The 57334-nt window shown below is 37.8% G+C and carries 64 protein-coding genes, 1 other RNA gene and 1 other annotated feature (2 of these 66 only partly in view); of the genes, 61 read left to right on the top strand and 4 right to left on the bottom strand.

All coding sequences use genetic code 11. The features are described 5' to 3' along the window. From DKL56_RS05770 to galT, 6 genes are all read left to right on the top strand, one after another. Positions 1 to 797, top strand: the 3' portion of a protein-coding gene (locus DKL56_RS05770) for a cation diffusion facilitator family transporter (protein ID WP_109715727.1). It extends 100 nt beyond the left edge of the window; 797 of the gene's 897 nt are visible here — the last part of the coding sequence; its start codon lies off the left edge, out of view; it ends in the stop codon at positions 795 to 797. Position 798: 1 nt separating this feature from the next. Then, the gene (locus DKL56_RS05765) at positions 799 to 981 is read left to right on the top strand and encodes a DUF308 domain-containing protein (protein ID WP_074426305.1); all 183 of its coding nucleotides are present in this window, start codon (positions 799 to 801) and stop codon (positions 979 to 981) included. A gap of 2 nt (positions 982 to 983) precedes the next feature. Further along, on the top strand, positions 984 to 1658 hold the full coding sequence (locus DKL56_RS05760) for a 2,3-bisphosphoglycerate-dependent phosphoglycerate mutase (RefSeq protein ID WP_109715726.1): 675 nt from the start codon (positions 984 to 986) through the stop codon (positions 1656 to 1658). A 105-nt stretch (positions 1659 to 1763) separates the two neighbouring features. Beyond that, a complete protein-coding gene (locus tag DKL56_RS05755; protein ID WP_109715725.1) occupies positions 1764 to 2699 on the top strand; it encodes an AAA family ATPase in 936 nt (311 codons plus the stop codon). A gap of 146 nt (positions 2700 to 2845) precedes the next feature. After that, positions 2846 to 4012, top strand: a complete 1167-nt coding sequence (locus tag DKL56_RS05750; RefSeq protein ID WP_109715724.1) for a galactokinase — start codon at positions 2846 to 2848, stop codon at positions 4010 to 4012. A gap of 13 nt (positions 4013 to 4025) precedes the next feature. Next, positions 4026 to 5504 carry a UDP-glucose--hexose-1-phosphate uridylyltransferase gene (gene galT, locus DKL56_RS05745; RefSeq protein ID WP_109715723.1) on the top strand — a complete coding sequence of 493 codons (1479 nt, stop codon included), beginning with the start codon at positions 4026 to 4028 and terminating at the stop codon, positions 5502 to 5504. Between the two features lie 87 nt (positions 5505 to 5591). Here the strand turns inward: galT and pepC are convergent, their stop codons facing one another. Both pepC and DKL56_RS05735 read right to left on the bottom strand, forming a co-directional pair. Beyond that, positions 5592 to 6938, bottom strand: a complete 1347-nt coding sequence (gene pepC / locus DKL56_RS05740; RefSeq protein WP_046307458.1) for an aminopeptidase C — start codon at positions 6936 to 6938, stop codon at positions 5592 to 5594. Positions 6939 to 7083: 145 nt separating this feature from the next. Further along, positions 7084 to 7392 (bottom strand): hypothetical protein, encoded by a 309-nt coding sequence (locus tag DKL56_RS05735; RefSeq protein ID WP_109715722.1) that lies wholly within the window; start codon positions 7390 to 7392, stop codon positions 7084 to 7086. 199 nt (positions 7393 to 7591) lie between these two features. Here DKL56_RS05735 and DKL56_RS05730 point away from each other — a divergent pair, with 199 nt between their 5' ends. The 39 genes from DKL56_RS05730 to tsaD all read left to right on the top strand — a co-directional run bounded on the left by DKL56_RS05730 (position 7592) and on the right by tsaD (position 36678). Continuing rightward, positions 7592 to 8140 carry a dCTP deaminase/dUTPase family protein gene (locus tag DKL56_RS05730; RefSeq protein ID WP_046307454.1) on the top strand — a complete coding sequence of 183 codons (549 nt, stop codon included), beginning with the start codon at positions 7592 to 7594 and terminating at the stop codon, positions 8138 to 8140. Next, on the top strand, positions 8141 to 9517 hold the full coding sequence (gene radA, locus DKL56_RS05725) for a DNA repair protein RadA (RefSeq protein WP_046307452.1): 1377 nt from the start codon (positions 8141 to 8143) through the stop codon (positions 9515 to 9517). A 75-nt stretch (positions 9518 to 9592) separates the two neighbouring features. Continuing rightward, positions 9593 to 11098, top strand: a complete 1506-nt coding sequence (gltX, locus tag DKL56_RS05720; protein ID WP_074426298.1) for a glutamate--tRNA ligase — start codon at positions 9593 to 9595, stop codon at positions 11096 to 11098. A 147-nt stretch (positions 11099 to 11245) separates the two neighbouring features. Next, a complete protein-coding gene (gene cysS, locus DKL56_RS05715; RefSeq protein WP_109715721.1) occupies positions 11246 to 12670 on the top strand; it encodes a cysteine--tRNA ligase in 1425 nt (474 codons plus the stop codon). Continuing rightward, positions 12663 to 13106: a Mini-ribonuclease 3 gene (locus tag DKL56_RS05710; protein ID WP_109715720.1), complete on the top strand. Its 444-nt coding sequence runs from the start codon at positions 12663 to 12665 to the stop codon at positions 13104 to 13106. Before cysS ends, DKL56_RS05710 begins: the two co-directional genes overlap by 8 nt. Next, positions 13093 to 13848, top strand: a complete 756-nt coding sequence (gene rlmB, locus DKL56_RS05705; RefSeq protein ID WP_109716047.1) for a 23S rRNA (guanosine(2251)-2'-O)-methyltransferase RlmB — start codon at positions 13093 to 13095, stop codon at positions 13846 to 13848. Before DKL56_RS05710 ends, rlmB begins: the two co-directional genes overlap by 14 nt. 198 nt (positions 13849 to 14046) lie before the next feature. Then, positions 14047 to 14625, top strand: a complete 579-nt coding sequence (locus tag DKL56_RS05700) for a sigma factor (protein WP_109715719.1) — start codon at positions 14047 to 14049, stop codon at positions 14623 to 14625. Between the two features lie 67 nt (positions 14626 to 14692). Beyond that, entirely contained in the window at positions 14693 to 14911 is a 219-nt protein-coding gene (locus tag DKL56_RS05695; protein ID WP_046307443.1) for a P8 family protein, read from the top strand. Between the two features lie 184 nt (positions 14912 to 15095). After that, a complete protein-coding gene (gene rpmG, locus DKL56_RS05690) occupies positions 15096 to 15245 on the top strand; it encodes a 50S ribosomal protein L33 (RefSeq protein ID WP_074426294.1) in 150 nt (49 codons plus the stop codon). A gap of 5 nt (positions 15246 to 15250) precedes the next feature. Continuing rightward, positions 15251 to 15421 (top strand): preprotein translocase subunit SecE, encoded by a 171-nt coding sequence (secE, locus tag DKL56_RS05685; protein ID WP_046307442.1) that lies wholly within the window; start codon positions 15251 to 15253, stop codon positions 15419 to 15421. Positions 15422 to 15521: 100 nt separating this feature from the next. Then, a complete protein-coding gene (nusG, locus tag DKL56_RS05680) occupies positions 15522 to 16070 on the top strand; it encodes a transcription termination/antitermination protein NusG (protein WP_109715718.1) in 549 nt (182 codons plus the stop codon). A 126-nt stretch (positions 16071 to 16196) separates the two neighbouring features. Then, complete coding sequence (rplK, locus tag DKL56_RS05675; RefSeq protein WP_046307440.1) at positions 16197 to 16622, top strand: 50S ribosomal protein L11; 426 nt, start codon at positions 16197 to 16199, stop codon at positions 16620 to 16622. A gap of 71 nt (positions 16623 to 16693) precedes the next feature. Next, on the top strand, positions 16694 to 17386 hold the full coding sequence (rplA, locus tag DKL56_RS05670) for a 50S ribosomal protein L1 (protein ID WP_046307439.1): 693 nt from the start codon (positions 16694 to 16696) through the stop codon (positions 17384 to 17386). A gap of 144 nt (positions 17387 to 17530) precedes the next feature. Further along, positions 17531 to 18397: a phosphate ABC transporter substrate-binding protein gene (locus tag DKL56_RS05665; protein ID WP_046307438.1), complete on the top strand. Its 867-nt coding sequence runs from the start codon at positions 17531 to 17533 to the stop codon at positions 18395 to 18397. A 1-nt stretch (position 18398) separates the two neighbouring features. Next, positions 18399 to 19391 (top strand): phosphate ABC transporter permease subunit PstC, encoded by a 993-nt coding sequence (gene pstC / locus DKL56_RS05660; protein WP_046307437.1) that lies wholly within the window; start codon positions 18399 to 18401, stop codon positions 19389 to 19391. A 7-nt stretch (positions 19392 to 19398) separates the two neighbouring features. Next, positions 19399 to 20292: a phosphate ABC transporter permease PstA gene (pstA, locus tag DKL56_RS05655; protein WP_046307436.1), complete on the top strand. Its 894-nt coding sequence runs from the start codon at positions 19399 to 19401 to the stop codon at positions 20290 to 20292. A gap of 10 nt (positions 20293 to 20302) precedes the next feature. Further along, entirely contained in the window at positions 20303 to 21103 is an 801-nt protein-coding gene (gene pstB / locus DKL56_RS05650) for a phosphate ABC transporter ATP-binding protein PstB (protein WP_046307435.1), read from the top strand. Between the two features lie 12 nt (positions 21104 to 21115). Continuing rightward, positions 21116 to 21871 carry a phosphate ABC transporter ATP-binding protein PstB gene (gene pstB / locus DKL56_RS05645; RefSeq protein WP_046307434.1) on the top strand — a complete coding sequence of 252 codons (756 nt, stop codon included), beginning with the start codon at positions 21116 to 21118 and terminating at the stop codon, positions 21869 to 21871. A gap of 15 nt (positions 21872 to 21886) precedes the next feature. Beyond that, positions 21887 to 22618, top strand: coding sequence for a phosphate signaling complex protein PhoU (phoU, locus tag DKL56_RS05640; protein WP_046307432.1), 732 nt, complete (start codon positions 21887 to 21889; stop codon positions 22616 to 22618). 79 nt (positions 22619 to 22697) lie between these two features. Beyond that, positions 22698 to 22822 (top strand) — a sequence feature (ribosomal protein L10 leader region). A 36-nt stretch (positions 22823 to 22858) separates the two neighbouring features. Continuing rightward, entirely contained in the window at positions 22859 to 23368 is a 510-nt protein-coding gene (gene rplJ / locus DKL56_RS05635; protein ID WP_046307429.1) for a 50S ribosomal protein L10, read from the top strand. A gap of 49 nt (positions 23369 to 23417) precedes the next feature. Next, complete coding sequence (gene rplL, locus DKL56_RS05630) at positions 23418 to 23783, top strand: 50S ribosomal protein L7/L12 (protein ID WP_046307428.1); 366 nt, start codon at positions 23418 to 23420, stop codon at positions 23781 to 23783. A 236-nt stretch (positions 23784 to 24019) separates the two neighbouring features. Then, positions 24020 to 24949, top strand: coding sequence for an SLAP domain-containing protein (locus DKL56_RS05625; RefSeq protein WP_046307425.1), 930 nt, complete (start codon positions 24020 to 24022; stop codon positions 24947 to 24949). A 570-nt stretch (positions 24950 to 25519) separates the two neighbouring features. Further along, positions 25520 to 26140, top strand: coding sequence for a class I SAM-dependent methyltransferase (locus tag DKL56_RS05620; RefSeq protein WP_046307421.1), 621 nt, complete (start codon positions 25520 to 25522; stop codon positions 26138 to 26140). Next, a complete protein-coding gene (tadA, locus tag DKL56_RS05615) occupies positions 26140 to 26658 on the top strand; it encodes a tRNA adenosine(34) deaminase TadA (protein ID WP_109715717.1) in 519 nt (172 codons plus the stop codon). Before DKL56_RS05620 ends, tadA begins: the two co-directional genes overlap by 1 nt. A 28-nt stretch (positions 26659 to 26686) precedes the next feature. Continuing rightward, positions 26687 to 26780, top strand: an RNA gene (gene ffs / locus DKL56_RS05610) — signal recognition particle sRNA small type. A gap of 57 nt (positions 26781 to 26837) precedes the next feature. Further along, on the top strand, positions 26838 to 28661 hold the full coding sequence (gene dnaX, locus DKL56_RS05605; RefSeq protein WP_046307417.1) for a DNA polymerase III subunit gamma/tau: 1824 nt from the start codon (positions 26838 to 26840) through the stop codon (positions 28659 to 28661). A gap of 19 nt (positions 28662 to 28680) precedes the next feature. Continuing rightward, positions 28681 to 29010: a YbaB/EbfC family nucleoid-associated protein gene (locus DKL56_RS05600; protein ID WP_046307416.1), complete on the top strand. Its 330-nt coding sequence runs from the start codon at positions 28681 to 28683 to the stop codon at positions 29008 to 29010. After that, a complete protein-coding gene (gene recR, locus DKL56_RS05595; protein ID WP_046307414.1) occupies positions 29011 to 29610 on the top strand; it encodes a recombination mediator RecR in 600 nt (199 codons plus the stop codon). Beyond that, the gene (locus DKL56_RS05590) at positions 29610 to 29840 is read left to right on the top strand and encodes a YaaL family protein (RefSeq protein ID WP_109715716.1); all 231 of its coding nucleotides are present in this window, start codon (positions 29610 to 29612) and stop codon (positions 29838 to 29840) included. Before recR ends, DKL56_RS05590 begins: the two co-directional genes overlap by 1 nt. A gap of 102 nt (positions 29841 to 29942) precedes the next feature. Continuing rightward, positions 29943 to 30590 (top strand): dTMP kinase, encoded by a 648-nt coding sequence (gene tmk, locus DKL56_RS05585; RefSeq protein ID WP_109715715.1) that lies wholly within the window; start codon positions 29943 to 29945, stop codon positions 30588 to 30590. 5 nt (positions 30591 to 30595) lie between these two features. Continuing rightward, positions 30596 to 30919 (top strand): cyclic-di-AMP receptor, encoded by a 324-nt coding sequence (locus DKL56_RS05580; RefSeq protein ID WP_046307408.1) that lies wholly within the window; start codon positions 30596 to 30598, stop codon positions 30917 to 30919. Further along, positions 30919 to 31779, top strand: a complete 861-nt coding sequence (locus tag DKL56_RS05575; RefSeq protein ID WP_109715714.1) for a DNA polymerase III subunit delta' — start codon at positions 30919 to 30921, stop codon at positions 31777 to 31779. Before DKL56_RS05580 ends, DKL56_RS05575 begins: the two co-directional genes overlap by 1 nt. A gap of 8 nt (positions 31780 to 31787) precedes the next feature. Then, positions 31788 to 32126, top strand: coding sequence for a DNA replication initiation control protein YabA (gene yabA / locus DKL56_RS05570; protein ID WP_046307404.1), 339 nt, complete (start codon positions 31788 to 31790; stop codon positions 32124 to 32126). A 13-nt stretch (positions 32127 to 32139) separates the two neighbouring features. Continuing rightward, complete coding sequence (gene rsmI, locus DKL56_RS05565) at positions 32140 to 32994, top strand: 16S rRNA (cytidine(1402)-2'-O)-methyltransferase (RefSeq protein WP_109715713.1); 855 nt, start codon at positions 32140 to 32142, stop codon at positions 32992 to 32994. A gap of 9 nt (positions 32995 to 33003) precedes the next feature. Then, entirely contained in the window at positions 33004 to 33741 is a 738-nt protein-coding gene (locus DKL56_RS05560; RefSeq protein ID WP_046307402.1) for an acyl-[acyl-carrier-protein] thioesterase, read from the top strand. 53 nt (positions 33742 to 33794) lie between these two features. After that, positions 33795 to 34313, top strand: coding sequence for a folate family ECF transporter S component (locus DKL56_RS05555; RefSeq protein WP_109715712.1), 519 nt, complete (start codon positions 33795 to 33797; stop codon positions 34311 to 34313). Between the two features lie 26 nt (positions 34314 to 34339). Beyond that, positions 34340 to 35080 carry a tRNA (adenosine(37)-N6)-threonylcarbamoyltransferase complex dimerization subunit type 1 TsaB gene (gene tsaB, locus DKL56_RS05550; protein ID WP_109715711.1) on the top strand — a complete coding sequence of 247 codons (741 nt, stop codon included), beginning with the start codon at positions 34340 to 34342 and terminating at the stop codon, positions 35078 to 35080. Next, a complete protein-coding gene (gene rimI / locus DKL56_RS05545; RefSeq protein ID WP_239440574.1) occupies positions 35064 to 35636 on the top strand; it encodes a ribosomal protein S18-alanine N-acetyltransferase in 573 nt (190 codons plus the stop codon). Before tsaB ends, rimI begins: the two co-directional genes overlap by 17 nt. Continuing rightward, entirely contained in the window at positions 35629 to 36678 is a 1050-nt protein-coding gene (tsaD, locus tag DKL56_RS05540; RefSeq protein WP_109715709.1) for a tRNA (adenosine(37)-N6)-threonylcarbamoyltransferase complex transferase subunit TsaD, read from the top strand. Before rimI ends, tsaD begins: the two co-directional genes overlap by 8 nt. 44 nt (positions 36679 to 36722) lie before the next feature. Here the strand turns inward: tsaD and DKL56_RS05535 are convergent, their stop codons facing one another. Continuing rightward, positions 36723 to 37127, bottom strand: coding sequence for a GNAT family N-acetyltransferase (locus tag DKL56_RS05535; protein WP_109715708.1), 405 nt, complete (start codon positions 37125 to 37127; stop codon positions 36723 to 36725). Between the two features lie 213 nt (positions 37128 to 37340). Between DKL56_RS05535 and DKL56_RS05530 the strand changes: the two genes are divergently transcribed. Next, a complete protein-coding gene (locus DKL56_RS05530; protein ID WP_109715707.1) occupies positions 37341 to 38210 on the top strand; it encodes a PhzF family phenazine biosynthesis protein in 870 nt (289 codons plus the stop codon). A gap of 36 nt (positions 38211 to 38246) precedes the next feature. Here DKL56_RS05530 and DKL56_RS05525 read toward each other — a convergent pair whose 3' ends face one another. Next, positions 38247 to 40178, bottom strand: a complete 1932-nt coding sequence (locus DKL56_RS05525; protein ID WP_109715706.1) for an ABC-F family ATP-binding cassette domain-containing protein — start codon at positions 40176 to 40178, stop codon at positions 38247 to 38249. A gap of 299 nt (positions 40179 to 40477) precedes the next feature. On the opposite strand from DKL56_RS05525, the gene DKL56_RS05520 reads away from it, so the two are divergent. The 15 genes from DKL56_RS05520 to DKL56_RS05450 form a co-directional block, all read left to right on the top strand. Continuing rightward, positions 40478 to 41119, top strand: coding sequence for a redox-sensing transcriptional repressor Rex (locus tag DKL56_RS05520; RefSeq protein ID WP_109715705.1), 642 nt, complete (start codon positions 40478 to 40480; stop codon positions 41117 to 41119). 180 nt (positions 41120 to 41299) lie between these two features. Next, positions 41300 to 41584, top strand: a complete 285-nt coding sequence (gene groES / locus DKL56_RS05515; protein ID WP_046307385.1) for a co-chaperone GroES — start codon at positions 41300 to 41302, stop codon at positions 41582 to 41584. 17 nt (positions 41585 to 41601) lie between these two features. After that, positions 41602 to 43230: a chaperonin GroEL gene (gene groL / locus DKL56_RS05510; protein ID WP_109715704.1), complete on the top strand. Its 1629-nt coding sequence runs from the start codon at positions 41602 to 41604 to the stop codon at positions 43228 to 43230. A 174-nt stretch (positions 43231 to 43404) separates the two neighbouring features. Continuing rightward, positions 43405 to 44073 carry a DUF969 domain-containing protein gene (locus tag DKL56_RS05505; protein WP_074426265.1) on the top strand — a complete coding sequence of 223 codons (669 nt, stop codon included), beginning with the start codon at positions 43405 to 43407 and terminating at the stop codon, positions 44071 to 44073. After that, positions 44074 to 44997 carry a DUF979 domain-containing protein gene (locus DKL56_RS05500; RefSeq protein ID WP_109715703.1) on the top strand — a complete coding sequence of 308 codons (924 nt, stop codon included), beginning with the start codon at positions 44074 to 44076 and terminating at the stop codon, positions 44995 to 44997. Between the two features lie 21 nt (positions 44998 to 45018). Then, the gene (gene pcp / locus DKL56_RS05495) at positions 45019 to 45666 is read left to right on the top strand and encodes a pyroglutamyl-peptidase I (RefSeq protein ID WP_109715702.1); all 648 of its coding nucleotides are present in this window, start codon (positions 45019 to 45021) and stop codon (positions 45664 to 45666) included. A gap of 164 nt (positions 45667 to 45830) precedes the next feature. Next, a complete protein-coding gene (gene mutS / locus DKL56_RS05490) occupies positions 45831 to 48410 on the top strand; it encodes a DNA mismatch repair protein MutS (protein ID WP_109716046.1) in 2580 nt (859 codons plus the stop codon). Between the two features lie 2 nt (positions 48411 to 48412). Then, positions 48413 to 50296, top strand: a complete 1884-nt coding sequence (gene mutL, locus DKL56_RS05485) for a DNA mismatch repair endonuclease MutL (protein WP_109715701.1) — start codon at positions 48413 to 48415, stop codon at positions 50294 to 50296. 3 nt (positions 50297 to 50299) lie between these two features. Next, the gene (gene ruvA, locus DKL56_RS05480) at positions 50300 to 50884 is read left to right on the top strand and encodes a Holliday junction branch migration protein RuvA (RefSeq protein ID WP_109715700.1); all 585 of its coding nucleotides are present in this window, start codon (positions 50300 to 50302) and stop codon (positions 50882 to 50884) included. Positions 50885 to 50918: 34 nt separating this feature from the next. Continuing rightward, positions 50919 to 51935 carry a Holliday junction branch migration DNA helicase RuvB gene (ruvB, locus tag DKL56_RS05475; protein WP_109715699.1) on the top strand — a complete coding sequence of 339 codons (1017 nt, stop codon included), beginning with the start codon at positions 50919 to 50921 and terminating at the stop codon, positions 51933 to 51935. A gap of 71 nt (positions 51936 to 52006) precedes the next feature. After that, on the top strand, positions 52007 to 52444 hold the full coding sequence (gene yajC / locus DKL56_RS05470) for a preprotein translocase subunit YajC (protein WP_109715698.1): 438 nt from the start codon (positions 52007 to 52009) through the stop codon (positions 52442 to 52444). A 120-nt stretch (positions 52445 to 52564) separates the two neighbouring features. Beyond that, complete coding sequence (zwf, locus tag DKL56_RS05465) at positions 52565 to 54013, top strand: glucose-6-phosphate dehydrogenase (protein WP_109715697.1); 1449 nt, start codon at positions 52565 to 52567, stop codon at positions 54011 to 54013. After that, a complete protein-coding gene (dinB, locus tag DKL56_RS05460) occupies positions 54006 to 55142 on the top strand; it encodes a DNA polymerase IV (RefSeq protein WP_109715696.1) in 1137 nt (378 codons plus the stop codon). Before zwf ends, dinB begins: the two co-directional genes overlap by 8 nt. 55 nt (positions 55143 to 55197) lie before the next feature. Continuing rightward, complete coding sequence (locus DKL56_RS05455) at positions 55198 to 56154, top strand: DHH family phosphoesterase (RefSeq protein ID WP_109715695.1); 957 nt, start codon at positions 55198 to 55200, stop codon at positions 56152 to 56154. Further along, positions 56147 to 57334 carry the 5' portion of a DEAD/DEAH box helicase gene (locus tag DKL56_RS05450; RefSeq protein WP_109715694.1) on the top strand. The gene runs 171 nt beyond the window's last position, so only the first 1188 of its 1359 coding nucleotides appear in the window; it begins with the start codon at positions 56147 to 56149; its stop codon lies beyond the right edge, outside the window. Before DKL56_RS05455 ends, DKL56_RS05450 begins: the two co-directional genes overlap by 8 nt.

Raw genomic sequence — 57334 nt, 5'->3', positions numbered from 1 at the left:
CACTGCTTTCAGACGCTGTGCATAATTTGAGCGATGTTGGCGCAATAGTTATTTCTTTTGTCGCCCATCTAATCAGTAATCGACGTAGTAATAAGCAAAAGACTTTTGGCTATGAGCGCGCTGAGACCTTAGCAGCTTTTACAAATGGCGTGGTATTAATTTTAATTAGTATTGTTCTATTCGTGGAAGCAATCGAACGCTTCTGGCAGCCAACGCAGATTAGCGGTGGCGTTATGTTAATTGTCTCAATCATTGGGTTAGTTGCTAATATTATTTCAATGCTTGCAATGCACGAGGATGGCGAAAAGAACCTTAATGTCCGTTCAACCTTTATCCATATGATGAGTGATGCACTTTCGAGTGTAGCTGTCGTTATTGGGGCAATTTTTATTTACTTTTGGAAGATTACCTGGCTTGATCCTTTGATGACACTTCTTGTTTCCGTGTTTGTATTTCATGAAGCATGTAGTTTAACGAAAAAGGCAGCTAACGTTTTGATGGAATCTAATCCAGATATCGATCTTGACGAAGTTAATCGCATCGTTTTATCATTTCCAGAAATAAAAAATATTCATCATGTGCATGTTTGGCGTTACAGTGATCGTTACATTATGCTCGACGCACATGTTAACGTAGATCGAGATCTAACAGCGGGACGGTTTGAAGAATTGACAGATGAAATAAGTCAAAAACTAGCTGTGTTGGGCATCAATCATACCAATTTTCAGGTTGAGTGCGAACGTGGTAAAAATGATCAGATGATTGCATCAGATCAGGACAAGAGAGGGGCTGAATAATATGTCATTAGAAGTTAATCTGTTTACAGCGGTTATTGTTTTAATTGTTGGCTTATATGACATGGCTTATGCCTTTAACAGAAGATATAAATCGAAAAAGGGTGGTTTTGGTCCCTTTATGGTTTTGGGCATCATATTCACTATTTTTGGAATTTATTTACTAATTAGACACTGGATGGGATAAAAATGGTCAAATTAGTGTTGTTGAGGCATGGGGAAAGCACAGCCAACTATGCTAATGTTTATACCGGTTGGAATGATGTTGAACTAACTGAAAAAGGCCGCAAACAGGCTGAAAATGCTGGTCAATTAATTAAGCAAATTCCTAATTTTAATCCAACCCACTTGCATACGTCAGTTTTATTGCGGGCAATTGTTACTGCTAATATCATCGCAGAAGTTTGCGATTGGCTCTACTTACCAATTACCAAGACTTGGCGGTTGAATGAACGGCACTACGGGAAATTACGTGGCATAAATAAGGATCAATCACGCGAGATTTTTGGGGATGAACAAATCACTGAATGGCGGCGTGGTTTTTATGCAGTTCCACCAGAAGGTGATGAAGTCACTGCCGCTTGTTACGCATCGTGTGATCGGCAACGCTTACCGAGGGCTGAAAGTCTTTATCAGACTCAAAAACGTTTAATGCCTTATTATTATGATCAAATTGCGAGTAGACTGCAGCTAGGGGAGGACCAATTGGTTGTAGCCCATGGCTCAAGTTTGCGTGCTTTAATAAAAAAACTTGAAGAAATTGACGATTATGACATTGTTAAGCTTGAAGTTCCCAATGCGGAGCCAATTATTTATACTTTGGATGATCAATTAAATATCATTAAGAAAGAAATATTACATTAAATTTTCAGCGCTTTTCAGTTAAGTGTAAGTATTCTCCTTGATATATGTTAAAATCTAATACGATACTAAATAGATTTTTTTACATTCTTAGTTTGGAGAATTGGTATGCGTAAAATATTTTTATTACGAGGCGCACCCGGCTCCGGTAAATCTTCATTTATTGCTCGTCATCACTTACAGCCTTATGCGATTAGCCGTGATCAAATAAGGTTATTATTGGCGAATTTGACTTACTATTATGAAGAAGATTCCGATTGCTTACATCAAGTAATTCCGCGATATGCAAATGAGCAAACGGAAAAAATGGTGGATTACCTCGTAGAAGAGAAGATGAAGCGTGGCGAAACCGTAATTGTCGATAGTACCCACATTGTTCAAGAAAGCATCGAGCACTATAAAAAGTGGGTTGAGTGCTATCGCTATGAGTTGTTTGTCGTTGACTTAATGCATCATAAGAACTTGCGGGGGTTGCTTAATCGCAACGAGGTTCGCAGGCAATATGATTGGGTTAAGCCAGAAGTAGTTAAAGAGATGTATTTGACCTATCAGGATAATTTACATGTCCCTGAGTGGGCACACGTTATTAGTCCGACGCAGATGCCTAAGGCCTTATCACAAAAAGAGAGTAATTTAGATCACTTCTCTCATGTGGTTGCAGTTCCTGATCAGGTCGCTGAGGAAGACTTTCCTCATGTTCACATCTCTAATTTTTATTTTTCATTTAATGATCAATTTACAAAGAAATATGGCACATATCGAAATGTGATTACCATTGGTAAAACAAGAGATGAAATTATTAATGATTTCCGCTTGCCATATTTTGTGTTTAAGTTTCATCACAAGCACTTTTTAATTTCTGCTGTTCCCATTAGAAATGAAATGCTTGATCCGATTAAAAAGAATAAGGGAACCTGGACTTATTCAACTGGCCTCGTTAACTTGGCTGATTTTGTTGAAGAATATCCGGAAAGTGAATCTGAGCATGTGCACCAATTTAATTTGAGTAAATTGCGTCATGATAAGTTATTACATATTTGGTAAATGAATTAAAAATACGATTTTGCGTTATAGCAGAATCGTATTTTTTTGCTATTAAAGAACCCTGATGGAAAGATTGCCGTCCAACTTAAAAGCAGTATAATTAACTTGTTAGAATTATTGATAGCGCTTTATTAAAAGGAAGAAAAATGAAAGTTGAAGCATTAAAACAAGCATTTTCAAAAGTTTATCATGAGAAGCCAACTGGATGTTATTTTTCACCTGGTCGGATTAATTTAATTGGCGAGCACACTGATTATAATGGTGGTCACGTTTTTCCTTGTGCCATTTCTTTGGGCATCTATGGTGCTGCAAGTCCACGTACGGATCAAAAATTCTGCTTTTATTCGGCTAATTTTGAAAAACAAGGCATAATTGAAGCAGATTTAAAGGAGCTTAGTTTTGTTGCGGAAGATTCCTGGGCAAATTACGCTAAGGGAATGCCCCTCTTTTTACTAAAAAGTGGGGCAAAAATCACGCATGGCTTAAATATCTATATAAATGGCAATATTCCTGATGGAGCAGGATTATCTTCTTCGGCGGCTTTGGAAATGCTGATTGGAGTGATTGTGCAAGATCAATTTAAGTTAACTATAGATCAACTCGAATTAGTAAAAATGGGCGTAAAAACGGAAAATGATTTTATTGGCGTAAATTCAGGAATAATGGATCAGTTTGCGGTTGCAATGAGCAAGCAAAACTATGCGATTTTACTGGATACGGAAAAGATAAAATATGAATATGTGCCGCTTGATTTAAAAGACAATGTAATCGTAATTATGAATACGAATAAGAAGCGCACCTTGGCTGATTCCAAATATAATGAGCGTAGGAGTGAATGCGAGAAGGGTCTAAAAATATTACAAGAAAAACTTGCAATTAACTCGCTAGGTGAATTAAATAGTTTAACTTTTGATGAATATAGTTATCTTTTTACTGATGAAAAATTGCTGAAGCGTTGCCGACACGCTGTTTGGGAAAATGAACGTACCTTGAATGCAAAAACAGCTCTTGGAAAAGGCGATTTGAATGAATTTGGTCGTTTAATGAATGCTTCTCATGTTTCGCTTGAAAATGATTATGAAGTTACTGGCAAAGAACTTGATACTTTAGTACATACTGCGTGGCAACAGCCAGGTGTTTTAGGTGCCAGGATGACTGGCGCTGGTTTTGGTGGTTGTGCAATAGCTTTGGTCGCTAAGAAGCATGTGGAAGACTTTCAAGAAAAGGTCGCAGCCGCATATGAACAAGTGGTTGGGTATCAACCGTCATTTTACTTGGCAGCAACCGCTGATGGTACAAAGATTATAGAATGACGGGATTATTGAGATGAATAAAACCAATTTAGTTGATAAGTTTGTTACTCAAGTGATTGCTGAAAGTGATTTTACTGAACTTGATCGTATCTATTTATACAATCAGGTCTTAGCATTGGTTGGCGATGCCGCAATGACGGCAGAATCTGAAAGTACCAACTTATTAGATTTAAAAAAAGAATTAGTTGCACTTGCCCAACAAAATGGTAAATGTGCTCGGAATAACTCTGCCCAAGATATTTTGGGAGCAGAACTTATGAGCTTAATTTTGCCGGCACCTAGTATCGTTAATCAACGCTTTTGGCAATCCTATGAAACCTCTCCAACAGCAGCAATTAGTAGTTTTTATCATATGAGTAAAACCAGTGACTATATAAAAACTAGGGCAATTGCAAAAAATATTTATTTCATTGCCAAAAGTAATTATGGCGATTTAGAAATAACGATTAATTTGTCGAAACCGGAAAAAGACCCCAAAGAAATAGCTGTCGCGAAAGATGCAGTCACAAGCGATTATCCGAAGTGCCAATTATGCATGGAGAATGAGGGCTATCAAGGACGTCTAAATTATCCTGCTCGTAGCAATCATCGCATCGTCCGCTTTAGTTTAGGTCAAGAAGAATGGGGCTTTCAATATTCACCTTATGCTTATTTTAATGAGCATTGCATTTTTTTATCTTCCAAGCATGAGAAAATGAAAATAGATGTTCAGACGTTTTCTAATTTACTGACAATTGTTGATAAATTTCCTGGCTATTTTGTTGGAAGTAATGCGGATTTACCAATTGTTGGTGGTTCGATTTTAACCCATGAGCATTATCAAGGTGGGCGCCATCAGTTTCCGATGGAGAAGGCACCACTGATTCATAAGTTTCGCTTTGCAGGTTTTCCTGATGTGGAAGCAGGAATTGTTAAATGGCCGATGTCGGTTATTCGTTTACGTAGTTCGAATAGTGTGCTTTTGGTTGAGCTTGCGGGGAAAATTCTAGCTAAATGGCAAAATTATAGTGATGAGCAAGTAAGTGTTCGTGCTTTTTCAAACAATACGCAGCATCATACCATTACACCGATTGCGCGCATGCATGATAATGAATATGAACTTGACCTAGTTTTACGAGATAACCAGACTTCAGAAGAATATCCAGATGGTATTTTTCACCCTCATCCCGATGTTCAGCACATTAAAAGGGAGAATATTGGCTTGATTGAAGTTATGGGTTTGGCAATTCTGCCACCACGATTAGTAGGTGAAATGACAGAAGTTAAAAAGTTTTTGCTTAAGCAGCCAAATCAAATTTCCAAAATCCACTTAGAGTGGGCGTCTGCGATAAAAGAAAAACACAACATAACCGCTGAAAATGTTAATCAGGTTTTGCAAGAGGAATTAGGGTTAGTTTTTGAGCGCGTTCTTGAAGATGCAGGAGTGTTTAAGCAAACTGCTGCCGGTAAAGCAGCCTTTATGAGACTTATTGCTGAAGTTGGATTGGCTTAAGAAGTTGCCACATCTTTTGAATTAATTGAAAATACAAAAAAAACGCTACTTTTTAAAAGTAGCGTTTTTCGTTTTTAAACTTTGTTTTTATTTAAAAGCAAGAGCTCCCATTGGATCCCATGGAAGTAACTCGATTGGGTCCTTAGCACCTTCGTCGAATTCTTTCTTCACGTCATCCGACAGGAATTTCTTGTTAATAACTGCTTGGTAAACAAATGAATCAAACCAAGCATCACTCATAATGAAGTAACCCTTAAAGCCAGGCTTATCACCCCATGAGTTTTCGATCTTCCACTTAGTTGGTTTGCCGTTTACTAGATCAACACCAGTAATAACCATAGCGTGGTCCATCATGCTTTCACCTGAATCAAGCTTTTCAGCTTTTGACATTGATAAATCAACGTCAAATAATTCATCGCGCTTGTAAATATTGGTATCAAGAAGACCAAGTTGTCTTTCAGAATCTTTGCTGACGTTAGAACCAAACCAAACAACTTCTCCTGATTCAAGTTGCTTAATGATTAAGTCTTTCATTTCGTCAATTTCTAAGTTAAGGTGACGAACTTGACGACCGCCAACAACGTTACCAAGGTATTCAACTGAAAATACTTTGTGGTAAGGCTTGTCATCAGTAGGTGAGTTGATAATTGAAACGTGATCTTCTAAGTTCATGCCAACGTACTTGTCAAAGAATGCCTTAGGAGTAAGATCTGCATCACGGTGGTAATTACCGTCATCATCTTTGTATTCGAAATCAAATTTCTTTGGTGGAACGCCAAGAGAAACAGCCAAAACGCGGAAAACATCATTTAAGAATTCGTTCTTACGTTGTTGTACTTCATCTTCTGATTTACCACTGTTGACTAATTCACGTAATTCCAAACCGTCCTTACGTAGTAAAGTGTTTAAAGTGTCGTTTAAAGCACTTGAATTAGTTGCATTAGCAGTTTCTGGGTAAACAGATTTTGGTACGATACCATACTTTTCAATTAAGCCGCAAAGCATATCCCATTGACCACCATCTTGTTGTGGTGTTGCGAATAAGAAGCTTACCTTACGGTCACCAAGTGGCTTATCTGCTGAAGCAATTACATTTTCGAAGAACCAGTTTGATTTTTCAAACTTGTCCCAGAAGTTAGTGTAATTTTGCGATAATTCAAAATCCTTAACCTTGTATTCCTTTTGCAATGGGTGACGCATGGTGTTCAATGCTGAGAACATCCAGCAGCGACCTGATTGCTTTTGATCAGCTGGCTTACCAGTATCAATTTCAACTGAAAATGTTGGGGTAAGGTCAATTTGAGATTGTAAATTTTGACTAGCCTTGAAAATGCCGTTTTGTTGAGCAGCATGGCTAGCAATGTTAATACCAGGGTGCTTTGCTAGATCATCAGTATAATTGGCAATAGCATCATTTGTAATTTCTTTTGTCATTAATGTTATCCTCCTTAAGTTAATAACTACCATTTTATCCCATCTAGATTAACTAGTCTATTATAGGCTAAATGATTTTATGAATAAATTGTTAATTAATTGCTGCTGAGTGTTAAATTTTGAAAAACAAAAAGAAGCAATTATACTAATTAGTTGCTTGAGCGGGACGATGATACCAAATTTTATGAAACTCAGGGTGTTGCTGGAAATAGTCAATTACTAGCGGATCAAGAGGCCAAATTGGTAATTTGGTATTCTTGGCAAATTCCATTACTAAGGCCATATTTTTGTCCAGAACTGCTTCTTTGTTTTGGTTTGGGGCAATAAACATGTGGTTAATTACCCAAACTTTTCCGTCAGTTCGCTCAATTTTGTCCATTGACCAGTGGTAGATTAATTGCTCGTTATCATCGTATTCTTTAAAAAATTGGTGTGGATCATAGAAGGTAAACATTACTTTTTCTCCTGCTAAAAAATGGACTGCTTTTTTACGAATTTAATTATAGAACTAGTTTTGCAATGTAAAACTAGAGGAACATATTTCTTTTAGCCAATAATATAAATTAGCGCTACAAATTTTTCCTACTTACAAGTTATAATGTTTATGATACTTTAACTGAAACAAAAAGTCTTTACCAGCCAAAGGAGAAAAAATGGACAGAACACGCGGCTTTGAAATCGTATCTAAATACCAGGATAAAGATATTACGCTACCGAGACGACAGACAACTGCTAGCGCAGGATATGACATTGAAGCGGCTCAAGACATGGTGATTCCAAGCATTTGGCGGTTAAACTTTGTCCGTATTTTTCGCTTGATTAGAAATGGGCATCAACTCTATGAACCTGATTATGAAATGGCAGATAAAATAATTAAGCCATTTTTAATTCCTACTGGGGTCAAGGTCTATATGCCAGAAGATGAAGTGCTAATTTTGGCTAACCGGTCGTCAAATACTTTTAAAAGAAACTTGAGCTTACCCAATGGGATTGGTGTTATTGATGCAGACTACTATAATAATGATGCTAATGAGGGTGAGATTTTTGTTCAGGTACTTAATTATGGTGTTCGACCAATAAAGATTAAAAAGGGTGAGCGAATTGCTCAAGGAATTTTTATTCATTATTTGAGAACAGATGATGATGAGCCAGTCAGCCGTCAACGCGCTAATGGCTTTGGCTCAACTAACAAGGAGGAGTAAATGGCCAAAATTAAAACGAAATATAAGTGTCACTCTTGTGGCTATATTTCGGCTAGTTACTTGGGAAGATGTCCTAATTGCGGCGCCTGGAATCAGTTCGAAAAAGAAACCGAAACTGTCCAAGCGCATTCTGCAAAAGGTAGTCCAAGTAGGCTAATTAAGAAAACTGGAATTAATGAACCAGTTAAAATTGAAGCCGTAAAGGCTGAAAAAGAGGAACGAATCCAGACAAGCATGGGTGAACTTAACCGTGTTCTTGGTGGTGGAATAGTTCCTGGCTCGCTTGTGTTAATTGGTGGAGACCCTGGAATTGGTAAGTCTACTTTAATGTTACAAATCATGAGTGAGCTATCCCAAAAGTTCAAAGTCCTATACGTTTCGGGAGAAGAATCGGCTAATCAAATCAAGTTGCGCGCAGATCGTCTAGGACTCGCTGCGAATGATATGTTGCTTTATCCAGAAACAGACATGGAAGACATTCGCCAGCAGATTGACACAATTAAGCCTGATTTTGTCGTAATTGACTCAATTCAAACAATGAATGAACCTAGTCTTGATTCAATGACGGGTTCCGCATCACAGGTTCGTGAAGTAACCAGCGAATTAATGAAAATTGCTAAGATGGATGCAATTACGGTTTTCGTGATCGGTCATGTTACCAAGGAAGGTGCAATTGCTGGGCCTAAGATTTTGGAGCACATGGTGGATACAGTTCTTTATTTTGAAGGTGATGAACACCATGCATACCGAATTTTGCATTCCGTAAAAAATCGGTTTGGTGCTGCTAACGAAATCGGTATGTTTGAAATGGTCAACAAAGGGTTGCAGGAAGTCACTAATCCATCTGCAATTTTTCTTGATGAGCGATTACCTAACTCAACGGGATCTGCGATTGTCGTCTCGCTTGAAGGAACAAGGCCAATTTTAGCGGAAATTCAAGCATTAGTTACACCGACTGCATTTGGCTATGCCAAAAGAACTACTGCCGGTATTGATTTCAACCGAGCAGGATTATTGTTAGCAGTTTTAGAAAAGCGTGGCAACTTGATGCTACAAAATCAAGATGTTTATCTAACTGCTACCGGTGGTATTCGCTTGAATGAACCTGCGGTTGATTTGGCGGTAGTGATGGCGATTGCTTCAAGTTATAAGAACCAAGAAATTTTACCAACTGATTGTTTCGTGGGTGAGGTTGGTTTAACTGGTGAAGTTAGACGAGTTAACCAGATTGATGCGCGGATTAAGGAAGCAGCTAAAACAGGGTTTAAGCGAATTTTTATTCCTAAGCATAATATGCGCTCAAGCTTGCAAAATATGGGAATAGAAGTAATTCCTGTTTCAAGCATCCCCCAAGCGTTAAAATTGGTTTTGGCTTAAGGAAAGATTGAACTTTTCCGTTATTACGGGTAAACTAAAAATGTTTATATTTACTTTTTGAAAGAGGCATGAATTTTGGCAAAACAAAAAATTCGGGTAAGATATGCCCCAAGTCCAACAGGGCACTTACATATAGGTAATGCGCGAACTGCACTATTCAACTACTTGTTTGCGCGTCATAATAAAGGTACTTTTGTTTTAAGAATTGAAGATACTGACCAAAAACGTAATGTCGAAGGTGGTTCTAAATCACAAATGGAGAACTTACGTTGGTTAGGTATTGACTGGGATGAAGGTCCTGACAAGGGCGGCGATTTTGGCCCATATCGTCAATCTGAACGTAAAGATATCTATAATAAGTACATTCAACAACTGTTAGATGAAGGTAAAGCTTACTATTCATACAAAACAGAAGAAGAACTTGAAGAACAACGTGAAGAGCAACGAGCAATGGGAATTGCGCCACACTATACTTACGAGTATGAAGGCCTGACTGCCGATGAAATTGCGCAAAAGCAAGAAGAGGCAAAGGCAAAGGGCTTAAAGCCAGTTGTGCGAATTCACATTCCTGAAATGGAAACATATTCTTGGGAAGATATCGTTAAGGGGCACTTAAGCTTTGAGTCTGACACAATTGGTGGCGATTTTGTTATCCAAAAACGTGATGGTATGCCAACTTACAACTTCGCAGTTGTTGTCGACGATCATTTAATGGAAATAACTCACGTTTTACGTGGGGATGATCACGTCTCTAACACTCCTAAGCAGCTAGCTGTTTATGAAGCATTAGGTTGGGAGCCACCTAAGTTTGGTCACATGACTTTAATTATCAATGCGGAAACTGGTAAGAAGTTATCTAAGCGTGAAGAAGACAAGTCAGTATTGCAGTTTATTGAGCAATATCGTGATTTAGGGTACCTACCAGATGCAATGTTTAACTTCATTACACTTCTTGGCTGGTCACCTGTTGGTGAAAACGAAATCTTTACTCAACGCGAATTGATTAAGCAATTTGATCCTGCTCGTTTATCAAATTCACCTGCAGCTTTTGACAGAAGAAAGCTAGAGTGGATCAACAACCAATACATCAAGAAGGCAGATCGTGATACTTTACTAGACTTAGCACTTAACAATTTACAAGAAGCTGGTTTAGTTGAAAAAGATCCAAACCCTGAAAAGATGGAATGGGTACGTCAATTAGTTAACATTTACTCTGTGCAAATGTCATATACTAAGCAAATTGTTGATTTAGCTAAGATTTTCTTTGATGCACCAAAAGATTTGAGCGATGAAGAAATTGACGAAATCCGCAAGGATGAAGCAAGACCTGTTATTGAAGAATTCAAGAAGCAAATTGATTTAATTCCTCGGTTTACGTCACCACAAATTATGAAGGCAGTTCAGGCAACCCGTCAGGAAACTGGCATTAAGGGTAGACGCCTATTCATGCCAATCAGAATCGCAACTACTAGATCAATGGTTGGCCCTGGAATTGGCGAAGCAATGGAACTTTTGGGGAAAGAAAAAGTTCATGAGCACCTTGACTTAACCTTGAAACAAATGAGCGAAAACGGCTTATAATTTAATGCAACAAAAGAGCACCTATTTTTGATTGATAGGTGCTCTTTTGTTTTGCTGTTTTCCGATAAATTGTTTTTTTTAAAGCTAGAAACTACTATTGTTTCTGTTAGAATGGAGATAAAGTTTTAGAAAGGCAAGTTAGCCGTCGTGAAAATATATAATACTCTGACGAAAACTAAAGAAGAATTTCAACCAATTAACCCTGGGCAGATTACGATGTATGTCTGTGGCCCAACGGTTTACAATTACATTCACATCGGTAATGCACGAAGTGCAATCGCTTTTGACACCATTAGACGCTATTTTGAATACCGCGGGTATAAAGTTAATTATGTGTCTAACTTTACTGACGTTGACGATAAAATGATTAATGAAGCACGTGCCGAAGGCATTACTGTGCCCGAATTAGCGGATCGCTACATTGAAGCTTATGAAGAGGATACGGCCGCTTTAAATATCGAGCCCGCAACTAAGAATCCTCGTGCAACTAGTGAAATTGCTGCAATTATCAGTTTTATTGAAAAGCTAATTGAAAAAGGTTATGCTTATGAATCTGCCGGTGATGTTTATTATCGAGCAAAGAAATTTGCGCACTATGGTGAATTAAGTAGTAAGAACATTGCTGAATTAGAAGAGGGCGCTTCGGAACACGTTAACGAGGAAGAACAGAATCGTAAGGAAGATCCAATTGATTTTGCCCTTTGGAAAAAGCAAAAACAGCCTGATGAAATTGCCTGGGAGTCTCCTTGGGGCAAGGGACGGCCAGGCTGGCATATCGAATGTTCAGTCATGTCAACCAAATACTTGGGCGATACAATTGACATTCATGGTGGTGGGCAAGATCTTGAATTTCCACATCATGAAAATGAAATTGCTCAGAGTGAAGCCGCTACAGGTAAAAAATTTGTTCATTATTGGATGCATAACGGTTTTGTGACTGTAGGTGCTGATCAAGAAAAAATGTCGAAGTCGTTACATAATTTTGTAACGGTCCATGAAATTATAAAGGAAGTTGATCCACAGGTTCTTCGCTTCTTCATGGCCAGTGTTCAGTATCGACGTCAAATCAACTATTCAGAAGAAAACCTCAAACAAGCACAGACTATTTTGCAGCGTTTTAAGAACATGTTGATCAACTTGAATTATCGTTTAAAAGACGGCACTTCTAATGTTGAAGACGCTAATTTACGTGAAATTTTGGCTAAAACGGAAACAGATTTTGTTACCGCAATGGATGATGATTTTAACGTTCAAAATGCGTTAACAGCAATTTATGATTTATTACCAGTGTTAAATGCCAATATTGCGGCTGAAAGTGTCGATAAAGAAGCATTAACAAAAGCGCAAGCTTTATTAACAGAATGGTTGGGTATCTTTGGTATTGATACCGCCGAGTTGATTAAGCAAAATGAGACACAAGGTGATGATGAAATTGTTGCTTTGATTGAGCAGCGTGATGAAGCGAGGAAGAACAAAGACTGGGCTAAAAGTGATCAGTTGCGTGATCAATTAAAAGAAATGGGAGTAATCATTGAAGATACTCCTCAAGGAACAAGGTGGATTCGTGAGTAATAGTAAAAAGTTGGACGAAAACGAAATTAATCCCGATACACTAAATGGGCAGACGTTAGCCTATTTAGGGGATGCTGTTTATGAAGTTGATATTCGGCGGCATTTAGTTAAATGTGGCATTGTTAAGCCACAAGCCTTGCAGCTAAGAGCAACACATTATGTGTCAGCCAAGGCTCAAGCGGCTTTGATTACTAAGATGCAGGAAGATGGCTTATTGAGTGAGGATGAACTAGCAACTTTTCGTCGCGGTCGTAATTCTAAAACTTATAGCAAGGCCAAGAATACTAGTTTAGCCACATACCAATTGTCGACAGGATTTGAAGCAGTTTGGGGCTATCTGGAATTACTTGGTAAAAAAGAGCGGCTTCAAGAACTAACTTCTTGGTGCATTGAAACAGTGGAGAATGGTGGCATTGATGAATATGACTTCAAGTGATAGTGATTTTGTTTTCGGTAGACATGCTGGAATTGATTTTTTAAAAACGCAGGATGCTGGCAGAATCAATAAGGTTTTTTTGCAACAAGGTGTACAGGAAAGCTTTGCAGATGAAGTATTCGGTTTAGCAAGGGAAAAAGGAATTGTTGTTCAAACTGTTCCTAAAAATAAGCTTGATCGCCTAGTTCAAGGCGGCAATCATCAGGGACTTGTTCTGACTGTTGCTAGTTTCGAATATGCAGATTTGGATGATTTACTCGATCAATTTGATCAGGAGGAGAAACAACCATTTTTGTTAATGCTTGATTCAATTGAAGATCCACACAACCTGGGCTCGATTTTGAGAACAGCTGATGCAACTGGGGTCGATGCAATCATTATCCCGAAAAGACACGCAACGGGTTTGACGTCTGTTGTGGCTAAGACCTCAACTGGTGCGATTGATTACGTCCCAGTTGCCCGCGTTAATAACCTTGTACAAACTAGTCAAATGTTGAAAAAACGTGGTTACTGGCTTTTTGGCACAGATATGGACGGAACAGACTATCGTCAGTGGGATAGCAATGGTAAAACTGTTCTTGTAATCGGAAATGAGGGTAAAGGCATTTCACGTTTACTGAAAGAACAAATGGATCAAATGATTACTTTGCCAATGGTTGGCCATGTGCAATCTCTCAATGCAAGTGTTGCAACTGGTGTTTTGCTATATCAAATGCTGGATACTAGAAATCATCATAAATAAAAAAGTTAAATGGGTGCCCATACAAAATGTGCGCTCATTTTTTTTTGCAAATTTTGTTCTGACAACCTAAAGTGAATTTTGCTGTTATTAACCGTTACATTTACCTGTTAGTGAAAAATTTAAACATTGGTTCGTTTAAATTAAATTTTGCTTCTCAGTATTCTTTAGTTCAGATATCAACTAAAGGAGAATAGCAATATGGCTAAAATAGAAGTAGCAAGAGAAGAAACCGAGTTAATTATGCAAATCAAAAGTGGACAGACTGATGCACTACGTAAGCTTTGCTTTTTGTATCGTCCACTAATTGCGAATATTAAGAAAAAATATCATCTTCGCTCTTACGATAATCAGGATTGGGATCAGGATGCGATGATCATTTGTTATTTAGCTGTGAAAGATTTTGACCCAAAAAAGGGTAGTTTCGCTAGCTATTACAAAGTTCGGCTGGTAAATCATGCCAATACGCTTCTTAGACGTGAAATGGCATACCGCAGAAAGGCTTGGGCCAAAGCAATTTCTTTTGAAGCAGCAGCTACTAAAGGAATGAATCCTATTCGGCGGCCAGAAACTTTTTTACCCGAAGTGCCGCTAAGCATAAAACTAGCTGAATTAGTCAACAAGCTATCGATTTTAGAAGTTACGGCTTTATTAATTATTCTCGGACTTTGTCAACCAGAACAGATAATTAACGACTGGCAAATTTTGCCAATGACCTTAGTAAGGGCACGCTCGCGTCTGTTGCAAAAAGCACGGTTAATTTTATTAGACTCTGTTTAATAGAAAATGATGAGAATTTAGCGTATAATTAATAACTGTAGAATTATTTTATAGGAGGTAGATTAAGATGGCAGAAGATGTTATCAAGACTGCATTGTTAGATCGTCACATGAAAGAGGTTTTTGACTGGAGTGATTCAGACATGCCAGTTAGGGATGCTCTTTGGGACTATTTCATGGAAAAGAATGGTAGAGATACCATGAAGACGGAAGAAGATATGCTTCCGTTCCTTGATTATTCTGACGATAAAATCGAATCCTTCGTAAATGAAAATCTTAAGAAGTAAATCCGACTATTACAATGTTCTACGCCCGGTGGTTACGCTTTTGTTTGACCACCAAAAACAGCTGCTTAATAAGTAGCTGCTTTTTACTTAAAGAGAAAAATTGACTTGAATTTTAGGACAATTATTAAATGAATTGCTTATACCTGTATTTTTTGCTAAAATACAATAGTTTGGAAGTGAGATTATGGCAGTGAAAAAAGCATCATTAGCTTGCAGCGTATGCGGCTCGCGTAACTACTCAATCACCGCAGGCAAGAATCGCACGAAGCGGCTTGAATTGAATAAATTTTGTAAACATTGTGGCAAAATGACATTACACAAGGAAACGAGGTAAATTGAATGATTAAGTTTTTTAAGAGCGTAGCACACGAGATGCACTTGGTAACATGGCCAACAGCTAAGCAAAACCGTCATGATACTGGAACAGTCATTACTACTTCAGTTTTATTTGCCTTGTTTCTAGGAGTGTTAGACTACTTGTTCAGCGTTTTAACACAAATGTTCATGTAAATAGAAATGAAATTCTATTCGTGATATAATAAATAAAGTTAAAGAAAAAACCTCTGAGTGGAGGTTTTTTTGTTTGCCAAAATAAAAGGAGAAATTTGTAATGGTTGAAACAACAAAGAAGCAATGGTACGTGCTTCATACTTATTCAGGATACGAAGATAAGGTTAGATCTGACTTATTATCGCGTGCACAAAGCATGGGGATGCAAGATTATATCTTTCGGGTAATGGTTCCTGAACAAGAAAAAATCGAGAAGGTTAACGACAAGAAAAAAGAAGTTGAAGAAAAAATCTTCCCTGGTTACGTCTTAGTTGAAATGGTCATGACTGACGAAAGTTGGTTTGTTGTTCGAAATACACCTAACGTAACTGGATTTGTTGGTTCACATGGTGGTGGTTCTAAGCCATCACCACTTCTTGAAGAAGAAGTAAATCGTCTGTTGCGTCAACAGGGAGAACCTGCAAAGCGTCCTCAAGTTGAATACGAAGTTGGTGAAACTGTCACTATTATTGACGGTGCATTTAACGGCGTTGAGGGTAAGATTACTGAAATTCAACCCGATAAATACAAGTTATTTGTTTCAGTTGATATGTTTGGCCGTGCAACTACAACCGAGCTTGATTACGATCAAGTAGAAAAAATTAGCTAAACTTTTACCAGAGATTGCAAATTTTAAAAAACGATGGTACCATATTAAAGTACTTTTATTATTGTGGGAGGAAAAGTAGGTAACTTTTCCATTTTAACCACGCACGGAATCAAGGAGGTTTTGACCGTGGCAAAAAAAGTTATTAACGTTGTCAAATTACAAATACCAGCTGGTGCTGCAACACCCGCTCCTCCAGTTGGTCCTGCTTTAGGTCAAGCAGGAATTAACATTGTAGGTTTTACTAAGGACTTCAATGCTAGAACTGCTGACCAAAAAGGCATGATTATTCCTGTAGTCATTACAGTTTATGAAGACCGTTCATTCGAATTCATAACTAAGACTCCACCAGCTCCAGTTCTTTTGAAGCAAGCTGCTAAGATCGACAAGGCATCCGGTGAACCTAACACCAAGAAAGTTGGTAAGGTAACTAAGGATCAAGTTAAGGAAATCGCTGAAACAAAGATGAAGGACCTTAACGCTGCAGATGTTGAAGCTGCTATGCGAATGATCGAAGGTACTGCTAGAAGCATGGGTATCGAAGTCGAAGACTAATCCTGTTATTTATAACAATTTAGGTGGGAGAGTTTGAGGCTCGTTTGACCACATATTAAGGAGGAAATCACATGCCAAAGCATGGTAAAAAATATTTAGAAGCTGCTAAAAAAGTAGATTCAAAGAAATTATATTCAGTTGCTGAAGCAATTAAGTTAGTTAAAGAAACTTCATATGCTGGTTTTGATGCATCAGTTGAAGTTTCATACAACTTAGGCGTTGACCCTAAGCAAGCAGACCAACAAATTCGTGGTTCACTTGTTTTACCAAACGGTACTGGTAAGACCCAAAAGGTTATTGTCTTTGCCGAAGGTGCTCAAGCTGAACAAGCTAAGGCTGCTGGTGCTGACGAAGTTGGTTCTGACGACTTAGTAGAAAAAGTTCAAAACGGTTACTTAGACTTTGACGTTGTTGTTGCAACACCAACAATGATGGCTAAAGTTGGTCGTTTGGGTCGTGTGCTTGGACCTAAAGGTTTAATGCCAAACCCTAAGACCGGTACTGTAACAATGGACATCGAAAAAGCCGTTAAGAACGTTAAGGCTGGTCAAGTTGAATACCGTGTTGACCGTCAAGCAGCTATTCATACTGCTATCGGCAAGGTATCATTTACTGATGAACAATTAATTGAGAACTTTGATGCTCTACGTGACGTGATTTTACGTGCACGTCCATCAGCTGCTAAGGGCCAATACATCAAGAGCGTTGCAGTTGCTGCAACCTTTGGTCCTGGGATCAAGCTTGATCCATTAAACTTGGATTAAAGATTAATTCGAAGAAAATAGGAAAGCAACTCTGCCACACGCGCGAGTTGCTTTTTTTATCGACTTTTTGACCTTAAATATTTATCAATTGCAAGATATTTGTTAAACTAAGCATAATCCTATTGTCAAATTGAGGAAAATACAATGCGTAAAGAGAATGTGAGCAAATTGCTGGTAGTCCTTTTGGTTGTGCCGCTGTTTTTAGTGGGTTGCGGTCAAAGTAAGGAAAAGATTACGATTGTTGGATCCAGTGCTTTGCAACCATTGATTGAGCAAGCTGGTAATGATTATCATCTAGCTCATCTTGATAGTAATATCGTTGTTCAAGGCGGTGGTTCAGGAACAGGACTTAGCCAGGTTCAAGCGGGTGCAGTGCAGGTAGGAACGTCTGATGTTTTTGCTGAAACCCAAAAGGGAATAGATGAAAAAAAGCTACAGGACTATCCTGTTGCGATTGTTGGAATTGTCCCGATTGCCAATAAAGGAGTCGGTGTCAAGAACTTGTCCAAGAAGCAATTAGCTGCCATTTTTACAGGAAAAATAACCAATTGGCGACAAGTTGGTGGTAAAAACTTGCCGATTATTGTGATTAACCGCTCTCGCGGCAGTGGTACCAGAACTACTTTTGAAGATTTGATTCTAAATGGTAAGGATGCTGTCAATTCGCAGGAACAGGATTCTAATGGAACAGTCAAAAAGATTGTTAATTCAACACCCGGAACAATTTCATATATCTCATTTCCGTATGCAAATGATGAGAACATTCAGAAAATCAGTATAAACCACGTTCAACCAGTTAATAAGAACATACCCACTAATAAGTGGTCACTTTGGTCATATGAACATATGTATACTAAGGGAAAGCCTAACAAGGCAACCGCTAAGTTTATTAACTATGTCTTAAGTAAAAAGGTACAAAGAGATTTAGTACCTAAGATTGGCTATCTAAGTATTCATGAAATGAAAGTTTCGCGTGATAGTGAAAATAAAGTTACGAAATTAGGTAATTAGTATGTCTAAAAAAGAACAAGACTTACAGGAAGTTGTTGAACAAGCGATTGCTCAACAAAAAGTTCCTCACGTCAAAATTAAGGGGATTAATCCGCATAGTATTGATATTGCGAGGTTAACTAAACCTTCTAAGGAAACCAGACAAGAACGCTGGGGCAAAGGTTTAACTGCTTTAGCAATTTTACTAATCGGTATTCTGATTATCTCCATTATTGGTTTTGTTGGTAGTCATGGTTTAGCAACCTTTTTTACTGATAAAGTTAATATCTTTCATTTTCTGTTCTCGACTGATTGGAATCCAAGTGCTGGTCCTAACCACGTTGGTGCTGCGGCAATGATTGTTACTTCTTTTGCAGTTACGCTACTTGCAGCCCTAATTGCTACTCCTTTTGCAATCGCAGTAGCACTCTTTATGACTGAATACGAATCAGGGAAGAAAGCAAACCTTTTGCAATCAGTTATGGAATTACTGGTTGGTATTCCATCAGTTGTATATGGGTTCCTGGGTTTAACTGTTGTTGTTCCTGCTGTTAGAACTGTCTTTGGTGGAACAGGTTTTGGTATTTTGACGGCCACCTTAATTCTTTTTGTTATGGTGTTACCGACAATTACTTCTCTAACAGTTGATGCTTTTAAGGCAGTTCCAAAGGAGTTACGTAAATCTTCTGCTGCTTTAGGGGCAACGCAGTGGCAAACTATTTACCATGTTGTTTTGAGAGCTGCTCGAGCACGTATTATGACAGCGATTATTTTCGGAATGGCACGTGCTTTTGGTGAAGCTTTAGCTGTTCAGATGGCGATTGGTAATGCAGTCTTAATGCCTTACAACTTGGTCAGTCCAGCAGCAACCTTAACTAGTCAATTAACTAGTCAAATGGGTAATACAGTTATGGGCACACTGCCTAACAATGCACTATGGAGTTTGGCATTACTACTATTAATAATGTCATTAGTGTTCAACTTCTTGGTACACTTAATTGGAAAGAAGAGTTAGTAGTAAAATGAATTCAAAGAGAAATGATCGCATCGCTACTGGCGTTATCTATTTGTTAGTTGGCATCGTAATCCTACTTTTAGTTGGTATTATTGGAAACATCTTAATTTCTGGTGTACCACATTTATCATGGCACTTTTTAACTTCTGCTTCTTCTTCATTTGAAGCTGGCGGGGGAATAAGAGATCAACTGTTTAATTCACTTTATTTGTTGATTTTAACTTTATTGATCTCACTACCAATTGCTTTGGGTGCAGCAATCTACTTAGCTGAATATGCGAAGGACAATTGGGTGACCCAATTAATTAGAACTACGATAGAAATTCTTAGCTCGCTTCCTTCAATTGTTGTTGGACTTTTTGGCTATTTACTATTTGTCGTTCAATTTGGCCTTGGCTTTTCAATTATTGCCGGTGCGTTGGCTTTAACATTTTTTAACTTACCAATTTTGACCAGTAACATTGAAGAAGCAATTAAAGGTGTGCCACAAACTCAGCGTGAAGCCGGCTGGGCCCTTGGCTTATCCAACTGGAAAACAATCCGTGGTATCGTCTTGCCTGCAGCACTTCCAGGTATTATAACAGGTATCATCCTAAGCGCTGGACGTGTTTTTGGTGAGGCAGCTGCTTTAATTTATACTGCTGGACAAAGTGGTTCAACTGTTGATTATTCTAATTGGAATATGTTCAGTCCAACCAGCTTTTTAAACGTAATGCGTCCGGCTGAGACCTTGGCTGTCCATATTTGGAAAGTTAACACTGAGGGGATCATTCCCGATGTCACAGTCGTTTCAGCTGCTACTTCTGCCTTATTGGTTATTGTAGTCATTATCTTTAATTTTGGCGCTCGTGCGTTGGGTAATTGGTTATACAATCGCTTGACCGCTGCTAAAATTAAATAAGGAAAATTCTATGGAAAATTGGCAAACTCAAAAGACTTACATTAAGACTTTTAAAGACGAAGATTGTGCTATTTACACTGAGGACTTAAGTGTTTTTTATGGCGGTACAATTCAAAAATTATTTGATGTAAGTCTAGGATTTAAGAAAAACACGATTACAGCACTAATTGGTGCTTCAGGTTCAGGGAAATCAACTTTTTTACGATCGTTAAACCGCATGAATGACCGTGTAGCGCGTGTAGATGGCAAGATTATGTTTCATGATCTTGATGTAAATCAGCAGAAAATCAATGTTTATGAACTGCGCAAGGCGATTGGGATGGTCTTTCAAAAGCCTAACCCGTTTCCTAAGTCAATCAGGGAAAATATAACATATGCGCTAAAGGCTAATGGTCAACAAGATAAACAAAAGCTTGAGCAAATTGTTGAGGAAAGTTTGCGAGCTGCTGCATTGTGGGATGAAGTTAAAGATAAACTTGATAAGAGTGCCTTAGCTCTTTCTGGTGGGCAGCAGCAGCGTTTGTGTATTGCAAGAGCAATCGCACTGAAACCTGAAATTTTGCTCTTAGATGAGCCAGCAAGTGCTCTAGATCCAGTTTCAACTGCTAAGTTGGAAGATACTTTAAAGCAATTGCGTAAGAAGTACACGATGGTAATGGTTACGCACAATATGCAGCAAGCATCCAGAATCAGTGAGTACACTGCTTTCTTTCATTTAGGACATGCACTTGAATATGATACGACTACAAATATTTTCACTAATCCACAAGGTGAGATTACTGAAAAGTACATTCAAGGTAGTTTTGGCTAAAGGAGCGATCATATGACAAATATTATGGAGGCCCAAAACGTCAAATTAAGTTATGGCAAATTTGAGGCGTTGCATGGCATCAGTCTTAACTTTCCAGAAAAGCAGTTAACTGCTTTGATTGGTCCGTCAGGATGCGGAAAATCAACCTTTTTAAGATGCTTGAACCGGATGAATGATGACATTGATAATATCAACATTACAGGTAAGATTTTGCTTGAAGGTGAAGATATTTATCGTGCCAAACTGGATTTAGTTGCATTACGTAAAAAAGTGGGAATGGTTTTCCAACAACCTACACCTTTTCCCTTTCCAGTTTATGACAATGTTGCCTACGGCTTAAGGGTTGCAGGAGTTAAGGATAAACAATTAATTGATCAACGAGTTGAAGAAAGCTTAAAGCAGGCGGCGATTTGGGATGAAACCAAGGATAACTTGCAGCGTAATGCCCAGGAGTTTTCCGGGGGACAGCAACAGCGAATCTGTATTGCACGTGCGTTAGCTGTCAGACCTGAAGTGGTTTTACTCGATGAGCCGACTTCAGCACTTGATCCAATCTCAAGTGCTGAAATTGAAGAAACTTTGATGGGCTTAAAAAAGAAGTATACATTCATTATGGTTACACACAACTTGCAACAAGCGAGTCGTGTTTCTGATCAGGTTGCTTTTCTAATGGATGGCGAACTGATTGAGTCTGGGTCAACCGAGCAAATGTTTTTGGCCCCTAAGAAAGAAATAACTAGTAATTATCTTAATGGCCGTTTTGGCTAAATTTGGAGGTGGATCATGCACGAAATATTTTTGGATGAACTGAAAAAGTTAAACACACAATTTATGGAAATGGGAGTACAGGTCAATGAGTTAATTGACAAGGGTACTCGTTCATTTGTTGACCATAATAAAAAGATGGCTCAAGAAATGATTGAACAAGATAAGGTTGTTGCCAAAGAAGCAATTACAATCGAAAAAAAGGCCCTTGATCTGATGGCATTGCAGCAACCAGTTGCAACTGACTTCCGTGTGGTAATCAGTATTTTAAAAGCAACTACTGACTTAGAACGAATTGGTGAGAATGCCAATAGTATTGCCGTTGAAACAGTTAGAGTGAAGGGTAATCCTCGTATTCCTGATGTTGAGGAAATAATTTCACGTATGACACACCAAGTACGTACGATGTTAATCAAAGTATTGACTGCATATGTTCAAGATGATGAAAAGACTGCTCGTGAAATGCTTGATGGCCATGCAGATGTTCATTATGACTACCGCAAGGCTAGAAAAATGATCATTGATGGTGTTAAAAAAGACCCTAATGTTGCCGTTGCTTCAGCAAGTTATTTTGTCATCATTCGTTTGCTAGAACGAATCAGTGATCACATTGTTAACTTAGCAAGTTGGGTTATTTACAAGTCTTCCGGTGATTTATTTGAATTAATCAATTCAGAGAAGGAAACTTCTTCTGAAAAGGAAATCAAGGAAGAGGTTCCAAAGAAGAGCAAAAAGACTAAAAAGAAATAAAGCTTAAAGGGAACTATTACAGTAGTTCCTTTTTATTCGCAGAATTATTGCTTGCATTTAAAAAGTAACCCTGCTATAGTTAATAGAGTGAATTCTACCTAAGACTCGGGTGGCTAACGCCTTAATATCCCGCCGAGGCCAGAAGATTATGAAGATTTTAAATGCTCCATGTCTTTGTTGGCATGGAGTTTTTTAGGCCTTATAGAATTTATCAAAAAAATTTAACGGAGGTGAATTCGATTGAGTAAAGCTGCTATTGCTGAAAAAGAAAAGTTCGTTGATGCGTTCGCTGAAGATCTTAAAGCTGCAAAAGCTATTTTGGTAATTAATTACCTTGGTTTAACTGTTGAAGAAGTTACTAACATGCGTAAGGAACTTCGTGATAACGGTGTTAAAATGAAGGTTGTTAAGAACACTTACCTAAGACGTGCTGCTGCTAAGGCTGGCATTGAAGGTCTTGAAGATACTTTTGTTGGACCTACAGCTGTTGTTTATACTGATAATGCTGATGACATCACTGAACCAGCTCGTATTGTTTCAAAATACGAAGATGACTTTGATGTTATTGACATTAAGGGTGGTGTGCTTGAAGGTAAGGTAACTTCTAAGGAAGATATCAAGGCTCTTGCTGCCATTCCAGGACGCGAAGGATTACTATCAATGCTTGTTTCTGTATTACAAGCACCTGTACGTAACGTCGCTTACGCTATTAACGCTGTTGCCGATTCAAAAGACGAATCTGCTGAATAAATATAATGTAATTTATATCTAATAAAAATATTTCGGAGGATATATAAATATGGCTTTAGATACTGAAAAGATTATTGAAGATTTAAAGAATGCTTCAATTCTTGAATTAAATGACCTTGTAAAGGCTATTGAAGATGAATTTGGCGTTTCTGCTGCTGCACCAGTTGCTGCTGCAGGTGCTGCCGGTGGTGAAGCTGCTGCTAAGTCAAGCTACGATGTTGAATTAACAGAAGCTGGTCAAGAAAAGGTTAAAGTTATCAAGGTTGTTCGTGACCTTACTGGACTTGGCCTTAAGGATTCAAAGGACCTTGTCGATGGTGCTCCTAAGAACGTTAAAGAAGGCGTTTCTGAAGACGAAGCTAACGACATCAAGGCTAAGCTTGAAGAAGTTGGTGCTTCAGTAACTTTGAAATAGTTACAGTCCAACTGGACAAGCTAAATAGAAAAAGCGTAATCCCAATATGTTTGGGGTTGCGCTTTTTTGTTTGTAAAAATATAACCTTTTATAATCAGCTTAATTTTTAAAATAATTAATCATACTCATTGGTTTGTAATATAATTGGCTTTATAGTAAAAGTATACAAAGTAGTTAGTGTATTTGTATTTACTAGGAGTTTTTTTATTAAAAATAATCAAGAATGGAGAAAACTAATGAGAAAAAATAAATGTCGCCAAGCTTTAACAGCACTTGTGGCAATTACAAGTTTGGGAAGCTGCCTAGCATTAAATGCAGAGCCTTCAGAAGCTAAAAAGGTAACTAATAGAACAGAGCTAACTGTTCCGGCCGCAAAGATAGGTCGTATTACCAAAAAGACAAGTTTGTATAATGGAAAAGGCCGCAAAATAAAAAAATCAACCTTAAAAAAGGGTGAAAAATTAGCATTAGTTGGTAAAGTAAAGATTAATAAGAAAAAGTACTATAGGGTTGGCTACAATAAATATGTTTTAGCTAAGTATGTAACTATTATCAAGGCAAAGCCAACATCACATGAGGATACTACCATTACAAGTGCAAACACACCTGTAACACCGACTACACCAAATACTAATACGACGCAAAAAACATCAACTACACCGAAGACACCAAGTAAGTCTGAGGATGACGCGGTAAGCAATTTCTCAATTTCTGATTTTAGAAAAGCATTTTTGGATGGTTTAAATGCTGAAAGGGCAAAACGCGGCCTTTCAGCAGTATCAGAGGATTCTCACTACGATGAAGTAGTTCAGGAACGAACAAAGCTGTTGCCAAATAATTTTTCTCACTTTGACTCAAACAATAACTTCATTCTTGAAAAGTGCTTTGAAGATGCAAACATTAAAAGTGCAAGTGTTGCAGAATGTATCGCAATGTTCCCATGGGGTGTTAGTGTTGACCATTCTACCAATCAGCTTGTACAGGCAAAGAATGCTTCAAGTGCTTTGGTTGCTCAAGGGATGCTTTACGAATATATTTATAACGATGCAGCTTCTAACTGGGGTCACCGTGATATCTTGCTAAATCCAAAAGACAAGACAATTGGTTTGGGTGCAGTTATCGGACAAAGTGATCAAATTTATTCCTCTGTAGGAGTTACTTATTAAATAAGCTAATATAGGGACAAACTTGTTAATAAAACAAGTTTGTCTTTTTTATTAACATGGGCAAAGTGAGTTAATATATCTTACTACATGATATATTAATTTTCCTCTTCTTAAATTATAATTTTAGTATGAGTAATTTACAAAAGAGGATTTAATGGAAGAAAAGAGAATATTCACTTTTGTCTATCTTTATTAGTTTCAGCTTTTTTCTTTGGAAAAAGTGTTTCTGTGAGTGCAGCTAGTACTGATAATGCAAATGAACAAAACAAGACTAACGTAACAGAAGAAAAGAACAATAAAGTTCCAAAAATAGATTCAAAAAATGTAGCAATTCACGAAAAAAGTTAGCTAGAATTATATAAGAACTTTAAATTAAAGCCTTAAACTCCGAAATTAGATAGCTTCGGGGTTTTATTTTATCCTAAAATGTCTGCAAAATTGTCATTAATAATTGCAGAAGAATACCGCTAAGTAATGAAGTGGATTTTTTGTTCTTTCTAATTTGCAAAAGTAAAATGGTTCGTTAAAATTATTTACAGTAAAACTGTTTAAAAAAGAAACGAGTAAATAATGAGTGACCAAGAAAATCAAATGTATTACGCTGCTAATCCTACAGCTAAGCATGATGAGCATATAATTGATTATCAGATAAACAATATTGATCTAAAATTTACAACAGATGCAGGCGTTTTTTCAAAAATGCGTGTAGATTATGGTTCAGGCGTTTTAATCAAACAAATGGCCGAAGTTGATTTTCCAAGTAGTAACATCTTAGACGTTGGTGCTGGCTATGGTCCGATTGGTCTCTTTGCAGCCAAGTTTTGGCCTGAGCAAACCGTTGATTTAGTTGATGTAAATGAACGTGGTCTTAACTTGGCAGTCCAAAATGCCGAAGTAAATGGCATCACTAATGTTAATATCTACAAATCGGATGTGTATGATGAAGTTCCCAGTGAACGGAAATTTGGTTTAATTGTTACCAATCCCCCAATTCGGGCAGGGAAAAAGGTTGTTTCAAGTATTTTAGCTGGTGCAAAGGACCATTTAGTTGAAGATGGTGTTTTACTGGTCGTTATCCAGAAAAAGCAGGGAGAACCGAGCGCACGTAAGCTGCTGAAAGAAACTTTTGGCAACTGCACAATTCTAATTCGTGATAAGGGTTACTACGTTATACAGGCGGTGAATTCCTAATGTCTTTTTCAAGTGAAGAAAAGAAAAAATACATGCAATTAGCTTTTGAACAGGCTCGAAAAGCTGAGGCAAAAGGAGAAGTTCCGATTGGTGCAATTTTGGTTGCCCCTGAAGGACAGGTAATTGGTGAGGGTTATAATCGTAGAGAGCTTGATCAAGATGCAACGCAGCATGCTGAAATGATGGCAATCCGGCAGGGATGTGAAAAACTAAAAACTTGGCGTCTGCTTGATTGCAGTCTTTTTATAACTTTGGAACCATGCCCAATGTGTGCAGGGGCAATCATTAATTCTAGAATAAAAAACGTCTTCTATGGTGCGCTTGATCCTAAGGCAGGTGCAGCTGGTAGCGTAGTTAACTTGTTTGAAGTGAGCAAGTTTAATCATCATCCCAACGTAATTCGAGGCTTATACCGAGATGAAGCAAGTCAGATGCTCAAATCTTTTTTTAGGGAGATCAGAAACAAGCAAAAAGAAGCTAAAATGGGAATGGAAAATAGCAAAAATTCTGTAAATTAGTGGAAAAAAATCTCAAAGTACGTTAGTATATCTATTGGGCAATGTTTGGCTTCCAAAGCGTGTCAGGACCGGAAGGTAGCAGCACTAAGGTCGTTCAGGCATGTGCCTTTTATTAGACATTAACAAACTCTTAACTCTTTCGAAGAGTTAAGAGTTTTTTACTAGAGAAAGATAAATCAATGGCTTATCAAGCGTTATACCGCAAATGGCGACCACGCACTTTTGACAGTGTTATTGGTCAAGAAGATATTACGAATACTTTGAAAAATGCGATTAAGCGCGGCACGATTTCACATGCTTTTTTATTTGCAGGACCGCGCGGTACAGGTAAGACTTCGTGTGCCAAGATTTTTGCCAAGGCACTCAACTGTACTAACCTTCAAGATGGCGAACCATGTAATGAGTGCGAGAACTGTCTTGCTGCTGATAAGGGTGCGATGGCTGATATCATGGAAATTGATGCGGCCTCGAATAATGGGGTCGATGAAATCCGTGAAATACGTGATAAGGTTAAATACGCTCCAACTCAGGGGAAATACAAAGTCTACATTATCGATGAGGTTCATATGCTTTCAATGGGGGCATTCAATGCTTTATTGAAGACTTTGGAAGAGCCACCTGAGCATGTTGTCTTTATTTTAGCGACTACTGAATTACAAAAAGTCCCAGCTACAATTATTTCTAGAACGCAGCGCTATAACTTTAAGCGAATTTCGCAAGCTGACCTTGAAAAGAGGATGAAGTATATCCTTGATCAAGAAAATATCAAATATGATGATAAAGCCCTTGCTGTAATCGCCGAAGTAGCTGATGGTGGGATGAGGGATGCTCTTAGTATCCTTGATCAATTGCTCAGTTATGAAAATGATTCGGTTGAGTATGATGCGGCACTTGAAATCACTGGCTTTGCTGCCAAAGAAAAAATTGAACAGATTTTATTAGCAATTTTAAATAAAGATGCAAGCCAAGCTCTTGCTTTAGCCCAGACAGAATTGCAGAATGGTGCGAGCTCAAAAAATATATTAGATGAGTTAATTGATATGGCCACGAACGCTTTGATTTTGCTAAAAGCTGGTGGTGAAAATAAAAGTAACTTTTTAAGTCAGGATTTCGTTGAGCAGATTAAGGATATTCCTGAACAACGCTACTTTAATTTAATTGCATCTGCCAACACTGCGCTAAATGATTTGCGGTATACTAATCAGCAGCAAATTCCCTTAGAGGTCTTCTTGGTTGAAAGTACTAATCAGGAAGTAGTGCCAAACGCTGCAGCCACGCCCGCTACTTCCCCAGTAGTAGAAAAGCAGGCAGCTGACGGTCAAGAACTGCAAGCTGAAGTAACTGCGCTTAAAAAGCAAGTGGTTGAATTAACTGAAAAAGTTGCTAAGCTTGGTAAAACGCAAAACGTAAACAGCGACCGCATTTTCCACCTTGATACTGAGATATCAAATGTAGGAAAAATGTCCCAACCTTCTGAAGAAGTTGCTAAACCTAAAAATCATAAAAAGAAGGTTCGCAACGATCAACATGCAGACGAGCAGAATCGCAAACAGGTCTATCATGTTTTGGAAAATGCTACTAAAAAAGATCTACAGGCAATCAAAGATGTATGGCCAGATTTGCAATCTGTTTTAGCTGTTTCGCAGCGAGCACTGCTTGATGTGCTTGAGCCTGTGGCGGCTAGTCCGGATCAGGTAGTGATGAAATGCAAATATGCGCTTTGGTTTGAAAAAGCTAGCTCTGATGATGATCTGCTTGATATTTTGACTGATCAGATTGCGAAATTTACTAAGCATGAGTACCAAATTGTGCTTGTTCCGGATAAGGACTGGTTCACAGTTCGGAAGGAATTTTTACAGTCGCACAGGGATGAACTACTTAAGCGGCAGAAGCAATCTGGTATTGAAGAGTCGGGAGCAGAAGAGCCAGTGCAAGAGAATAACGATGAAGTTGTTCAAAAAGCGAAAGACTTATTTGGTGACGCTGTTAATATTAAGGATTAAAATTTAAAGGAGAAAAATAATGAGTAAAAGACCTAATTTTGGTGGTATGGGCGGCATGAACATGCAACAAATGATGAAACAAGCTAAAAAGTTGCAAGAGCAGATGGCCCAAGAGCAACAAACTATCACTGCCCAAGAATTCGTAGGAAAGTCTGCAGATGATATGGTAGTTGCAACCTTTAGTGGTGACCGCAAATTGAAGGATATTAACATTAATAAAGATGCAATTGATCCTGATGATCCGGATATGTTGCAGGATTTGATTATTGATGCTGTTAATAAAGGCTTATCAGAAATTGATGAAGCGACACAGCAAAGTTTAGGTAAATATACGAAGGGTATGATTTAATTGCAATATCCAGCACCAATTGCACATTTGATAGATTCTTATATGAAATTACCTGGAATTGGTGAAAAAACAGCAACCAGGTTAGCTTTTTATACCTTAGATATGCCTGATAAAGATGTTCATGACTTTGGCACTGCTTTGAATGAAGTAAAAGAAAAACTTCATCGCTGTTCAATTTGTGGCAATATTACCGAGCAAGATCCATGTACAATTTGCAGTGATCCAAACCGTGAGCAATCAACAATTATGGTGGTTGAACAACCCAAAGATGTAATGGCATTTGAAGAAATGGGTGAATATAACGGTTTGTACCATGTTCTGCATGGGATTTTGTCGCCAATGGATGGCATTGGACCTGAAGAAATCAACATCAAATCTTTGATTGTTCGTTTGCAAAAACAGGAGCAAGTTAAAGAAGTGATCTTGGCATTAAACTCAACGCCGGAAGGCGAGTCTACTGCAATGTATATTAGTAAATTAATCAAACCATCTGGTATCAAAGTCACACGCTTAGCAGCCGGTTTGGCAGTTGGTAGTGATATTGAATATGCAAATGCAATTACTCTAAAAAGAGCAGTGCAGGGGAGAACTTCAATCTAATGGCACACGATAAGATTAAAAAACTAGGCGATCAGCGGCTGATCGCTACAATTGAAACACTACAAGAAGAAATTGCGATTCAAAAAAGTCTAGATCCAACTACCCTTGACATGTCAGAAGATAATATCATTGTAGGTAAAATATTGCAGGCCAAGTATTCTTTTTTATATGATGAAGCTCGTCATCGACATACAAGATTTAGTGGTTTTACAAATGCAATTTCAGAATAAAAAAGCTCTAATTTAAGGGCTTTTTTATTTTTACTAAAATTAAAGGACCTTGGGGTGTTAATATAAGACAATCTCTTGTAAAATAGACTCATGGAGAGTTTTATGAATAGCTATTTTATCAGTTTCGAAGGGCCTGATGGGTCCGGTAAAAGCACGGTTTTAGAACAAGTGGTTGCCCAAATTGCACCGCTGCTCAAAACACAATATCTAGTAACCCGCGAACCAGGCGGTTCAATAATTGCTGAAAAAATTCGGCAGCTTATTTTGGATCCGACTAATGAAAAAATGGGTGCAAAAACTGAAGCACTATTATATGCAGCTGCTCGTAGTCAGCATATGAGTGAAACAGTAATTCCAGCACTTAAAGCAGGTAAGGTGATTTTTTCTGATCGCTTTGTTGATAGTTCATTGGCATACCAGGGTGCAGGACGTGATCTTGGAATCGATGCAGTTAAGCAAATTAATAATTTTGCAACTAGTGGCATCGAACCGAATCTAACTTTTTTCTTAGATGTTAAGCCTGAAGTTGGTCTTGCACGAATTGAACGTGCTCGCGCGGGTCAGGAAGACCGTTTGGAACAGGAAAAATTAGCCTTTCATCAAAAGGTTTATGAAGGTTATCTTGAAATTAACCGTAAACATCCAGAGCGAATTGCCATTGTCGATGGAGATCGACCGGTTAATCGAGTAGTAGAAGACTGTGTTAATATTATTAAAAAACGGATATCAAAAGATTTGCTAAAGGACTGATTTGAATGAAATTAATAATTGCAATTGTTCAAAGAGAAGATGCTAGCCGGCTGCAACATGCTTTTGCTAAAGAAAACATTCGTGCAACTAAGTTGGCGACAACTGGTGGCTTTTTAAGTGAAGGTAATACAACTTTCTTAATCGGAATTGATGAAAAACACGTCAAGAAAGTGATGCGCTTAATTCAAGGCGAGTCACAAGGACGTGAAGAGTACATGAATCCTAATTTATCAATGACTGGATTTGATGTTAGCAGTCAACCAGTAAAAATCACAGTTGGCGGTGCAACATGCTTTGTACTACCTGTAGAAGAATTTAAGCAATTTTAATGAAAATCGAACTAGCAAAAAGGGGCAAAAAACAAGCCCAGTTTTTACAACATGCTTATGAAGAAAATAAGTTGGCTCATAGCTATTTATTTGTCGATGCAAATGAAAAGCAAGCCTTAAATACGGCATATTGGCTAGCGTGTTTATTCAATTGTACAGGTGAACAAAAACCGGACGGTACTTGTCAAAATTGTCGCCAAATTATCTCTGAAAATAATCCAGATGTGTTGTTAGTTACACCTGAAAATAAACAGAGTTTAGGAATCGATCAGGTTAGAATACTAAAAGAAGAATTAGCAAAGAGCCCAGTTCAAAGTAGCACGCGCTTTTTCATCATTGATGAGGCACAAAAGCTGACTCTAGCTGCAGCTAATGCTCTTCTTAACTTGTTAGAGGAACCAGTCGCTCCAGTGGTTACAATTTTGATTACTAATAATACGGATCAAATTTTACCAACAATTCGTTCGCGTACCCAGATTGTTAATTTTACTGATGGCAAGAAACCTGATAATAAAACGACACTTTTGTTGGAAAATGGTTTTAGCCAAGATGAGATTGATGAATTAGGTAATACTAGTAGTCTTGATCAGGCAATCAAGTATTTTTATCAAGAAATGCTAGAGCACAATTCATTGGCATTGGTAAGTGCGCATAAATTGGCTGAATTGGCTAAAGGCAAGTCCGAGCAAAATTACTTGCTGGTTATGCTAAAGCAAATGGCACAAAAAGATTTAAATAGTGGTAATCAACAGACTGGTGCAAGAATGCTGAAGTACTTAGTGGAAATTGACAAAATGCAATATAGCAATGTTAGTTTTCGTAATCTTCTTGATTATCTTGCTTTGCAGTGGAAAAGGTAGGTGTTTTTATGGTTGATTCTTATTCAAAATTAGAGCAGCTCCATGAATCGATGGTTAGTATGACTAAAACCATTGAAAGCTTGGAAAATAGTATCTTAGATACACTTAGAGAAAATACAGAACTTAAAGTCGAAAATCAGTTGTTGCGTGAAAAAATGGATAAGATGAGCAATGCCCATAACAACACGATTAAGACGCAAAGTGGTCTTGAATCTTTACGCAAAATATACAATTCAGGTTATCACATCTGCAATATGTACTATGGTTCTCATCGTGATCCTAGTTCGGATTGCATGTTTTGCTTAGATATTTTAGACAATTTTGGTGAAAAGAAGAAAAAACATTAAGGACTTGAGATAGATGCAGCGGCAAAGTAGCTATGCGACAGACAAGGGTAAACTTTATTTAGTACCAACTCCGATTGGTAATCTAGAAGACATAACCATTCGGGCCAAAAAAGTTTTACAGAGCGCGGATTATATTGCAGCCGAAGACACACGAACAAGTGGAATTTTATTGGAAAAGATTGGCGTTCATAATCATATGCTGTCTTTTCATAAATATAATTCTAAACAACGTGCTCCGGAACTAATTAAACTAATGCAAGAAGGAGCTGTAATTGCTGAAATCAGTGATGCTGGTATGCCAGTTATTTCTGATCCTGGTTATGAATTGGTGCAAGAATGTATCAAAAACGATATTCCAGTTGTACCACTTCCAGGAGCTTCTGCCTTTACGACAGCCCTGATTGCTTCAGGTTTTGATGCGCAACCTTTCACTTACTACGGCTTTTTACCACGAAAAGCTAGCGAGCAGAAGCCGTTTTTTGAACAAATGAATGAGGCAAGAGCAACGTCAATTTTTTATGAAGCACCTCATCGCTTGGCTAAAACGCTTAAAAACATGGCAACAGTTTTTGATTCTAACCGACAAATTGTTGCTGCTAGAGAATTAACCAAAATTCATGAAGAATTTGTTCGCGGTACGATTACTGAATTAAATGATTATTTTGAGGAGAATGCTCCGCGAGGCGAATTTGTAATATTGGTATCACCAAATGACAAAGAGCAAGAGCAACTCTCCTGGGATGAATTAATTGCATTAGTTGATCAGCGTGTACAGCTTGGCGATAGTAAGAAAGTTGCAATCAAAGAAGTTGCTCAGGAAAATAATGTCTCGAAGAATGAGTTATATGATCGATATCATCAAAAGTAGGCAAGTAATATGAAATATAGTGAACAACATACAGTAAATTATTATGAATGTGATGAAAACCGGCATTTAAGATTACCAGCAATGATTAACTTGATGATGAGTGTTTCTGAGAATCAACTAGCCGATAGCTCTGGTAGCACCGAAGAGTTGACACGTCGCGGCCTGGGCTGGGTAGTAACGCAGTATCATTTAGATGTTAATAGGTGGCCTGAGCCTGGTGAAGTAATTACTCTAACGACTGAACCAATTGGTTATAACCGGTTCCTGGAGTATCGTGATTACCAATTTACTGATGAAAAGGGCAATACCCTGATTACTGGTAAAAGCGAATGGGTTTTATTTGATTTAAGTAAACGTAAATTGGTTTCAACCGATAAAGAAATGATGGATGATTTAGGCATTCCTTTATTGAAAAAGTTGCCACGTTTTCCACGTTTGAAGCCACAAGATGAATATCAAGATAAGCGTCAATACCGCGTTCGCTATGACGATTTAGATACTAATCATCATATGACTAACGGCCACTACTTTAACTGGTTTATTGATACTTTGGATCGTGATTTTCTTAAGACTCATGTTATTAGTGGGATTGACATCAAGTTTAACCTTGAAGTACGCTATTCGCAGACGCCATTTGCTTGTGTAAAGTTGGTTGAAAACGAAGATGAAATCAAGTCATACCACACAATTGCTGATGAAGAACGGAATGATAAAGCCGTTTGTGAACTAACTTGGCGTAAATTATAATATAATTAGACGAGGTTATTAAACCAAGTTTATTATGAAAGAAGTGCTGCAAAATGACTACAAAGGAAATATTTAAGGTTGAATTGCGCGATCTAGTCCTTTTAGGCTTTGTTGTTGCCATCAAAGTTGTTCTTAGTCGCTTTAGTCTTGGAACAACAGTTGTTCATGTTAGTCTAGGTTTTATTGGAAGCGTCATGCTTGGCTATTTATTTGGCCCAGTTTGGGGTGCAATTGGCGGTGGAATTAGTGACTTCGTGTCCTCAGCGCTATTTGGCAACCAAGGGGGCTTTTTTATTGGCTTCACATTAAGTGCAATGATCGGGCCACTTATTTATGGTTTGCTTTTTTACAAGAAACCAGTTAAAATTTGGCGCATTATTCTTGCAACGATTTTGGTTACAGTTATAGTCAATATTGGATTGAATACACTATGGGTTCATCTGATGTATGGCATGGATCTCAAGGCAGCTTTAATTCAGCGCATCCCTAAAGAGACGATTGTGCCTTGGATCGAAATGGTTGTTACTTACTTTGTTTTACAAGCAATTTCGCGGGTAAAAATTAGAAGATAGTTTTAAAAAGGTAGAAGTAATCTGAAATGAAAATTTTAAGCATATCAACGGCAACTAATGAGTTGAGTGTGGCTTTAAATGAAGATGAACGCTTAATAGTAGAAAAGAATGAATTGGATGAGCGGAACCACAGTGAACATCTCGATCCAATTATTGATGAAATTCTGAACAAAAATAAGCTTAAGTTAAAGGATATTGACCGTTTTGCAGTCGCAATTGGTCCAGGTTCATACACAGGTCTACGTATCGGTGTCACAACAGTGAAAATGTTTGCCAGCATTTTAAATAAAGAAGTAGTTGGCGTTTCTACTTTACAAGCTTTAGCAGCCAGTTGCTCTGAAGAAGATACTTTATTGGTGGCTGGAATTGATGCCAGAAATGACAACTTCTTTGCAGGAGCATACCTTAATGAAAATGGGCAGCCAGTTAATGTCATTCCCGATGGACATTACCACATCGATGTTTTACTTACTGCAATCAACGAGTATTTAAATGATCATAAGCCGAAAAAGCTTCTCTTTATTGGATCTGGTTTTGATAAGCAGATCGAGCAACTTGATACGCTTGAACTGCCATATTCATTTGGCTCTGATGAGCAAAATGCAATTCATACAGGTTTAATTGGCAAGCTTGCACTCAACAAGGAACCAGTTGATCCTGATTTATTGTTACCAAACTATTTGAGACGGACACAAGCTGAAGTAGATTGGCATAAAAAGACGGGTAATCCGTTTGGTCCAGATAGTAATTATGTGGAAGAAGTTTAAACAGCTAGTTACGTTTCCGCATTTAGCAAATGACTCAAGTGATTTTCACTTCAGGCCATTTGCCTTTAAATTGCAGCAAGAAACGCTTCAAGTAATGAAGGCAAAAACTGATGAAATCACTAATCTACTATTACTTGAAGAAAAAGTCTATAATGGTGCGACACCATGGTCAGCTGCAATTTTTCAAGTTGAACTAATTAAAAAGGATTCACTGTATTTAGTGGTTTATCATGGTTCGAGATTAGTGGCAATGATTGGGATGCGTAAGATGAATACTGAAGCCCATGTTACTAACATAATGGTTGATCCGGAGTGGCAACACCAAGGGTTAGGTACTTACTTGATGAAACTGATGATTGACTACGCGCAAAAAGCTAACTGCAGTTTTATTAGTTTAGAAGTGCGAATTGACAATGAAAACGCCAAAAAGCTCTATCAGGCTCTGGGCTTTACAGTTAAGTTAGTTCGCCCAAATTATTATCAAGACGTACATAAAGATGGATTGAATATGGTGCTGGATATAACAACACAAAAGAAAGGGATTGACTTTGGATAGTAAAAAAGATATCCGTATTTTGGCATATGAAAGCTCATGTGATGAGACTTCAACTTCAGTTGTCAAAAATGGTCGCGAAATTGAAAGTTTAATTGTTGCTACACAAATTAAGAGCCACCAGCGTTTTGGTGGTGTTGTGCCTGAAGTGGCAAGTCGCCATCATATTGAAGTAATTAGTCAAATTACTAAAGAAGCTTTGGCTGAAGCCAATGCTACTTGGAATGATATTGATGCCATTGCTGTAACTTATGGTCCTGGACTGGTAGGTGCATTGCTAATTGGTGTTAGTGCTGCTAAAGCTGCTTCAATGGCAACAGGTTTACCTTTGATTGGTGTCGACCATATCATGGGTCATATTATGGCAGCCCAATTAACAGATGAAATTGTTTATCCTGCATTGGCACTTCAAGTTTCTGGCGGTCATACTGAAATTGTTCTTTTGAAAGACCCAACTCATTTTGAAATTGTTGGTGACACGAGAGATGACGCTGCAGGGGAAGCATACGACAAGATTGGCCGCGTTCTTGGTGTTAATTATCCTGCTGGTAAAACTATTGATGAATGGGCACATCAGGGTAAAGATACATTCAATTTTCCACGTGCAATGATGGAAGACGACGATTATGATTTTTCTTTTTCTGGACTAAAGAGTGCGTTTATTAACACCTGTCACCATGCGGATCAGATTCATCAAGAATTAAATAAATATGATTTGGCGGCTAGTTTTCAAGCTGCGGTGGTTGATGTTTTGGCTCATAAAACAATCAGGGCAATCAATCAGTATCAACCGAAAACCTTCATTATGGGTGGGGGTGTTGCTGCTAATTTAGGTTTACGTGATCGAATGGAAGCTGAAATTGCTAATCTACCAGAGAATTTAACTCCTAAAGTTATTTTGCCAAGTCTAAAATTATGTGGTGACAATGCAGCAATGATAGGTGCTGCTGCCTATAATCTCTATAACGAAGGTAAATTTTCAGATTTAACTTTAAATGCAGATCCTTCGCTCGAATTACCTTACGCAACAGAAATGTTAAAGTAAAAACAAAAAGACTCAACTTTTAAGGTTGAGTCTTTTTGTTATGGTTAATATTCGTGATAAAAAGCAACTAATTCACCTTGATCACAAGATGAAAAGTCATTTTTTTCATAAAAGGCACGTGTTTCAGGTTCTTCCATTGTCAAAAGCACTTGTTGGCGCACGTGACGAAATTCTTTACGTACTTTATTAATCAATGTTGAGCCAATTCCCTGGTTTTGATACGCAGGTAAAACCAGTAAGTCTTGAATATAAATAATAATCAAGCCATCACCAACGACACGAATTAAGCCGATTAGTTGATCATGATCGAATGCGCCAAGCACATAAAGCGAATTATGGACAGCTTGCTGAAGTAGTTCAGGTTTTTCTGTATATGAAGTCCAGCCTACACTTTGATACAAGTTAATTAGCTGTTTTAGATTAATATTCTTATCGGTTAAAAAATTCATTTTGTTTGTCCTCCTTAATTTATTTACAAATTAAAGAGCAATGCGTAATTTCTCCATTTCATAACCTCGCTTTTTAATTAATGGTATTAGGTAACCTTCATTTTATGAAAAGTGGGTCTAAAAGACAAGATGCTTGAGAACTTAATTAGCTATTCAGCATTTAAAGTTGAAATGTTAAACTAGTTATTTATAAAACTAGTGGAGGATATATTTATGCAACACAATTATGTGGCTTTTAGCCAGGCAGATGTTTTTACCCAAATACCTTATCAGGGTAATCCGGTCGCGGTAATTATTGATGGTGACAAGTTTAGCGATGATGAAATGCAAAAAATAGCGAATTGGACCAACCTTTCGGAAACCACATTTTTATGTTCGCCAACGAATCCTGCTGCTGATTATCGTTTACGTATTTTTACCCCTAAAGAAGAACTATCCTTTGCAGGTCACCCAACGATTGGCTCAGCAAAAGTGGCATTGAATAATGGACTAAAGCCTAAGCATTCTGAATACTTAGTGCAAGAATGTACTAAAGGATTGGTACCGGTTTTTATGAAGCAAGACAAATTATTCTTTGCCTTACCTGAACCTGAAGTAAAACCAATTTCATCAGATTTATTAGAAGCAATTGCTCAGGCTCTAGGGCTTCCAAATATTGATTCAATTAAGCTAGCTAAGGTAGTTGACGTTGGAGCAGTTTGGTACACTTTATATCTTGATACGGTTGAAACTGTTCTTAGTCTAAATCCAGACGACAGCCAATTAGCATCATTATTGCCAAAAGGCACTTCAGGTGTAACTGTTTTTGCCTTGACTGATGGAGAAACGGAAGTTGAAGTTCGGTCATTTGCCCCCAGACAAGGTGTCCATGAAGATCCTGTTTGTGGGAGTGGGAATGGTGCAGTGGCAGTTTTGGTTAAAGAAGAGCACCTATTAGCAAAATCTCACTATCTTGCTAGCCAAGGCCAAAAATGTGGGCGCTCCGGGTTAATTGAAGTTGACTTAGATAATCAAGGTCAAATTCTAATTGGTGGACAAGCTGTTGAGTGTATTAAAGGTCGAATTACGTTACCAGAACGGTAAAAAAAGACATTGCAGGTTTATGCAATGTCTTTTAGTTTATTCAAAATCATCTAATGCAGTGAGAGCTGTTTCCCAGTCATCATTTGCCTTGTCTAATTCGGTTTGAATGTCTGTTAATTTTTCTTGAAGTGGTCCAAGCTTATCAAAATTAGTAGCAATTTCAGGATCAGCCATTTCAGTTTGAATTTCTTCTTGCTGTTTTTCAAGTTGGTCGATTTTTGCTTCAGCAGCTTCTACTTCACGTTGCAACTTCCGTTTTTGTGAATCGCGCTGCTTTTGTTCTTGATAAGAAAGCTTGTTGGCTGATTCATCAGAAGGATTTTCCATTTCTGTTTCATTTTGCTTAACAGGAGCTTCAACCGCAGTATCTGTCGTTTTAGCTTTTTCGTTAAGGTAATATGTGTAATCACCCTCATAAACTTTGGCATGCTGGTCTTTAACTTCAACAATTTTGTTTGATAGTTGATTGATAAAGTAGCGGTCGTGTGAAACGAACAGTAAAGTGCCATCAAACTTTTGTAAGGCTTGTTCAAGTACTTCTTTAGCTTCTAAGTCTAAGTGGTTAGTAGGCTCATCCATTAGCAAAAAGTTGTTATGCTCAAGGGATAAGACTGTCAGAGTCAGCCTGGCTTTCTGTCCACCTGATAGTTGCCCGACTGTCTTATCAATGTCTTTAGCCGTAAAAAGAAAACTTGCTAGAATTGAACGTACATCCCGCTCGGGCATCGTTTTATGGCGATCCCAAATTGTATCAAGCACTGTTTTGGTCGGATCAAGCAGTTGTAATTCTTGATCATAATAACCGATGTCAAGAGAGGCACCATACTTGATCGAACCACCCTTTGGCTTTAATTCCTTCATGACAGTTTTAAGTAGGGTAGATTTACCAATTCCGTTAGGGCCAATTACTGCAACACGATCGCCCTTGTTAACTTGCAAGGAAATATCTTCGACCATGGTTTTGGTTGGATAACCAATGGTTAAGTCACGTAAAATTAATACTTCTTTTCCGGAAGGGCGTTCACTTCTAAAGTTAATTTGAACCTTGTTTTTATGTTTAGGTGGAGTGATCCGTTCCATTTTTTCTAGTTGCTTACGTCGACTTTGGGCACGCTTAGTGGTTTTAGCTCTGGCAATATTCTTTTGAATGAATTCCTCATCCTTTTTAATTTTTTCTTGTTGCCGCTCGTAAGCCTCTTCTTGCTGCATGTTGCGTAACTCACGCTCAGCAACATAGTTAGAGTAGTTTCCCTTAAAAACAGTTAGCTTACCGAATTGCAATTCAAAAATTTGGTTAGCCAAATGATCTAAAAAGTACTGGTCGTGGGAAACAACCAAGATAGCACCAGAATAGCTCTTTAGATAGGTTTCTAACCAGTCCAAAGTATCTAAATCAAGATAGTTGGTAGGCTCATCGAGCAAAAGTAGTGGTGGCTTACGTAACAACAGTTTAACGAAAGCCAATCTAGTTTTTTCACCACCAGAAAGACTACCAATTGTTTTTGTCCATGTTGATTCAGGAAAATTAAAACCATTTAGAATACTCTTAATATCAGATTGATAAGTGTAACCACCTTGTTGCTCAAAGTTAAATTGAAGTTGGTCATACTGTTTTAGCAGCTGCTTATCCTCAGGATGAGCGGCAATTTTTTCCTGCAGAGTTTGAATATTCTGGCTCATTTGAATTAGCGTAGCAAAAACAGTTAACATTTCATCCCAAATGTTGTTTTCTTCGTTTAAACCATTTTCCTGTGCAATATAACCAACGTCGATGTCTTTATTAATCGTGAATTCGCCATGTGTAGCTTCTTCTTCACCGGTCATAATTTTTAATAGGGTAGTCTTACCAACCCCATTTGGTCCCACTAGACCAATTCGTGCATTTGAATCAATTGAAAAATTGACGTTCTTAAATAGTGTAGTAGCGCCAAATTGTTTCTCTAAGTTGTGTCCTTGTGCAATTATCATAATTTTTCACCTAAAAACTATTTTAGCATACACTGCAGTGCGATAGTGGACGGATTATTGAAGGGAGGAAAAAACAAAGTTAGTGAAGATTTGGTAATTATCAATTTGTTAAGGGATGTACAAATAAGTTTTCACTAAGTCAAAATTTTTTTGGAAAAACTGAAATTAGCCCCTTTTTTATTAATTCAAGATTGTGAAAAAAACATTTGCAAATGCTATCAATTTATAGGTAAAATAATACTAATTGATGAGCTAATTCACAAATAACTCTTAGGCAAAATAAGTTGGAGGCTTTTAGAATGGAAAAAATCAAAATACCGACTGCGACTGCGAAAAGATTACCGTTATATTATCGCTATTTAATTATTTTAAATGAGGCAGGTAAGGAAAAAGTTTCGTCGACTGAATTGTCAGAAGCTGTTCAAGTAGATAGTGCTTCAATTAGACGTGACTTTTCATATTTTGGTGCTTTGGGTAAGCGTGGCTATGGATATGATGTAAAGAGTCTGCTTACTTTTTTCAAAAAGATTCTTAATCAGGATACTCTAACTAATGTTGCCTTAGTCGGTGTTGGTAATTTGGGACATGCGCTTCTTAACTATAATTTTAAGCGGAGTAACAATATCCGTATTTCCTGTGCCTTTGATATTGACCCTAAGATTACTGGTAAAATTTTAAGCGGTGTGCCAGTTTACGAAATGAGCGAGTTGAAGAAACAATTAAGTGATCAGCAAATTACTATTGCCATTTTGACGGTCCCATCTGATTCTGCCCAAAGAACTGCGGATGATATGGTCGAAGCAGGCATTAAGGGCATCATGAACTTTACCCCTATTCGCTTATCTGCTCCAACTGGTGTAAGAATTCAGAATGTGGACTTAGCAACTGAATTACAGACATTGATTTACTTCCTTGACTCGGATAAGGGTAAGAATAGCTAGTAATAAACCTAATAATATCAACGTTTTAAGTGAATTAGCACTTTGATGAAAAAAGTGCTAATTTTTCTTGCTTTTTTTTGGAAAAGGGGTTATTATCATATTTGTAAGTTAGCACTTGGGTAATAGGAGTGCTAACCGGCAAGTAATTAAAAAAGAAATTAAACAATAGGAGGGACAAACGTGTTACAACCAATTGGTGATCGCGTGATCGTAAAAGTTAAAGAAGAAGAAGAAAAAACTGTAGGCGGAATCGTCCTTGCTTCAAATGCAAAAGAAAAGCCAACAGAAGGTGAAGTTGTTGCAGTTGGTGAAGGCAGTTATGCTGACAACGGCGACAAGATTCCAATGTCTGTCAATAAGGGCGACGTTGTTCTTTACGACAAGTATTCTGGCACTAATGTTGAATACGAAGGCGAAAAATTCTTAGTCCTTCATGAAAAAGATATTTTAGCAATTGTTAAGTAATCTAAGGAGCGGATATTATGGCAAAAGACATTAAATTTTCAGAAAAAGCAAGACGTTCCCTATTAAAGGGTGTTGATAAATTAGCTGATACTGTTAAAGCAACTATCGGTCCTAAGGGTAGAAATGTTGTTTTGGAACAATCATACGGTAACCCAGAGATTACTAACGATGGAGTAACAATTGCTAAGTCAATTGAATTAAAAGATCACTACGAAAACATGGGTGCTAAGTTAGTAGCTGAAGCAGCACAAAAGACTAACGATATTGCCGGTGATGGTACTACTACTGCAGTTGTTTTAACTCAAGCAATTATTCGTGAAGGAATGAAGAACGTTACTGCCGGTGCTAACCCTGTAGGTGTTCGTCGTGGTATTGAAAAAGCAACTAACGCAGTTGTTGATGAATTACACAAGATCAGCCACACAGTTTCTTCAAAAGATCAAATCGCTCAAGTTGCTTCAGTTTCTTCAGCTTCAAAAGAAGTTGGTGATTTAATTGCTGACGCAATGGAAAAAGTTGGTAATGACGGTGTTATTACCATTGAAGATTCACGTGGTATCGAAACTGAATTATCTGTTGTTGAAGGTATGCAATTTGACCGTGGTTACTTATCACAATATATGGTAACTGACAACGACAAAATGGAAGCTGACTTAGACAATCCTTACGTTTTGATCACTGACAAGAAGATTTCTAACATTCAAGATATCCTACCTTTGTTGCAAGAAATCGTTCAACAAGGTAAATCATTATTGATTATTGCTGATGACGTTTCTGGTGAAGCTCTTCCAACTTTAGTATTGAACAAGATTCGTGGTACTTTCAATGTTGTAGCCGTTAAGGCTCCTGGTTTTGGTGACCGTCGTAAGGAACAATTACAAGATATTGCTGCTCTTACTGGTGGTACAGTAATTACCGAAGACCTTGGTCTTGAATTAAAAGACACTACAATTGCTCAATTAGGTCAAGCACGTCGTATCACTGTAACTAAGGACTCAACTACTATTGTTGATGGTGCTGGTTCAGAAGATGCTATCAAAGAACGTGAAGATTCAATCAGAAAGCAAATTGCTGATACTACTTCAGACTTTGACAAGAAGAAGTTACAAGAACGTCTTGCTAAGCTAACTGGTGGTGTAGCTGTTATTCATGTCGGTGCTGCAACTGAAACTGAATTGAAAGAACGTAGATACCGTATTGAAGATGCATTGAACTCAACTCGTGCTGCTGTTGACGAAGGTTACGTAGCAGGTGGTGGTACTGCTTTAGTTGATGTTGAAGATGCTGTTAAGGGCCTTAAGGGTGACAACGCAGATGAACAAACAGGTATCAACATTGTTTTACGTGCTTTAAGTGCTCCAGTTCGCCAAATTGCTGAAAACGCTGGTGAAGATGGTTCAGTTATCTTGAACAAACTTGAAAGTCAAGATCCTGAAGTTGGTTACAATGCAGCTACTGACAAGTGGGAAAACATGGTTGAATCTGGTATTATCGATCCAACTAAGGTTACTCGTACTGCATTACAAAACGCTGCCTCAATTGCTGCTTTATTATTAACTACTGAAGCAGTTGTTGCAGAAATTCCAGAAGATAAGCCTGCAGCTGATCCTAACGCTGCTGGTGCTGGCGCTCCTGGTATGATGTAATAATTATTTTGCTGATTCAAAAGAGTCGTTCAATTGAACGACTCTTTTTTATTGCTAAGTTTTAGCTTTTCATCTTGACTTTCTCAAAAATCGTTTATGAGAAATTTGACAAAAAATGATAATAATATTAATATGTTTGCTTGTATTATATTTTTTCACAAGAAAGGAAAGCTAATGGAATATTTATGCTTACTTGGCGTTCTAGTGATCGTTGTAGGTTTTGCCCTAGGACTAGACACAGTCGCCGTTGTTGTAATTTCTGCTTTGGTATCAGCCTTAGTATCAGGAATTGATTTTGTTTCGTTTTTACGAATTTTAGGAAAAGGATTTATTGATAATCGAATGGTTTCAATCTTTTTCTTAACTTTGCCAACAATCGGAATAATTGAGAGACACGGTCTTAAAAAGGCAGCAGTTAACTTAATTAATAAGATTAAGAACTTAACACCAGGTAGAATTTTTGATATCTATACTGCAATTCGTGAGATTGCTGCACTCTTTGGTATTTCCCTTCAAGGACAAGTTCAATTCATTGCTCCTTTAATTAATCCAATGGCTCAAGCTGCTGGAAAGGTAAATGGTGAATTGACAGAATTAGAAGTTGACCAAATTAAAGGTCGTGCTGCAGCAAGTGAAAACTTTGGTAACTTTTATGCGCAGAACCTATTTATTGGTTCTTCAAGTGTATTGTTAATTGCCAGTACAATGAAATCGCTGGGTCATCCAGTTGAAACAAACTCTATTGTTATAAACACTTTGCCAATTGCGATAATTTGTTATCTTCTATGCTTAGGTTATAACCACATCTTTGATCAAAAACTAAAGAAAGCAAAGGTAAAATAAATGGAAGCGATAATTAATAATTTCTTGTTGGCTTTTTACATTATTATTGGATTATTCTTTTTGGCTGCAGCGATTGAATCATGGCGTGACCAAACAAATCCAGCTCGTTGGGGCACAGGTTTATTCTGGTTGATTTTTGCCGCACTGTTTGCTCTAGGTCAATGGTTACCTAGTGAAATCAGTGGTGGTTTGCTACTTGTGATTGCTCTGCTTTCACTATTTAAGCAAGTGCGTGTTGGTCATATTAAGGAGCTAAGTGAAAAAGTTGCTTCCGAAACGGTTAGTCGAATTGGCAACTGGATCTTTTTACCAAGTATTTTGCTAGCAATTATTGCATTAGTAATTGCACAATTTACTAAACTTGGCGGTCAAGTTGGTATTGGAATTGCAGCAGTTATTTCTTTAATTGTTGCAATGATTTTAACTAAATCAAATATTAAAGTTGCGTATGAAGATACTCAGAGAATGGTGCGTTCGGTTGGATCTGCCGGAATTCTGCCACAATTGTTAGCAACATTGGGAGTTGTTTTCACTGCCTCCGGTGTTGGTCAAGCAACTTCAAAAGCGATTTCTGGACTATTTCCGGTTGGTAACCATCTATTAGGTGTTATTCTATACTGTGTAGCAATGGCATTGTTTACTGCAATTATGGGTAATGCTTTTGCAGCTTTTGCCGTAATTACAGCTGGTATCGGTATTCCATTCGTGATTGCACAGGGTGGTTCCCCTGTTGTTGTGGCTGCTTTAGGTATGACTGCAGGCTATTGTGGAACTTTGCTAACACCAATGGCAGCAAACTTTAACACTTTGCCTGTTGCATTAATGGAAATGAAAGATCCACTAGGTGTAATCAAACAGCAATATCCAATTGCATTAATTATGTTGCTTGTTCATATTATCTTGATGTACTTCTTAGCTTTTTAGTAGTTAGAAAAGAGAATGAAAATGAAAATTTTAGTAACAGGTTTTGATCCATTTGGTGATGATAAAATAAATCCTGCAATCGAAGCCGTTAAACGGTTAGACGATGAGATTGCTGGTGCAAAAATTATTAAAGTTGAAATACCAACGGTTTTTGGTGATTGTGCCGATGTTGTGCATGATGCGATTGAACAACATCAACCGGATTATGTTTTAAACATTGGTCAAGCTGGCGGCCGTTATGCGCTAACTCCAGAACGAGTTGCGATTAACTTTGATGATGGTCGAATTGCTGACAACAAAGGTTATCAACCGATTGCGACACCAATTCATGAAGATGGTCAGAATGCGTACTTTACCCAATTGCCTGTTAAGGCAATGGTTAAAGCAATCCGTGAAGCTGGAATTCCTGCATTGGTTTCAACAACAGCGGGTACTTTTGTCTGCAACCACATTATGTATCAAGTTCAGTATATGATTGATAAGGAATTTCATGACCTTAAAGCTGGTTTCATGCATATTCCATTTTTACCTGAGCAAGTCGTTGCAAGACCAGATACACCAAGCCTAAGTTTGGCTGATGATGTAAGAGGTATTACTGCAGCAATTACTGCTATCGTTGAGATGGACGGTAAAAAAGATCTTCAAAGTGTTGAAGGTCACATTGCTTAAGATATATTAACTAAATTAGTAAATTGTTTTACACAATCAAATATTTGAAAAAAAGAGATCGTTTGTTGCGGTCTTTTTTTCTTTTGACAGACAGTTTAGCGTATAATGATAACAGTAACGCAAAAGAAGAAGAGGAATAAATGGCTAAAGCAAATTTAACTCCGATGATGGAGCAATATCACGAAATTAAAAAGCAATATCCCGATGCTTTTCTTTTTTATCGCGTCGGGGATTTTTATGAACTGTTTGAAGACGATGCCGTCAAGGGTGCTCAGATACTTGAATTAACTTTAACGAATCGATCAAATAAATCAGAGAACCCGGTTCCGATGGCGGGTGTTCCTCATGTTGCCGTTGATTCCTACGTGGATACCTTGGTAGAAAAAGGATATAAAGTAGCGCTATGTGAGCAGCTTGAAGATCCTAAAGAAGCCAAAGGAATGGTCAAACGAGGTATTATTCAACTAGTTACACCAGGAACTTTAATGAATGACAAGCCAAGTGAGGCAAAAGAATCCAACTATTTAACTTCCGTTGTTACTACTAAAAATAGCTTCGGTTTGGCCTATAGTGACTTGTCGACTGGTGAAATTTATACTACACATTTAAAAACCTTCGTAGCCGTTTTAAATGAACTACTATCATTGCGAACTAGGGAAGTTGTTTATAATGGCCATTTAAGCGACCATGACAGTGAATTTTTGCATAAAGCTAATATTACAGTTTCAGAACCAGCTGAATTAACTGGTAATCACGCTGAGGTTTCATATGCACAACAGAATTTAACTAATGAAGCTGAAAAAGAAGCAGTTAAGCAATTAGTGGGTTACTTGTTGCAAACACAACGTCGCAGCTTAGCACACTTACAAATTGCTCAAAGTTATGAAGTTAGTCAATATTTGCAAATGACACATACTGTTCGTGACAATTTGGAATTGACTGCTTCAGCTAAAACGGGCAAAAAAATGGGTTCACTCTTTTGGGTACTCGATAAAACTCATACGGCAATGGGAGGCCGTCTTTTAAAGCAGTGGCTTGCACGCCCACTTTTATCTGTTAATGAGCTGACTGATAGACAAGAAATGGTCCAAGCTCTTCTTGATGGTTATTTCACGCGCGAAAATGTTATTGATTCGCTAAAAGGCGTTTATGACTTGGAAAGATTAACTGGACGAATTGCCTTTGGCAACGTTAATGCCCGTGAAATTCTGCAATTAGCACACTCACTTCAAGCAGTTCCAGACATTTTGACCTCTTTGGCAAATTCTGATAATCCCGTGTTGCAGGATTTTGCGCAAAAGATTGATCCGTTAAAAGGAGTTGCGGAATTAATTAGTTCTACCATTGTCGAACAACCACCAATTTTGACCACAGAGGGTGGCTTGATTCGTGATGGTGTTGATAGTCAGCTAGACCGTTATCGAGATGCTATGAATAATGGTAAAAAATGGCTAACTGAGATGGAACAGACCGAGCGTCAGAAAACTGGAATTGATAATCTGAAAGTTGGTTATAATAAGGTTTTTGGCTATTATATTCAAGTCACCAATTCAAATAAGAGTAAGGTGCCACTAGATCGTTATACACGCAAGCAGACCTTAACTAATGCTGAAAGATATATCACACCAGAACTAAAAGAACACGAAAATTTGATTTTGGAAGCTCAAACCAAGTCGACAGAACTTGAATATCAATTATTCGTCAAATTACGTGAAGAAGTTAAAAAAGATATTTCTGCTTTACAAAAATTAGGTGCGCAGGTGGCTGAGCTTGACGTCTTTTGTTCGTTTGCGCAAGTGGCCGAAGAAAATAATTACTGTCGTCCAAGTTTCCATGCAGATAATCAGGATGTGAAAGTTGTTCTTGGCCGTCATCCCGTTGTTGAAAAGGTTATGAAGTCAGGAAGCTATATTCCAAATGACATCAAGCTGGCAAATGACACAGATATTTATCTCATTACCGGACCAAATATGTCTGGTAAGAGTACGTACATGAGACAAATGGCTTTAATTGCAGTTATGGCCCAAGTCGGTTCATTTGTTCCAGCAGATAGCGCAGATTTGCCGATTTTTGACCAAATTTTCACAAGAATTGGTGCAGCAGACGACCTGATTTCGGGTCAAAGTACTTTTATGGTTGAGATGACAGAAGCAAATGAAGCTTTGCAAAACGCAACCAAAAGAAGTTTGGTTTTATTTGATGAAATTGGCCGTGGAACTGCGACTTATGATGGTATGGCATTAGCTGGAGCAATTGTGCAGTACTTACACGATGAAGTTGGTGCTAAGGTTTTGTTTGCAACTCACTTCCATGAATTAACTGCACTTGAACAGACCTTACCTCGTTTGAAGAATATTCACGTTGGCGCAACTGAAGAAAATGGTAAGTTAATCTTTTTACATAAGATTTTGCCAGGTCCAGCAGATCAAAGTTATGGTATTCACGTTGCTCAATTAGCAGGATTGCCACGAAAAGTTCTTCGTCAAGCAACAAAATTGCTCAATCGCTTAGAAGCACAAGGTAATGATCTGGGGCCATCTTCGGCTCAACTTGACTTGTTCTCAAGTGCTACTAGTGATGAAGGCGAAAATCCAGTTGAGACGGCTGATTCTGAAAGCAAGTTAACAGATAAAGAAAAAGACGTTTTAGATGAAATTTCGAATCTCTATCTGGCTGACCAAACACCACTTCAAATAATGCAGCTAGTTGAAAACTGGCAAGAAGACTTAAAGGATGAGGACTAATCATGGGTCAAATTCACGAATTATCAGTCAATTTATCCAACCAAATAGCTGCTGGAGAGGTAATTGAGCGACCAGCAAGTGTAGTTAAAGAATTAGTTGAAAATGCAATTGATGCCGGTAGTTCTCGCATTCGAATTGACTTTATTGATGCTGGCTTGAAGCAAATTGTTGTTCAAGACAATGGCTCAGGTATTCCAAGTGATCAGATTGACCTTGCCTTTACCAGACATGCGACCAGTAAAATTAATAACGAACATGACTTATTCAACGTGGCAACGCTTGGATTTCGGGGAGAAGCATTGGCCTCAATTGCTGCTGTCAGTCATGTGGAAATTTTAACTAATTCGACGGGGACCATTGGAACTAAAGCGGAATTTTCTGCTGGCGTAAAGAAAAGTCAGGAAGATGCTGCGGCTACTAAGGGAACCCAAATAACCGTTAAAGATTTATTTTTTAACACACCTGCTAGATTAAAATACCTTCGTAGTCCGCGAACAGAAATTATGAAAATCGTTGATATTGTTAATCGAATTGCTCTTGGCTATCCAGAGATTTCGATTACTTTGATGAATGAAGGACGTTTATTGCTCAGAACAGCTGGCAATGATAACTTGAAGCAAACTGTTTCAAGTGTTTATGGCCGTTCAATTGCTGAAAAAATGATGCCATTTCAGAGCACTGATAACGATTTTGAGATTGAAGGACTAATTTCTAAACCAGGTCTGACTAGATCAACTCGCAATTTTATTTCAATCCTGCTTAATGGTCGCTATATTAATAATTTTCAATTGGCTACAGCAGTTATGGATGGCTATGGAACAAATTTGAGCGCCAAGCACTATCCAATAGCGGTGGTTAAAATAAAAGTTGATCCGTTACTTGTTGATGTTAATGTGCACCCGACGAAACGTGAGGTTCGGCTTTCAAAGGAAACTGAACTAAGTCGCTTAATTACCAATGCAATCAGCAGTGCTTTATTGGCTGACGATGTTCAGGCTGATGCGATTGAAAATTTAAATTCTTCGACTGAAGAAACCAGAATTGATCAGTTAAAGTTTAATCTTAATAAGAACGTCGTTGAAACTAAAAGACCTGAAATAACGAGTGACGAAGTTCATGAAGCTCCTGCTACTGAAATTCACCAGGAGCACAATCAGCAATATGTTGATTTGAATGAGCCACGTGAAGATGATCGCTATATCATTACAAAAACTTGGAAGGAAAATGTTGCAAAGCAAGTACAACTTAGACCCTTTTCCAAGTCAAAACTGACGGAAGAAGTGATTTCAGCTGGTGATGAAGTTTTAGCAAATAGCCTGCCAGAACTAAAATTGGTTGGACAAACTAGTGTATACTTAATTGCTACTAGTGGGGATGACTTATATTTGGTTGATCAAGTTGCAGCTAGACGATTGATTTCTTTTGAAAAAATTAGGGCAGAAATGTCCGCACAGCAAATCAATCAACAAGGATTATTGACACCACAGATTTTAGAGTTTGGTAGTCTAGACTTTATTCAAATAAAAGATAAATTGTCGGAAATCGAAAAAATCGGCATTTTTCTGGAAGAATTTGGGCAAGATACATTTATTTTAAGGTCGTATCCAACCTGGATTGAAGGTAATCTTGAACAGTCAATTAGATTGATTTTGGATAGCTACTTAAATGTTGACCAAAATAATTATGCAAATTTAGTTAAGCGAATAGCTGCTGATCAAGCTCAAAGAGCAGTTCCTGGACGCAAAAAATTATCAGCTGCCGATTGCAATAACATTTTGACGACCTTGCGCCAAATAGGTGATCCTTATCATGATGCAAAAGGAAACGTTGTGGTTGTGCGCTTACGTGAAAATGACTTGCGGAAAATGTTTAAAAAAGGTGAATAGTTAATGTATGAATATCTTTCTGGTGTAATCACTGTGGTGAAACCAGACTACATTGTAATTGACGTTGGTGGCGTGGGTTATAAAGTTTTTAGTCCCACTCCATTTGCGTATCAAGAGGGGCAGAAAGCGAGAGTTTTTATTGAACAAATCGTTCGGGACACTGGAATAACGCTTTTTGGCTTTCAAACTGAAGATGATAAGGGACTATTTTTGAAGCTACTCAGTGTAAGTGGGATAGGACCAAAGTCGGCCTTGGCAATAATGGCCGCTGAAGATAGTAACTCACTTGCTGAAGCAATTGAACAGGGAGAAGTGAAATATCTTACTCGGTTCCCTGGTGTTGGCAAAAAGACAGCTTCGCAAATTGTCCTCGATTTAAAAGGAAAACTTGGCGGTTATGTTCAGAAAATTGACAAATTTGCTGATCAAGAAGTTTCTCCTGAATTAAATGATGCACTCCTAGCATTGTTAGCACTTGGTTACACTAAGAAAGAAGTTGACCGAATCACGCCTACTTTGGCAGCTGAAAAGGAAACATCGGCTGATCAATATATTAAAAAGGGACTCGCTTTATTGTTAAAGAAGTAGTTTCTGTGATAAGTTAAACAAAAAGGAAGTGAAAATGGTAATGAATGAAGATGATTCAATTGTTTCAAGAGAAGTTCAAGGAAAAAATGAAGAGCAGACAGAGTTTTCATTGCGCCCGCAAAACCTTAAAGAATATTTAGGCCAAACAAGGGTTAAGAAGGAAATGTCTGTTTACATTGAAGCAGCAAAAAAGAGGGATGAGGCACTGGATCACGTTTTGCTATACGGTCCTCCCGGCCTTGGTAAAACTACTTTAGCTTTTGTCATAGCAAATGAACTTGGCGTAAATTTAAAAAGTACCAGTGGTCCTGCAATTGAAAAGGCGGGTGATTTAGTTGCACTATTAACTGATCTTGATCCAGGAGATATTCTATTTATTGATGAAATTCACCGCTTGCCCAAGCCAATTGAGGAAGTACTTTATTCTGCCATGGAAGACTTTTATGTCGACATTGTAATTGGAGAAGGGCAGACAACTCACGCTGTTCATGTGCCACTGCCACCTTTTACCTTAGTTGGTGCAACAACTTTGGCTGGACAGTTATCCGCCCCTTTGCGAGATCGTTTTGGAATTGTTGAACATTTACAATATTATGATGTTGATGAACTTCAAAAGATTATTCAACGTTCAAGTGAAGTTTTTAATATTAAAATAGGAGATCAAGCTGCTTATGAGCTTGCTAGAAGATCGCGTGGTACTCCTCGAGTAGCCAACCGTTTATTAAGACGTGTTCGTGATTTTGCGCAAGTAAAGGGTGAAAAAGTTATATCCTATGAGACGACTAGAGACTCACTTAAGCAACTACAAGTTGATGATGAAGGACTTGACCAGACCGACCGCAAGATTTTGCGAGTGATAATTGAGAGTTATCATGGTGGACCAGTTGGTGTTCGAACAATTGCCGCAAATACTGGTGAAGATGTTGAAACAATTGAGTCTTTATATGAGCCATATTTATTACAACACGGTTTTTTATTGATGACACCGCGCGGGCGCATGGTAACTGAAAAAGCATATTTGCAGCTTGGATTGCCAGTTCCGAACGAATAGTGCAAATGTTGCTTATGTTTTGTATAATATATTTTTAGATAATTAGAAATTTTAATTTGAGGAGTGTAAACGTGAATACTTTATTTTTAGCTAATGCTAATAACGGCATGAGTAGCATGTGGACAATTGTTATCTTTATTGTTTTGATAGCCTTAATGTACTTTACAATGATTAAGCCACAGAAGAAGCAACAACAAAAGAAAATGGAAATGATGAATGAACTTAAAAAGGGCGACAACGTTATCATGATTGATGGCTTGCACGGTAGAGTTGATTCTGTTGATACTAAAGATAAAACTGTTGTGATTGATGCAGATGGTATTTATTTAACTTTCAGTCGCATGGCTGTTCAACAAATTTTGCCAGATAAAACTGCATCTGCTGAAGCTCCAGCAACTGAAGAAAAAGCTGAAAAGCCAGATTCTGAAAAACAAGTTGAAGAACCAGCATCTAAGCCAGAAGAAGACAAGCCTTCTAAGTCAAATGAAGAATCTTCACCTAAAGAATAGATATAATAAAAAGTGCCCAGTAAGGCACTTTTTTTATTTATGATTATCAAAAGCTGTGTTTAACTGAAAAGTAATATAAAATAAAAGTAAAGATCAATAATACTTTGAAAGGACCTTCTCATGAAAAATATTCCTGTTGTAATGATTATTTTTGGTGGTAGTGGCGACTTAGCCCACCGAAAGCTCTACCCCGCTTTGTTCAATTTATATGAGCAAGGCTTAATTCACGATAACTTTGCTGTAATTGGTACCGCTCGTCGGCCATGGTCTAATGAATATTTGCGTGAACAAGTTAGTGATGCTGTTCATGAAACCCATAGTGAAGTAAACGAAAATGATCTAGCCACTTTTGCAAGTCATTTTTACTATCAATCACATGATGTTACAAACGTTGAGCATTATGAAACTTTGAAAAATCTAGCTCAAGAACTTGATGATCGCTATAGTGCACAAGGAAATCGCATTTTTTATATGGCAATGGCACCACGCTTTTTTGGTCAAATTGCTCAACATATCAATGATCAACATTTGACCAGTACAGGTTTTAATCGAATTGTGGTTGAAAAACCTTTTGGACGCGACTTGACTAGTGCAGAGGAATTAAATAAGCAAATCACCGCTTCATTTGATGAAGACGATATTTTCCGCATTGATCATTACCTTGGTAAGGAAATGATTCAGAACATCTTGCCACTACGATTAACCAATCCTTTGATTAAAAATGTTTGGAACAATTCTACAATCAAAAATATTCAAGTAACATTGGCAGAACATTTAGGTGTCGAAGCGCGCGGCGGCTACTATGAAACATCTGGTGCATTGCGTGATATGGTACAAAATCATATTTTTCAAATTATTACTCTCCTAGCAATGCCAGAGCCAAAAGATTTATCCTCAAAAAGCATCCATGCAGCTAAACAGGAATTGCTAGATAGTTTAATTATTCCTAATGAAGCAGAAATTGCTAAACACTTTGTACGAGGACAATATTTAGGAAGTGATGTAACTTTTGGTTATCGCCAAGAACCTAATGTTGCCCAAGACTCCAACACGGAAACTTTTGTCGCAGGTGAAATAAAGTTTGGTAAAGGTCCGTTAGCAGGAATGCCAATTTACTTCAGAACTGGTAAAGAGATGCGCGAGAAAAAGAATCGTATTGATATTGTGCTGAAACACATGTCTAACCAATATGGTCAAGCGCATTCAAATAATATAACTATTATCATTGATCCTGACATGCAAATTTATATTACGATTAACGGTAAGAAAATTAATACACCTGGAATTCGACGCGAAAATCTGGCTTATCAGTTTACTAAAGAAGAACAAGGTAAAGTGCCTGATGGTTATGAACGTTTGCTTCATGATGTATTTGTCAATGATTCAACCAATTTCACGCATTGGAGTGAATTAAAAAATTACTGGAAATTCATTGATGTAATTGAAGAAGCTTGGCAAAAAGATAACGAAAATGGTCAAGAGCCAGAACAATACTTGCCTTATCGAATGGGACCAAAAGCTGCAAACGATATCTTTGATTCGCCAACTGAACGCTGGATTTATGACTGATTATAGCGACGGCCTACTGCCTAAAAACGATACTTCTCGTAAAATTATTCACATTGATATGGACGCTTTTTATGCATCAGTTGAGATGCGCGATAAGCCTGAATTGAAAAATAAGGCAGTTGTAATCGGACATGATCCACGTAAAAGTAATGGTCATGGTGTAGTTTCAACTGCTAACTATGTTGCAAGAAGTTATGGCGTTCATTCTGCTATGCCTTCGATTAAGGCATTTCGCTTGGTTCCGGCCGAAAAATTGGTTTTTTTGGAACCGGATTATAAAAAATATTATTCTGTTTCTGCTGAAGTTCATAAAATGATGCACGAAATGACAGACCGTGTTCAGTCAATTGCTTTAGATGAAGCATATTTAGATGTGACTCAAAATAAATTGGGCATCAAATCAGCTGTACAACTCGCCATTGATTTACAGACTCGTATACGGAGAGAATTAAAATTAAATTGTTCTTTTGGAGTTTCCTACAATCGTTTTCTAGCTAAAATGGGCTCAGAATATTCAAAGCCATTTGGACGAACAGTAATTTTGCCTAGTGAAGCAAAAGAATTTTTAGCTGCACAAAAAATTGGTCATTTTCATGGTATTGGACCAAAAACAGAGGAAAAATTAGCTGAAATGGGTATAACCACGGGTAAAGGTTTGCAGCAGACGCATGTTCGAGATTTGATTAAAGAATTTAATCGAATGGGTTATTTGATGGCAGAACATGCAAATGGAATTGATTTATCGCGAGTTATCCCAGACGATGAATACAATCGCAAGTCAATTGGAATTGAGCGTAGTTATGAACCATGCGTTTACGATAAGCAAGTAGCCCTGACTAATCTCAGAAATTACGCTAGTGAGTTGGCAGAAAAACTTAGCTATGGAAATTTTTTTGCTAGGACAGTTGTTTTAAAAATTCGTAATACTGAATTTGAAACAATTACTAGAAGAAGCAAATTAGAGCATGCCACCAATCAGGCAATTGAATTTTACGAAGCAGCCAAAGAACTTTTTGAACCACTTGCAGACAGTTTCTTAAGCGATGGAATACGACTATTAGGCATTACGGCGACTGATTTTACTGAAGCAGAATTTGAAAACGTTGACTTGAATTTATTTTCAAGTTAGGGTGTTATTTCTGTTAAACTAGTTAAAGTACTTAAGAGATCAAGAAGGAGAAGAAATGAACACTTTCCCAAAAATATATAAAAAAATCGAACAATATTCGACAATTATTTTGCACCGTCACACTAGCCCAGACCCTGACGCTCTAGGTTCTCAGGCAGGGCTTGCACGGTCATTAAGACTTAAATTCCCAGACAAAAGAATTTTATGTGCAGGTGAAAACGATGAAGGTGATTTGGCATGGATTAACACCATGGACGAAGTTACTGAGGCAGATTACAAAGGTGCATTAGTTATTACAACTGATACAGGTAATACTGCGAGAATATCTAATAAGCTATACAGTAAGGGTGACTTTTTAATTAAAATCGATCATCACCCAGATGTTGAACCATATGCGGATTTGAGCTTTGTTGATGACGAAGCACCAGCTGCTTCCCAAATTGTTGCGGACTTTTTATTTGAAGAAAATCTGCCTGTTACTGCAGAAGTTGCATACCCACTTTATGCAGGTATTGTTGGTGATACTGGTCGCTTTATGTATCCGGAAACATCAGAACATACCTTCAATGTTGTTGCAAAATTGACAGCAACAGGCATTAACATTAACGAAATTGCTCGTAATATTAGCGATGTAACTTTTGCACAGGCTAAATTACAAGCAGAAGTGCTTGAATATATGAAGGTTGATCCTAGTGGCGCGGCATATGCGATTTTGACAAGGGATGCACTAGAAAAACTAGGAGTAGATTCTGATCAAGCATCATGTACTGTATCAACTCCTGGAAGAATTAAAGACATTATTGCTTGGAATGTTTTTGTTGAAAAACCAGATGGAACTTTTAGAGTGCATTATCGTTCAAAAGGTCCAATTATTAACGAACTTGCTGCCCAACATGATGGTGGCGGACACGCCTTAGCCAGTGGAGCTAATGCTAAAGACATGGACGAAGTTAAGCAAATTTTTGCTGAACTAGTTCAGGTGACTAAGGAATATCGCGAAAAAAATGAATAATATTTTTACTAATGAAAAAATTAGACCAGAGTTGCGTGCTGGCTTAAAGAAAATACACTTTAGTCAGCCAACCAAAGTACAGGAAGAAGTTATTCCTGTTTTATTGGAGCGCAAAAATGTCGTTGTTCAAGCAGTAACTGGCTCAGGAAAAACGCATGCCTTTTTGGTACCAATTTTAAATGAAATTGATGAAAAACTTGAATATCCGCAAGCAATTTTGACTGCTCCTAGTCGAGAGTTATCTGAACAGCTTTATCAGGTTGCCCGTCAATTGAGGGATGCGGCTGGTCTGTATATTTCCATTGCTCATTTCGCTGGTGGTAGTGACCGTGAGCGTCAAATGAAAAAAATCAATAACCGCAATCCGCAAGTTATAATTGCCACACCAGGTCGATTACATGATTTTGTTGAGAAGAAAATTTTATTTTTGGATCACGTGCAAAATTTTATCATTGATGAAGCAGACATGACTTTGGATATGGGATTTTTAACGGATATTGATTTTATTGCTAAAAGGTTACCTAAGACAGTGACTTTTGCTGCTTTTTCAGCAACCATTCCAGTGAAGTTATCTAACTCTTTGCGGAAATATATGTCACAACCTGAGCAAATTGTCATCGATAATCCTGCTGTAATTTCACCTACAATCAAAAATGATTTGATTGATATTGGTGGAAAAAACCGCAAACGTATACTGTACCAATTATTAACCATGGGACAGCCTTATTTAGCATTAGTTTTTGCAAATACCAAGCAAACTGTAGATGAATTGACTAAATTTTTGCAGGAGCAGGGTTTACGTGTCGCTAAAATTCACGGCGGTATTACTGAACGTGAGCGGAAAAGAACTGTTCGCGAAATAAATGACGGTCAATACCAATACGTTGTTGCGACAGATTTAGCAGCACGTGGATTGGATATAGATGGCGTAAGTCTTGTGGTTAATTATGAGATACCACGTGATTTAGAATTTGTGGTCCACCGTGTTGGTCGAACAGGCAGAAACGGACTTTCGGGTCATGCAGTGACTCTTATTCGCGCCGAAGAAATGAACCGAATTGCTGGACTAGAAAAAATGGGAATTCATTTTGATTTTGTTGAAATTAAAAATGATGAGTTAGTACCACGAAAGCATTATCATAGTAGAAATGAACGCAGTTCAGACTCATACACTGTTGAT

The sequence above is a fragment of the Lactobacillus apis genome (assembly GCF_003150935.1).
Lineage (GTDB): Bacteria > Bacillota > Bacilli > Lactobacillales > Lactobacillaceae > Lactobacillus > Lactobacillus apis.
This window is presented reverse-complemented; position numbering and strand designations above follow the sequence as displayed.

Excerpts from the sequence above, each read along its gene's own strand:
- dnaX (WP_046307417.1), top strand. The coding sequence starts at position 26,838 with ATGGCTTATCAAGCGTTATACCGCAAATGGCGACCACGCACTTTTGAC.
- radA (WP_046307452.1), top strand. The coding sequence starts at position 8,141 with ATGGCCAAAATTAAAACGAAATATAAGTGTCACTCTTGTGGCTATATT.
- DKL56_RS05575 (WP_109715714.1), top strand. The coding sequence starts at position 30,919 with ATGAAAATCGAACTAGCAAAAAGGGGCAAAAAACAAGCCCAGTTTTTA.
- rpmG (WP_074426294.1), top strand. The coding sequence starts at position 15,096 with ATGGCAGTGAAAAAAGCATCATTAGCTTGCAGCGTATGCGGCTCGCGT.
- dinB (WP_109715696.1), top strand. The coding sequence starts at position 54,006 with ATGACTGATTATAGCGACGGCCTACTGCCTAAAAACGATACTTCTCGT.
- rsmI (WP_109715713.1), top strand. The coding sequence starts at position 32,140 with ATGCAGCGGCAAAGTAGCTATGCGACAGACAAGGGTAAACTTTATTTA.
- rplA (WP_046307439.1), top strand. The coding sequence starts at position 16,694 with ATGCCAAAGCATGGTAAAAAATATTTAGAAGCTGCTAAAAAAGTAGAT.
- DKL56_RS05500 (WP_109715703.1), top strand. The coding sequence starts at position 44,074 with ATGGAAGCGATAATTAATAATTTCTTGTTGGCTTTTTACATTATTATT.
- DKL56_RS05760 (WP_109715726.1), top strand. The coding sequence starts at position 984 with ATGGTCAAATTAGTGTTGTTGAGGCATGGGGAAAGCACAGCCAACTAT.
- pepC (WP_046307458.1), bottom strand. The coding sequence starts at position 6,938 with ATGACAAAAGAAATTACAAATGATGCTATTGCCAATTATACTGATGAT.
- DKL56_RS05700 (WP_109715719.1), top strand. The coding sequence starts at position 14,047 with ATGGCTAAAATAGAAGTAGCAAGAGAAGAAACCGAGTTAATTATGCAA.
- pcp (WP_109715702.1), top strand. The coding sequence starts at position 45,019 with ATGAAAATTTTAGTAACAGGTTTTGATCCATTTGGTGATGATAAAATA.
- pstA (WP_046307436.1), top strand. The coding sequence starts at position 19,399 with ATGAATTCAAAGAGAAATGATCGCATCGCTACTGGCGTTATCTATTTG.
- DKL56_RS05625 (WP_046307425.1), top strand. The coding sequence starts at position 24,020 with ATGAGAAAAAATAAATGTCGCCAAGCTTTAACAGCACTTGTGGCAATT.
- tsaB (WP_109715711.1), top strand. The coding sequence starts at position 34,340 with ATGAAAATTTTAAGCATATCAACGGCAACTAATGAGTTGAGTGTGGCT.
- mutL (WP_109715701.1), top strand. The coding sequence starts at position 48,413 with ATGGGTCAAATTCACGAATTATCAGTCAATTTATCCAACCAAATAGCT.
- DKL56_RS05590 (WP_109715716.1), top strand. The coding sequence starts at position 29,610 with ATGGCACACGATAAGATTAAAAAACTAGGCGATCAGCGGCTGATCGCT.
- phoU (WP_046307432.1), top strand. The coding sequence starts at position 21,887 with ATGCACGAAATATTTTTGGATGAACTGAAAAAGTTAAACACACAATTT.
- DKL56_RS05695 (WP_046307443.1), top strand. The coding sequence starts at position 14,693 with ATGGCAGAAGATGTTATCAAGACTGCATTGTTAGATCGTCACATGAAA.
- nusG (WP_109715718.1), top strand. The coding sequence starts at position 15,522 with ATGGTTGAAACAACAAAGAAGCAATGGTACGTGCTTCATACTTATTCA.
- groL (WP_109715704.1), top strand. The coding sequence starts at position 41,602 with ATGGCAAAAGACATTAAATTTTCAGAAAAAGCAAGACGTTCCCTATTA.
- DKL56_RS05730 (WP_046307454.1), top strand. The coding sequence starts at position 7,592 with ATGGACAGAACACGCGGCTTTGAAATCGTATCTAAATACCAGGATAAA.
- DKL56_RS05765 (WP_074426305.1), top strand. The coding sequence starts at position 799 with ATGTCATTAGAAGTTAATCTGTTTACAGCGGTTATTGTTTTAATTGTT.
- rlmB (WP_109716047.1), top strand. The coding sequence starts at position 13,093 with ATGACTTCAAGTGATAGTGATTTTGTTTTCGGTAGACATGCTGGAATT.
- DKL56_RS05735 (WP_109715722.1), bottom strand. The coding sequence starts at position 7,392 with ATGTTTACCTTCTATGATCCACACCAATTTTTTAAAGAATACGATGAT.
- pstB (WP_046307434.1), top strand. The coding sequence starts at position 21,116 with ATGACAAATATTATGGAGGCCCAAAACGTCAAATTAAGTTATGGCAAA.
- mutS (WP_109716046.1), top strand. The coding sequence starts at position 45,831 with ATGATGGAGCAATATCACGAAATTAAAAAGCAATATCCCGATGCTTTT.
- ruvB (WP_109715699.1), top strand. The coding sequence starts at position 50,919 with ATGGTAATGAATGAAGATGATTCAATTGTTTCAAGAGAAGTTCAAGGA.
- DKL56_RS05750 (WP_109715724.1), top strand. The coding sequence starts at position 2,846 with ATGAAAGTTGAAGCATTAAAACAAGCATTTTCAAAAGTTTATCATGAG.
- ruvA (WP_109715700.1), top strand. The coding sequence starts at position 50,300 with ATGTATGAATATCTTTCTGGTGTAATCACTGTGGTGAAACCAGACTAC.
- tmk (WP_109715715.1), top strand. The coding sequence starts at position 29,943 with ATGAATAGCTATTTTATCAGTTTCGAAGGGCCTGATGGGTCCGGTAAA.
- secE (WP_046307442.1), top strand. The coding sequence starts at position 15,251 with ATGATTAAGTTTTTTAAGAGCGTAGCACACGAGATGCACTTGGTAACA.
- galT (WP_109715723.1), top strand. The coding sequence starts at position 4,026 with ATGAATAAAACCAATTTAGTTGATAAGTTTGTTACTCAAGTGATTGCT.
- DKL56_RS05505 (WP_074426265.1), top strand. The coding sequence starts at position 43,405 with ATGGAATATTTATGCTTACTTGGCGTTCTAGTGATCGTTGTAGGTTTT.
- yabA (WP_046307404.1), top strand. The coding sequence starts at position 31,788 with ATGGTTGATTCTTATTCAAAATTAGAGCAGCTCCATGAATCGATGGTT.
- DKL56_RS05525 (WP_109715706.1), bottom strand. The coding sequence starts at position 40,178 with ATGATAATTGCACAAGGACACAACTTAGAGAAACAATTTGGCGCTACT.
- rimI (WP_239440574.1), top strand. The coding sequence starts at position 35,064 with ATGTGGAAGAAGTTTAAACAGCTAGTTACGTTTCCGCATTTAGCAAAT.
- pstB (WP_046307435.1), top strand. The coding sequence starts at position 20,303 with ATGGAAAATTGGCAAACTCAAAAGACTTACATTAAGACTTTTAAAGAC.
- DKL56_RS05580 (WP_046307408.1), top strand. The coding sequence starts at position 30,596 with ATGAAATTAATAATTGCAATTGTTCAAAGAGAAGATGCTAGCCGGCTG.
- DKL56_RS05530 (WP_109715707.1), top strand. The coding sequence starts at position 37,341 with ATGCAACACAATTATGTGGCTTTTAGCCAGGCAGATGTTTTTACCCAA.
- DKL56_RS05665 (WP_046307438.1), top strand. The coding sequence starts at position 17,531 with ATGCGTAAAGAGAATGTGAGCAAATTGCTGGTAGTCCTTTTGGTTGTG.
- DKL56_RS05755 (WP_109715725.1), top strand. The coding sequence starts at position 1,764 with ATGCGTAAAATATTTTTATTACGAGGCGCACCCGGCTCCGGTAAATCT.
- DKL56_RS05455 (WP_109715695.1), top strand. The coding sequence starts at position 55,198 with ATGAACACTTTCCCAAAAATATATAAAAAAATCGAACAATATTCGACA.
- DKL56_RS05560 (WP_046307402.1), top strand. The coding sequence starts at position 33,004 with ATGAAATATAGTGAACAACATACAGTAAATTATTATGAATGTGATGAA.
- DKL56_RS05520 (WP_109715705.1), top strand. The coding sequence starts at position 40,478 with ATGGAAAAAATCAAAATACCGACTGCGACTGCGAAAAGATTACCGTTA.
- DKL56_RS05600 (WP_046307416.1), top strand. The coding sequence starts at position 28,681 with ATGAGTAAAAGACCTAATTTTGGTGGTATGGGCGGCATGAACATGCAA.
- tadA (WP_109715717.1), top strand. The coding sequence starts at position 26,140 with ATGTCTTTTTCAAGTGAAGAAAAGAAAAAATACATGCAATTAGCTTTT.
- pstC (WP_046307437.1), top strand. The coding sequence starts at position 18,399 with ATGTCTAAAAAAGAACAAGACTTACAGGAAGTTGTTGAACAAGCGATT.
- zwf (WP_109715697.1), top strand. The coding sequence starts at position 52,565 with ATGAAAAATATTCCTGTTGTAATGATTATTTTTGGTGGTAGTGGCGAC.
- rplL (WP_046307428.1), top strand. The coding sequence starts at position 23,418 with ATGGCTTTAGATACTGAAAAGATTATTGAAGATTTAAAGAATGCTTCA.
- DKL56_RS05535 (WP_109715708.1), bottom strand. The coding sequence starts at position 37,127 with ATGAATTTTTTAACCGATAAGAATATTAATCTAAAACAGCTAATTAAC.
- DKL56_RS05555 (WP_109715712.1), top strand. The coding sequence starts at position 33,795 with ATGACTACAAAGGAAATATTTAAGGTTGAATTGCGCGATCTAGTCCTT.
- DKL56_RS05620 (WP_046307421.1), top strand. The coding sequence starts at position 25,520 with ATGAGTGACCAAGAAAATCAAATGTATTACGCTGCTAATCCTACAGCT.